Genomic DNA, 56,321 nt, shown 5'->3' on the forward strand with positions numbered 1-56,321 from the left:
CATGTAGAATCCGTCAAGACCGCCCTGATCGGCAAGGTCACCGGGCAGCGTGCGGATGCTGCCATCCGGCCTAGGTGTCAGACCTGCGGGCAGAATGCCGGTCGCCGGCACCTCCATTTGCCAGCCGGGTGCGCGTTCGAGAAAGGCGGCCAGCTGCATCTCACCCTCCTGCCGCTCAAGCGAGCAGACGGAATATACCAGGCGTCCACCGGGCCGTACGAGCGTAGCCGCGTGATCGAGGAGGGCAGCCTGCAGCGCGATGGTTTCCTTCATTCGTGTTGGTTTGCGCAGGTGCAGGACGTCTGGGTGGCGGCGAAAAATGCCGGTGCCTGAGCACGGCGCGTCGAGAAGAACAGCATCATAGGGCGTGTCGGCGGTGAACTTCCGTCCATCAGCCTCAACCAGGGTCGCCGTGAGACCGGTGCGGGTCAGGTTCTCCTGTAAGCGCTCCAGCCGGATTTCGCTGTCATCGAGGGCCGTGACATCCGCGCCGGCCGCTGACAGCTGCATGGTCTTGCCGCCAGGGGCCGCCGCCATGTCGAGAATGCGTTCTCCCGCGGCAGGCTGGAGCAGGCGCGCCGGTAGCGATGCCGCGATATCCTGTACCCACCAGTCGCCCGCTTCGAAGCCTGGAAGGTCCTCGATACGTCCGCCGGACGGCAGGCGGAGGTGGCCGGGAAGCAGGCTGATCGCCATATCCTCGAATACGGACAGGTCGACCTGCCCCTTGAACGTCAGGTCAAGGGGCGGCGGCGCGGCGAGCGAAAGTCCGGCCGCATCCACCACCTCCTCACCCCAGGATGCGAACCAGCGTGTCGCCCATGGGTCCGGCATGGTCGGCTGTTCGGGCAGCTCCGCGCCCTCTTTCAGCAAACGGGCCAGGACGGCGTGGACCAGGCGGCGCGGGCCCCCGTCCACAAGGGGAAGTGCCGTCGCGACAACCGCGTGATGCGGTGTCTTCATGACGATCGCCTGCACCAGCGCGATGCGCAAAACCATGCGGGCCGGCGCCTCCTCGGGAAGGTTGCGGTCGGTCGCGCTGTCGATCAGGTCATCGAGATCGGGAAGCCAGCGCAGCGCAAGGCTGGCGATGGACCGGGACAGGCCGCGGTCCGCCGGGTTTTCTATCTTGCGGAGCGCGCGGGGCAAGGCAGCCTCAAGCGCCTGATGGCGCCACAGGACAGCCTGTAAAAGCGTCAGGGCGGCGCGGCGTGAGGGCAGGCCAGCGGGAAGATCGGTCAGGATTTCGTCCCATCCGGGCTGGCGGTCAGAAACGCACCAAGGCGTTTCCAGTAACTGACCGGGAACAGGCGCGTCATCCAGTCGACCATGCGGGCGTCCCTGCCAATAAGAACGCGGTGCCTGCCCTGCTCCATGCCGGCGATGATCGTTTCCGCCGCCTGCTCGGGCGTCGTTGGTGAGGTTGCGACGAAGGCATCGGGATCATTCAGCGCTTCGCCCGACCCGCTGTCCATCCCCTTGATAAATTTCGCATTATGAGCGACGCGGGTTTTAATGCCACCGGGATGGACACGGACGATTTTCACATGCGGTGCGGTTTCGGAAAGTTCGAGATGCATGGCCTCCGACAGGCCGCGCACCGCGTATTTGGAAGCATTATATGCGCTTTGCGTCGGATATCCCATCATGCCAAAGATGCTGGAAATATTGACGATCCAGCCACCATCGGTCGCCTTCACATGGGGCAGCGCGGCGCGGCACCCACGCACGACGGCGTTGAAATTCACGTCCATGACGCGGTCGAAATCCTCTGCGGGCGTATCCTCGAACGGAGCGATCACGCTGAGCCCGGCATTGTTGATGACGCCGTGAAGACCGCCGAATTCCGCCGCGGCTTCGTCGATCCATGCCTCGAGCACACCGGCGTCAGTGACATCGAACACGCGCGTGGAATGCGGGTAATTGCCAAGCATGCGGCTGGTTTCGGCGAGACCGTCAGCATCCCGGTCGGCGAGCGCGACCTTCGCACCGCGCTTGGTAAGGCTGATCGCAAGCGCGCGGCCAATACCGCTGCCCGCACCCGTCACGGCAATGGTCCGTCCATTCAATGAGATCATCGTGAAATCGCTCCCCAGGGCATGCGCGCAAATATCGTCTTAACGGATCATGCCTGAAAGCGTTAGTCTATCGCGATGAGCAAGAGCACAACCGCATCGCCCGTGTCCGATACCGCCCCTGAACGGGCCAAGGATACTGAAGCCGCCACGAATGTTGCCGCCGACGCGCAGAAACAGAAGGAGGTCGGCGGCCGCAAAGGCCTGGACCCCACGCGCTACGGTGACTGGGAAAAGGGCGGCATCGCCGTCGACTTTTAGAAACAGGACGGCAAAGCCTAACCGCCAGAGCCGAGAAATGCAGCCGCGATATGAAAAGGGCGCCGCGACCTGATGATCGCGACGCCCTTTTTCATTCGGCGTCAGCCAAAGACCCAAAGGCCTTAGGCAGCGCGGCGGCGGCGTGCAGCCACCAGGCCGAGAACGCCAAGGCCGAGCAGGCCGATCGCACCCGGAGCGGGAACGAGCAGCGAGAAGGCGAGATCACCATTCAGGCCAGCATCAACGAAGTCCTGATAGCGGCTGACACGCGTGTCACCGTTCAGTTCACCCCATGATGAGTTCAGGCAGCCATTTCGAGCCGTCGAGAACGTCGCTTCGCCCTGTTCTGAAGAATCGAAGTCCGGCGACATTTCAAAGTCGGAAATGACACCATCACCATTATAGTCAGCGCCCGCACCTGGACCGCAACCGCCGAAGAATGGCGAGAAGGTCGACCCGAAGGACGTTACACCGGCAATCAGACCGTTGATGAAGGTCGGGCCGCCGGAGTCACCGCCACCAACGCCATAATCAATGACATTGCCATTGGCGTCGCGGACGCCCGTGCCGCCGAATTCGCCATTGTCGATTCCAAAGAATTCAAGCGCGATATCGAGTTTTTCGAACAGGTTGTTCGCATCTGTGCCATTGTCGAAGTCAGCGAGCAGGAAGTTGTCGCTGTAGCCAAGACCGTTATTGATGTTTTCCCAAATGTTGACGCCCGAACGCTTGATGCCGTCGAGGCCGCCACGTGCGCCATTGGCGCGGTCCGCCGCGGACGGCGTCGGTGTCGTGCCGTTTGCGCCGTAACCCGTCGTGCCGCCGCCAACTTTCGTGTGGATCTGGCCGTGCTCGTCGGAATCGCGATAGATGCTGTAAATCTCTTCGCCGTTCGAAACAGGTGCGCTGAGCTTCAGGAGCGCAATATCGTTCTCAGGGCCATTTGGCTCACCGAAACCGATATAGTCCGGGTTCAGAAGAATGCTCTCGACCTGATAAACAGCTTCCGGCTGGCGCCAGTTGGTACCGGTGCGGAATTCAATCCGGTCATAGCCCTGGCCGCGCGTGCCACGGTCGCCGAAGTCGAGGCAGTGTGACGCACTGAGAAGCGTATCCGCGCTGATCAAAGAAGCCGTGCAAACGAAAGCCTGGCCGTTATTCTGGAACATCACCAGTTCACCAACACCGGTGAATTCGTCAGGAGCGACTTCATTGTTGCCGTTGATCAAATCGGCCTGTGTCTGCGGGAGCAGGCGCGGTGCCGTGATCTTCGAGCTGGCATCTGCAAGCGGCGTTGCGACCGCCGATGCAGGAATGGCGAACGCGATTGCGGCGCCGAGTAGATACTTGGATTTCATGCTGAATCCCCACTTACTTTTACAAACTGGCGCGCAACCCCGCGTCACACGCCGATGTAAAAAGGCAAGCAAGACCTGTACCAGAATGTCTATATCCTTGATTCAATTATATGTTCACGGATACGAAACAAAATTGCCTTAAGAAAGTGTAAAATTATCCGACACTTTAATTCCGAAAAAGCTTCTTAAAACCGAATTTTATTCCGCCAACATGGGCAGTTCCGTTCGAAGAGGGCGCGACAATAGCGCCGAAATCGCCGAATGCGCGTCGAGCTGGCCTTCGATCAGCGCGAGCACGGTATCCGCGATGGGCATTTCCACACCTATCGACCGCGCCGCACGCGCAAGGACAGGCGCAGTGTGCACACCCTCCGCCACGGTCACCCGGTCCGCCATCAGTGCCGCGGCACTCCGGCCTTCGCCGAGCGCCTTGCCGAAGCTCATATTGCGCGACGCCTCGGACGAGCATGTGAGAACGAGGTCGCCAAGTCCCGACAGGCCGCCCATGGTTTCCGCCCGCGCGCCCTTGGCAAGGCCGAAACGGGTCATTTCGGCGAAGCCCCTGCTGATCAGTGCCGCGCGGGCGTTCTGGCCAAGGTCAAGTCCGGTCGCCACACCGCAGGCAATGGCGAGGACATTCTTGACCGCACCGCCGACTTCCGCGCCGATCAGGTCATCGGTCATATAGGGGCGGAACCGTGGCTGCGCGATCCGCTTCACAAGCGCCGCGGCGGTGTCCGTGTCCGCGCATGCGAAGGTAATGGCGGTGGGCAGGCCGGATGCGACTTCCGCGGCGAATGTCGGCCCGCTCAAGACAGCGATGGGAGCCGCGGGACTGACATCGGCGGCCACTTCGGTCATCAGCATTTCCGTGTCCGCCTCTATCCCCTTGCAGCAAAGAATGAGCGGGCGCTGCCCGGCATCGAGCGAAGACAGCGTCGCGCGAAGATGCTGCGCCGGGCACACCAATAGCAAGGCGTCGCAATCGTCGAGGTCCGCCATTCTGCTGGTCGGTGCGATCGCATCGGACAGGGCAATTCCGGGAAGAAATGTGCGGTTCTCCCGCAGCGATGAAATATCGGCGGCAACCTGTTCCTCACGCGCCCACAATCGTGTGGGGCCGCCCGCAGCACAAATCTGTGCGAGGGCCGTTCCCCATGCTCCTGCTCCGACGACGCCCAGCTTCATAACGATCTCCTAAGCCTTAACACCGGCACCGCGCGCGCTTTCCGCATCCGGGTCGAGTGGCCAGCGTGCCCGCGCGGGTGTGTCCAGCGGATCGCTGTGACCCAGCCGGAAATGTTCAACGCCCGCCCATGCGATCATGGCCGCATTGTCCGTGCAGAGCGCCAGCGGCGGCGCGACCAGCCTCAGCCCAAACTCGCCCGCCAGCGCTGCCAGCGAATGCCGCACGCGCCGGTTCGCGGCGACACCGCCCGCGACCACAAAGGCCGTCGCCTCCGGCATGGCATCGAGTGCAATCCGGCTGCGATCGACCAGACAATCGCAGGCGGCGGCCTGAAAACTCGCGGCAACATTTTCCGGCGCCGGAGCGGGATCGGCCTGTACGGCGCGCAGGACGGCGCTCTTGAGACCGGCAAATGAAAAATGCGGCTCCGCCGTGCCCACAAGGGGCCGGGGCAGCGCGACGGCGGTTTCGTCGCCGCGGGCTGCCAGACGCTCGACCGCCGGCCCGCCGGGATAGCCGAGGCCAAGAATCTTCGCGGTCTTGTCGAACGCCTCGCCAGCCGCATCGTCTATCGTGGTGGCAAGCCGGCGATAGCTGCCGACACCGTCAACCGCGAGCAGCTGCGTATGACCGCCAGAAACGAGCAACAGCAGATAAGGAAATGTCAGTGTTTCATCATCGAGACGCGGGCTGAGCGCGTGTCCTTCAAGGTGGTTGATCGCGATGAACGGCTTTCCGCTCGCAAAGGCAAGTGCCTTGCCTGTCACCAGGCCGACCATGACGCCGCCGATCAGGCCCGGACCGGCCGTTGCCGCGATGGCGTCGACGTCGCGAAGACCGATACCGGCCTCCTCTAGAACCGCCTCGACGAGAGGCGCAAGTCGTTCCGTATGCGCGCGCGCGGCGATTTCGGGGACGACGCCGCCAAAGGGCGCATGCTCCGCCTCCTGCGTGGCGATGCGCTCGGAAAGGATGGTGCGGTCGCCGCACACCAGTGCCGCGGCCGTCTCATCGCAGCTCGATTCAATGCCAAGTATGAGGGGGCGCACTGGCTGGGATATTGTATTGGCCATACCCGTCAGTTACGCGGGCGGGCATGGAGAAGAAAGCGTTTCGTATCGGCACGCGCGGGTCACCGCTGGCCCTGGCGCAGGCGAACATGGTGGCTGCGGCGATTGGCGAGCCGGCCGAGCTGGCGATTGTTCGTACGGCGGGCGACCGCGAACAGTCACGTCCGCTGGCCGCGATTGGCGGCAAGGGCGTCTGGACGGCGGAGCTGGAACGGCAATTGCTGTCCGGCGAAATCGACATGGCCGTTCACTCGATGAAGGACGTGGAGAGCGAGCGCCCCGGCGGTCTGTTCATCGCCGCGATGCTGCCGCGTGCCGATGTGCGCGACCGGCTGATCGGACTGCCGAACCTGGCGGCGCTGACAGCAGGCGCGACAATCGGCACGTCTTCCCCGCGCCGCGCATCACAGCTTCTGCGAAGGGTCCCCGGCCTTAACATCGTCCCGTTCCGGGGGAATGTCGCGACCAGATTGCAGCGGATCGCCGATCGTGAAGCGGATGCGACGCTGCTGGCCGCCGCCGGTCTGGCGCGGCTTGGTCAGGATGATGTCGGCACGGCCATCGAGACGAGGGATATGCTGCCCGCGCCCGGCCAAGGTGCCATAGGCATCGAAGTGCGCGCGGACCGGGCGAGACTGCGCGAGCGACTGGCACAGATATCGCATCCCGAAACCTATGACGCTGTGACGGCGGAGCGCGCCTTTGCCCGCGCGCTGGGCGGGTCCTGTCACAGCCCGGTGGCGGCACTTGCCGTGATTGAAGGTGATCGCCTGGTCCTGCGCGGCGAAATCCTGTCGGAGAATGGCCAGATACATCGCAGTGGGGAGGCGTCGCTATCAGGCGTACGATCCCGCCACGGTGTGGAGGCGATGGGCGCGGCGCTGGCACGCGATCTGCTGGACGGCGCGCCGGAAGCGCTGGCGTCTCTGTTCACGGCTGCCGGGTGAACATTCTACTGACGAGGCCGGAGCGGCAGTCGCGGCGGACGGCGGCCCGCCTGGCCGGGCTTGGACACAGCGCGCTGGCCTCACCGCTACTGAAGATCGTCCCGGCACGCTGGCCGGTACCGGACGAGCGTCCCGGCGCGATCTTCCTGACGAGCGCGAATGCGGTGGCCGGGGGCGTGCCCGATATCCTGCTGGACGTCCCGGTCTATGCGATGGGCAGAGCCAGTGCGGACGCCGCGCGGCGCGCCGGACTGTTGCATGTCGAAAGCCTGCAGGCCGCGGGTGCGGCGGACCTATATGAAAAGGCCGCCGCGCGCGGGGTACGCTCGGCGCTGCATCTTTGCGGACGGGATCTGACGGACGCTGCCGTTCCGCCGGGCATGACGATCCGGCATGTGATGACCTATGCCGCGGAAGCCTGCCCGCTGAGCGCCGATGCCATTGACGCGCTGCGCGGCGGCAAGGTGGATTTGACGCTGCTTTATTCAAGCCGCACCGCCGCGAGGTTCGCCAGCGAAGTCGATCGGCTGGCCATCAGGCGCGGCGCGCAGGCTGTGGTGCTGATCGGCCCCGCGCTGGAAACGGTCATCGGGTCCGGCTGGAAAGACGTGCGCATCGCGGCCATGCCCAATGAAGATGCATTGCTGGCAGCAGCAGGTCTGTTGTGCGAAAGGCAAGGGGTGCGCTAGGAGCTTTGCCATGGACAAATATGAGACAGACCCTGCGACGAGCGGAAACGAGGCGGCAAAAACGCAGCGTTCCTTCCTCCCGTGGCTGATCGTTGTTGCGCTGCTGTTCCTGCTATTGGGTATGATCGCGAACCCCTGGTTCGAACGTGAAGTCAGGACACGCCTGCCCTGGGTCGAGCAGGAAGCGGACATGGGCAGCGTGTCGGCGCGCCTCACTCAGCAGGACAGCAATATGGAACAGCTGGAGACGCGAATTGCCGCGCTCGAACAGCGCCCTGTGGCCGCGCCCCAGGCACTCGCGCCGCTGCCTTTGCCAAGCGGCACGGCCTCTGCCGCCGACACGCCGCCCGCGCTTAACGACCCCGTTCTGCCCAACATTGCCGCGAACCTGGCGACCGACCGACTGGCGCGTGTGGAATCGCGTGTTGAATCCATCGACCGTGAACAGACGGCGCTGGGAGGCCGGGTCAACAATCTTTCCGCCGAAGTGGCCGGTCTGACCGTGCGCGTCGAGGATTCGCGCGGAGAGGCGGCCGGACAGATGGCGGCGGCCGAACGGCTGGCGGGCGATGCCCGCGCCGTTCTCCTGCTGGGCCGCGCACGGGCCGCTTTTGAATCAAGCGAGCCCCTCGGCGCGATCGGACCTGCGCTGCAGGCAGCGCTTCCCGCCGAAGCGGGCGACGACATCGATCAGCTGGCAACGGGCATGCGGCAACTGGTTTCGCCGCAGCAGCTGCGAAACCGGTTCGCAGACCTGAAGCCCGCATTGCTGGGCGCGGGACAGGAGGAAGTGACCGGCGGACCCTGGGACCGCTTCGTCAGCATGCTCGCCGACATCTTCACGGTCCGGCGCAGCGGCGCGGAGACCGATGAAGACAATATGGAGGCAACCGTCGAGCGGATCTCCAGCGCACTTGGGCAGGGCAATATCGCCGCAGCCGTCGATGCCTATGCGCGCCTGCCTGCGTCTGCTCGACGTCAGGGCAACCGCTGGTTCGCCGATGCCTCCAACCATGTCCGCACCGAAACCGTTCTGGGGCGGCTGGAGGCACGCGTCGTCGAAACGCAGCCAGCGGCCGCGCCAAGCGGACCTGCTGCCGATGAGGCGACTTCCCTCTGACCCGGCGGCTTCTCCTTCTGGCACTGGTCGCCGGTCTGGCGCTGCTGACGGCGCTGGCGGCGAATGCGCCGGGGCTGGTGCACCTCGAATGGTTCGGATGGGAAATCAACTTCCACCCCGTCTGGCTGCTGGCAGCCGCGGCGGCGCTGTGGTTCGTGTTTCACGTGGCGCGCCGGCTGTGGAACTGGCTGCGCTGGAAATCGGGACTTTTCGGTCCGGCGCGCCAGTTGCGACGCCAGAAGGCCGCACTCGGCAATGCGAGCGCGGCGCTCGGCGCGCTGGTCTCGGGCCAGGAAGAGCGCGCCGCGGCGCTGGCGCAGGATGCGTTGAAAAGCGATCCCACGAACAGCATGGCGCAGGCGGTGGCCGCCCTGACCGGCGACACCGCGCGGATCGCGGAACTGGACCGGAACAATGCGACGAAGTCTCTGGCGGCGCTGGCCAGGCTCCGCACGGCGCCTGATCTTTCGGTAGCCAGGGAAGCGACGCGAGCGGCGCCCACAAGCGCGGCGGCATGGCAGGCACTGGTGGAAGAGAGCGCACGGTCCGGCGACTATGCGCATGCGATCAGTGCGCTCAGCAACTGGCGCGCGCTTGATGACACGGCGGAGCGTCTTGGGAGCTGGATCGAAGCGAGCCTGCTGACGGCTGCCGCCGATGCGGAACTGGACGATGAGCCGGCGCGGACGGGCCTGTCGCGGGCATTGAAGGCGGAGCCACGCTTCGCCCCCGCAGCCACGCGGCTGGCGCTGCTGGCGGAGGAAGCGAGCGATGTGTCCGGTGCCGAGCGTGCTGCGGAATCGGTCTGGTCGGTACAGCCAACCCCCACATTGGCGCGGGCGTTTGCCGATCTCTATCCGCTGGAAACCGATGAAACGCGGCTGGCACGGCTACAGAAGCTGGCCGCGAAAAATCCGGAGAACCCGGAGAGTCTGCTGATTGTCAGCGAGGCGGCATTGACGGCGGGGGACCCCGCCCTGGCGCTGGAAACGGTATCGCCGCTGCTGAGCGATCCGCCGATACGGCTGCGTGCAGCGGCGGTAGCGATGGAAGCGCACCGGCGGCTCGGCATGGACCCGCCGACGGGCGCACTTTGGCTGGATGCGGCCGCAACGGGCGCGCCGGGCCTGCGCTGGCACTGCGCGAACTGCCGGACCGAATCGGTGGAGTGGGAGCTGGAATGCCAAAGCTGCAAGCGCATCGGCATCCTGCTGCCGGGGGATTTGACATAAAGCGCGGCGTCAACGTCTGGCTGATATCCCGAAAATCCGACCATCCCGGGGTGCCGTCGAGACTTTGGATTTCGCCTAGCCCAGAAACGCGTCAAGTTCAGGCTGGAGCGCGGCGCGGCTCATAAAGCGATGCGCGGCAAAGCCGGCGGTCTGCGCAGCGGCAATATTGAGCGGCTGATCATCAATGAACAGCGCCTCGCCCGGCGCAATGCCGAAGCGGTCAATCGCGAGCTGGAAGATCGCCGGATCAGGTTTCGCCAGCTTTTCACGCCCGGAAACGATAATGTCGCGGAAACGGCTGAACACGGGCGCGGTCGGACGAAACCTGCGCCAGAACTCGTCCGAAAAATTGGTGATGCCGTAAATGGTGACGCCGGCATGATCCAGGTCTTGCACCAACTCGATCATACCGGGAATGGGTTCACCGATGGTTTCCAGGAACCGTTCGCCGAAAAGCTCAATCAGCGCGCGTTCTTCTGGAAAGCGCGCAATGAGCGCGGCGCTGGTCTCGGCGAACGGAACGCCCCTGTCGTGCTGAAAATGCCATCCCGGCGTAACGACATTCGCAAGAAACCATTCGAGCCGTGCAGGATCGGGAATCAGTTTTGCGTAAAGATACCGTATGTCCCAGTCATAAAGGACATTGCCAACGTCAAAGATAACCGTGCGCGGCATTCAAGCGATATGGCGAGGCAGGGACCCGTTTCAGCCGGGAAAAGACGTGCACCCTTAACCCTGGCGCGCCTTGAAACGGCGATTCGTCTTGTTGATCACATAGGTGCGACCGCGACGACGAATAACACGGCAGTCGCGATGACGATTTTTCAGCGACTTAAGAGAATTACGTACTTTCATGGCCGTGCCCGATATCCGAATTTTTGTGGGAATTTGAAGGCGGCTAGCTAGGGTTGCACGCGGCAGAAGTCAACCTTTGGCACTGATGTGATAAAGGGTTTTCCCGGAACGTTTCCAGCGGTAGTGCTGAATTGGCAATGAAATTCCCCTTCGCCCGCAAGAAAAAGAAACCGCCAGCCGTGCCGGACGGGGTCCGCGTCTATGCGATCGGGGACATCCACGGCATGTCCAACCTGCTGGAAAAATTGCTGAAGAAAATCACAAAAGATCTGAAAGGGTTCGAGGGCCGGGCAGAGCTGGTCTTTCTGGGGGACTATGTCGATCGCGGGCCAGATTCCGCTCAGGTGATCGCGCGGCTGTGCGAAGGGCCGGGCCCGGGAGACACATGGACGTTTCTGAAGGGCAATCACGATGCCTTTCTGTCGTCCACGATGGCGGCTGAAAAGCTGAAAGAACGCTATTACCGCGCCTGGGTGGATCAGGGCGGCGCCGAAGCGATGATGAGCTGGGGCGTACGTCGCGGCCTGATCCACGGTGACGATCCCGAAGCCGCCGTCGAAGCGCTGAAAGCCGCCATGCCGAAGGCGCACCGCAAGTTTTTCCGCAAGCTGAAGCCGTCACACAGGATCGGCGATTACATGTTCGTCCATGCCGGCGTCCGGCCGCACGTTCCCCTGGAGGAGCAGCAGGAGAAGGACCTGCTATGGATTCGCGACGATTTTCTGGATCACGGCAAAAGCTTTGGACCGCATATCGTGCATGGTCATACCATCACGCCGGATGTGGACGGACAGAAACACCGCACAGGCGTCGATACCGGCGCCTACCGCACAGGAACGCTGACGGCGCTGGTGCTGGAAGGGACCGAGCGGCGGGCAATTTCCACTTAGGGCGTAAGCGCGCGCTTCATGCCGTCATAAAGGCATTCGGGCCTGATCGACGGAAGGAAACTAAGCCTAGGTCTTCGCCCATGGATCGACGAACGCGGGCGTTTCATCGGCCTTGACAGCTTCGACCCCGGGCTCGATCCCCATGGCCTCCGCATGCGCGGCCTCTTCGGCGGCGACCTTGGCCGCGTCGCGCTCAGCCTTCAGCTCCGCCAGAAGCGCGGCGCGGTCGGTTTCGAATTTCGGATCGGTGAGCTCGATGCCCGCCTTCGCGGCGGCAGCCGCGACGAGTGCGTCAAGGTCGCGCTGGGAGCAGAGACCAAGCGCCACCGGGTCTTTCGGCGTAATGTTCTCCATGTTCCAGTGCGTCTTCGTACGGATCGCCTGAATGGTGTTCTTCGTCGTTCCAATCAGCTTGCCGATCTTGGAATCGGGAATGTCGGGGTGGTTCTGTACGATCCACGCAATGCCCTCGGGCTTGTCGACGCGCTTCGAGACCGGCGTGTAGCGCGGGCCCTTCGTACGCGCCTGCTGTTCGGGGCCCTTGCTGATGACAAGTTTATATTTGGGGTCACCTTCGCCGGTCTTCAGTTCCTCACGGGTCAGTTCGCCCGCTTCGATGGGATCGCGCGGGATGTGACGATGCTGCGCCGTCTCGTCCGCGATCGATTGCACTTCAAGAATATGAAGACCGCAAAAATCGGCGATCTGGTCAAAGCTGAGTGTCGAATTGTCGACCAGCCATTCGGCGGTCGCGTGCGGCATCAGTGGATGTTCGCGTGCCATGATGCGTGTCTCCCGGAGATATAAAAAGGGCCGCCCCTTTCGGAACGGCCTGTGCATTGCGTCATGATATAGGCGCCGCCGGGGATCCGATCAAGCCAATGCGGTCAAGCGGCGACAGGAATGCCTTCAAATGCCGCATTGCGCTGGTCAGTCGTGAAGCGGGCAAGAGCGCTCCTGAATTCGAATGCCGCTTTCCCCCAGGTAAAACTGCGGCCGTAGGCCATGCAGGTTTTGCGGTTCCGGGTCAGCGCGGCCATGGTTGCTTCTGCAAGATCTTCGGACAATGCGCCGACGTCCGGCGTCACGAGATCGATCGGGCCCTGCACCGGGTAGGCTGCCACGGGTGTACCGCAGGCAAGGGCCTCGATAATCACCATGCCGAACGTGTCGGTGCGGCTGGGAAAGACGAAAACGTCCGCGTGCTGATAAGCGGCGGCAAGGGCCGGGCCATGCAGCGGGCCAAGGAAGCGGGCGCGGGGATAGCGGCGCATCAGGTCGACCTTCGCGGGGCCATCACCCACCAGGATTTTCGTACCCGGCGTCTCGGTATGCAGGAACGCTTCAAGGTTCTTCTCGATGGCGATGCGGCCGACATAGAGCTGAACGGGGCCTTCGGCACCATCATAAGCGGCCGGACACGGCAGGCGCGTTTCGGGGAATGCCCTGAAATCGACGCCGCGACCGAACGGCAATAGCGGGGTGACTCCTTCCCTGGTGAGCTGGGTACGCAGACTGGGCGTGGCGGCGAGTGTCGCGCGGGCCGGACCGTGAAACCAGCGTTCGAAGCGCCAGAACCAGCGTGCCGGAAGGCCCGTGCGCGCGGATACATAGTCCGGAAACTGCGTATGATAGGCGGTCGTGAACGGCAGCCCCTTGCGCTGGCACCAGCGGCGGGCGGCAAGGCCGAGGGGGCCTTCGGTCGCGATGTGAATGGCGTCCGGGCGAAAGCGGCGTATCCGCGCGCCGACCTGACCGGACCAGGCGAGCGCAAGGCGGATTTCCGGGTAGGACGGGCAGGCGCAATTGGGAAAAAGGTCGGGCGAGATGACATCGACCTTATCGCCGCCGCGTTCAAGCTCGCCGCGGACACTGTGCAATGTACGGACGACGCCGTTCACCTGCGGTGCCCAGGCGTCCGTGACGATGGTGATTTTCAAGATGTGCGCCCCTTCGCCAGGGAGGAGGGGGACGTGGCGCTGAACGTCACGCCGCGCTCCGGAGTTCGAGCGGCGCATAGCGCGCAGCCATGATATCGGCCCAGTGCAGGATTTCCATCTCGCCGTTGAAATGCTCGACGAGCGCGGTGCAACCTTCCACCCAGTCGCCGTCATTATAATATTGAACGCCATCGATCACACGCATTTCGGCAGTATGAATATGCCCGCAGACGACACCGTCCAGATCGCGCGTGGCGGCGGCCTTGGCGACGGCCTCTTCGAACTGGCCGATGAACTGAGCGGCGTTCTTCACCTTGTGCTTGGCGTGTTTCGACAGCGACCAGTACGGCATGCCAAGGCGGGACCGCACCTTGTTGAGCAGCCAGTTGACCTTCATCATTCCGATATATGCCGCATCGCCCAGCAGTGCGAGCCAGCGGGCATAGAGCACGACAGCGTCGAATTCGTCGCCGTGGCAGACCAGCAACCGGCGGCCATCGGCGGTTTCATGGATGGCCTTCCTCTTGATCTCCACCCCGCCGAAATTCATGCCGACAAATTGGCGAAAGGCCTCGTCATGATTGCCGGGAATGTAGATCATGTCCGTGCCGCGGCGCGCACGCTTTAGAATACGCCAGAGAATATCATTGTGCTTTACCGGCCAGTGCCACGTCTTCCTGAGACGCCAGCCATCGATGATATCACCGACCAGATACATCATGTCGGAATCAACGCTGTCCAGGAAATCGATCAGCATATCGGCATTGCAGCCGCGCGTGCCGAGGTGAATATCGGAAATCCAGATGGTGCGGTAGCGGGTCCGCGTGCCACCGGTCTTTTCCGGGATCGATGGACCCACCGCGACCTCCGCCAGCACATCCTTTATCTGACCGCCACCGCGCATGTGGAAACACTCCGGCTGAACAACTCTGCCGGAGCATAAGGCGCACCTCTGTTACATATTTTGTGCGCCGCAGCGGGATTTCATATAAGATTCACGGAACACTGGCGGTGATCGGAATGTCGTCAGACCGGAATGGGAATATTGTCGATCAGGCGCGCCCGGCCCATTTTCGCGGCGGCGAACAGACGCGCGGGCCGGTCGAGTACGGTGAGCATCCGCAGGTCGCCTGCCCCCCGGACTTCGATATAATCGACGGTGAACCCGGCCGCCGTCAGCGTTTTTCGTGCGGCTGCAAGGGCGGCGTCGATGCCCGTTCCACCGGCGATGCTGGATGCGGCGGCGTTCAGCGCCTCCGGCAGCGCCGCGGCGGCCTGACGTTCATCGGCGGTCATGTACGCATTGCGGGATGACATGGCGAGGCCGTCAGCCTCTCGCACGGTCGGGGCGCCGACGATCTGCGTCGGAATATCGAGATCTCGCGCGGCGCGGCGGATGATGGCGAGCTGCTGCCAATCCTTTTCGCCGAATATGGCATAGTCGGCCTGCGCCTGATTGAGCAGCTTTGTCACCACCGTCGAGACGCCGTCAAAATGCGTCGGGCGGGAATGGCCGCACAGCAGGGCGGGCAGGTCGGCAACGCGGACGGTGGTGGCGTAGCCCTCCGGATACATTTCCGCCGCTGTCGGCAGAAACAGCAGGTCGCACCCTGCCGCCCGCAATGCGGCGGTATCCTCAGCCTCCTGCCGGGGGTAGGAATCGAGATCCTCGCCCGCGGCGAACTGGGTGGGGTTGACGAAAATGCTGGCGACGACCCTGTCGGCATGGGCGTGCGCGGTTGCCACGAGGGAGAGATGACCGGCATGAAGCGCGCCCATGGTGGGGACGAGGGCCGTGGTCTGCCCCGCCCCGCGCCAGCGCGCGACGGCGGCACGCAGGGCCGCGACTGTTTGTACCGTCTGCATGGTGTGACGCTCCTGTCGTTGACTTGACCGGAGGCGTGTCCGAAACAGGGGAGGAAACGTCAAGTGGCCAGTGGAACGGGGATACCTTGCCGCACATCATCACATTCGGAAACGAAAAAGGCGGTACCGGGAAGTCCACGACCGCCGTCCATATTGCCATCGCGCTGATGAGCGAGGGGCACAGCATCGCCGCGGTCGATCTTGACGCGCGGCAACGGACATTTGCGCGCTATATGGAGAACCGCCGCAGCTTTTCTGACGGACATGGTCTGGACCTTTCCCTTCCAGAAGTCAGCGTGATCGAGGAAAAGGACGACGGTGCCGAGGCCCGGCTGGACGAGGCGTTCCACACCGAGGCGGACTATCTGATTATCGATACGCCGGGCCGCGATAGCATATTGGGCCAGGTGGCCATGGCGCGCGCTGACACGCTCGTCACGCCCATGAACGACAGTTTCGTCGATTTCGACCTGATCGGACAGGTGGACGCGGAAACCTTCAAGGTGAAGCGTCCCAGCTTCTATGCAGAAATGGTGTGGAAGGCGCGCAAGGACCGGGCGAAGCACGATGCCGGGACGGTCGACTGGCTGGTGGTCAGAAACCGGCTGGCGCATCTGGCGGCGAATAATATGGTGCGGGTCGGAAAGGCGCTCAATGAACTCGCGCCGCGCATCGGCTTCCGGATATCGCCCGGCCTGTCGGAGCGCGTCATCTACCGCGAACTGTTCCCGCGCGGGCTGACGCTTCTGGATCTCGATGTGATCGACGAGGCGCGGCTCAGCCATGTGGCGGCGCGCGCGGAATTACGGGCGCTGGTCGCGGCCCTCAATCTTCCCGACCGTGACAATACAGAACAGAAAGCTGAGGCCGCCTGATGGGCCCCCTTGTCATCGTCCTTTTGGGTGCACTTGCCGTGTTCTGGTATTTGGGCCTGCTGACACCGAAGCGCCTGAATGCGATTGCCGGGATCGCCGCGATCCTGATCGGCCTGCTGATCGCCGCGCGCGGTCAGTATTTCATCGGTCTGCCGCTGATCGGAGCCGGCGGTTTTCTGGCTTGGCGCGGGTTTGCCAGAACCGCCGCCAGCGGCGCGATGACGCTGAAAGATGCGGCGGCCCTGCTGAAGGTGAAGCAGACGGCAAGCGTCGAGGAAATCCGCGCGGCGCACCGGCTCGCCATTGCCTCGGCGCATCCCGACAAAGGCGGCACGGACGCGGAGAGCGCAAAGTTGAATGAAGCGCGCGATCTGCTGATTGCCAGTCGCATGAAGGATAAGTGATGACGTGGTTTTCCTTTGCCGGACGCGCGGACATCAATTACCCGGCAGATCGCATTTTCAGTTGAGGACCATCGCCGATGACGCATCAGTTCCACCGCACCCTGCTCCGTGAATATGACGTTCGCGGCATCGTCGGCGACACGCTGACCGAAGAAGACGCGCGCTGGCTGGGGCGAACGTTCGGGACGCGTGTTCGGCGGGAGGGCGGCACGAAAGTCGCCGTGGGTTATGATGGGCGGCACTCCTCCCCCGCTATGGAAGCGGCGCTGGTCGACGGGCTGAACGCCGCCGGGATCGATGCGCTGCGCATCGGTCTGGGGCCGACCCCGATGCTGTATTACGCGGTGCACGCGCTGGAAGCCGATGGCGGCATGATGATCACCGGAAGCCACAATCCGCCCGACTATAATGGCTTCAAGATGATGCTGGGCACCGGGCCGTTTTACGGCGACGACATTCGTGCGCTTGGCGAGATGGCGGCGGCTGGCGATGTCGAGACCGGGCACGGCACCAACGAGAATGTCGATATTGAAGACCAGTTCGTCGAGCGCCTGCTGGAAGACGCGCCCGCGAAGGAATTCCGCGTCGCGTGGGACTGCGGAAACGGCGCGGCGGGGCGCGTTGTCGAAAAGCTGACGGCGCGGCTGCCGGGACAGCATGTGCTGCTCTATACCGACATAGACGGCGATTTCCCGAACCACCACCCGGACCCGACGGAGGAAAAGAATCTCGAGGATCTGCGCAAGGTCGTCAAGGACAAGAGACTGGATTTCGGTCTGGCCTTTGACGGCGACGGCGACCGGATCGGTGCGATCGACGCGAAGGGACGCATCGTCTGGGGCGATCAACTGCTCATGATTCTGGCCGAAGACGTGCTGAAGGACGTTCCGGGCAGCACCATCATCGCCGATGTGAAAGCCAGTCAGGCGCTGTTCGACCATGTCGCACAGCGCGGCGGCAAACCGCTAATGTGGAAAACCGGGCACAGCCTTGTCAAAGCGAAGATGAAGGAAACGGGTTCGCCGCTGGCTGGCGAAATGTCAGGCCATATTTTCTTCAAGCATCGCTATTACGGCTATGATGACGCGCTTTACGCGGCAATTCGTCTCATGCGCGCCCTGAGCCGCGCAGGCGTCTCGCTGACCGACCTCAAAGGGGCGATGCCCAATCTGATCAATACGCCGGAGCTGCGCTTTGAAGTGGATGAGGACCGCAAGTTCGCGGTTATCGAGGAAGTCCGCGCGCGTCTGAAAGCGGACGGTGCGCACATGAGCGAAATCGACGGCGTCCGTGTCAATACGGATGACGGCTGGTGGCTATTGAGAGCGTCGAACACCCAGAATGTCCTGGTTGCGCGCGCAGAGGCCAAGTCGGAAAGTTCGCTGAAGGCGCTTATGACAATGATCAACGACCAGTTGGAAGCATCTGGACTGGCCCGCGTTGATACCTAAGGCACGAATTTAACAGGCAATAAAATTATTGCTGCACTGCACAATAAACCCTTGACGACGTTCGTTTCATCACTTATGTTGCAGTGCAGCATAGACGTAACTGGAACGAAACGGAGTGTCATATGGCGAGCAAAGCTCCCACGACCAACGCCAGAGAGAATAAAACGGCAGCAAAACCGGGAATCCCGGCGACGAACGCCGCCGCAAATACGGCAGCAGCGCCTAAGCCGAAGACGGTAGAGGCGAATGCTCCCAAGGCGGCCACGGCCGTCAAGACGGTCGTCAAGGCCGCGACCGGCACACAGACGATTGCCGCTGACATAGCGGCCAAAGCCGCGGCGGATGTGGCCGGAAAGTCTCCTGCCAAGAAAACGGCAGCAAAGAAAACGACCGTGAAGAAAGTGGCGGCCAAGACGGCTGCACCCAAACAAGCAGCTGCAAAGAAATCGGCGGTGAAACGCACGGCAAGGACTGCCGCGAAAGCCGCTGCCACCCCAAAGACAAATACAGCCAAAAGGAATATTACGATGACGAAGACGAACCCAACCGAAGCTATGAAACAGCAGGCCGACACCGCAATGACGCAGGGTAAGGCCGCTATCCAGGACATGACCGCCAAGGGCCGTGAAGCCATGGAAAAAAGCGCGAAGGTCATGGAAGACATGAACGGTTTCGCACGTGGCAACGTCGAAGCGATGGTCGAAGCCTCCAAGGTTGCCGCTGAAGGCACGCAGGAACTCGTCCGCGAGCAGGCCGACTTCGCCAAGAAGAGCGTCGAGGGCTTCTCCGCAACGATGCAGAAAGTGTCGAGCGCAAAGAACCCGGCCGAAGCCATGCAGCTGCACAGCGACTTCGCCCGTAGCCAGTTCGACGCGATGGTTTCGCAGACGTCGACCATGACGGAGCGTATGTTCAAGCTGGCCGGTGACATGATGGCACCGCTGCAGAACCGCGTTGCTGTCGCTGGCGAGACCTTTAAAAAGGTCGCATAAGCCAAACGCGATACGTAAATGAACAAGGGCCGCTTCCGTCTTCGGGAGCGGCCCTTTTCTTTACGCCGTTAGTGGGCGCGTATCGACAGCCGCGAGTGGCCGGACCATTGCCATCCCGATTCAGATCGCTAGATTATCTGAATAATGAGCATGCACCCGATCAATAGCGATGAAGACGAAACCGGGCCGCCCGATGGCGAGCGCCCGGACCGCGAGAGCGGAGTCGCCACGCGCACGCGCCCGAAGACAAAAAAGCCGTCTTTGTACAAGGTGCTGATGCTGAACGACGACTATACGCCGATGGAATTCGTGGTTGCCGTCCTGCAGCGTTATTTCCGCATGTCGACCGAGGAAGCGACTCATGTGATGCTGCACGTCCACCAGAAGGGTGTCGGCCTCTGCGGTGTCTTCACCTACGAAGTTGCCGAGACCAAAGTGAACCAGGTGCTGGACTTCGCGCGGAAAAACGAACATCCGCTGCAAATGACGCTGGAAAAGGACTGAGTTGTCAGGTGACCTGATCCGGGTCCTGAGGCCACGCACCTGCATCGATGATCTCGCAAAGGCCAGCCAGTGTAACTTTGCGTTTCTCTCCAAATTTCCACGGTATCAGCCAAGATAGTTTTCCGATGACGACAAGACTGGTTGTCCCAGCAATTATTGCGAGCAGCATCCGTAGCCATTCAGGCCAGCCTGATGGCAGGTACCAAATTGCGGCGAACATGCCGGGGCCCATGCCCAGCATCAGTAGGCAGCCCTGCGTCAATCCGAACGCCTCGTTGTGAAAAAAATCTGTCCAATTCAGATTGGAAAAATCTGTCCCAAATCGATCATGGATTGCTTCAAGGAGTTCGCCTGCATCATCACCGGTCACACCGAGATCGTGGACCAAAGCGGCGCGAGATTGGAGCTGTCTGCGCGGCACGCCGAAATCGGCTTCCAGTTTATCGTAAAGCCAATCAAGGTTTGTTGTCATTGAGCCTTTATACCATCGATTACAGTAAGTGAAAATGTCACAGGAACGCGTGCGCGGCTGTTCCGTTGGTTGTGTGAAATCACAATCACAATCACAGGAACAGGAGACACATCATGCCTACCCCGCACATCGGAATCGACAAGGAAGGCCGCGCCAAGGTCGGCAAGGAGCTCGGCAAGGTACTTGCGGACAGCTATTCGCTTTATCTGAAAACGCACAATTATCACTGGAATGTGAAGGGTCCGCACTTCCACTCGCTGCATGTGCTGTTCGAAGGACAATATACCGAGCTTGCCACGGCAGTGGATGATATTGCGGAACGTATCCGTGCCCTGGGTGAAACCGCGCCGGGCAGCTACAGCGCCTTTTCCAAGCTTTCCAAGCTGGACGAAGCGCCCGATACACCGCCCGAGGCGCTCGACATGTGCGAACATCTGGCGCTGGATCATGAGGCTGTGGCCGCGACGTGCCGCTCGCTAATCCCCGTCGCCGAAGACGCGGAAGACGAAGTAACCGTCGACATGATGATCGGCCGCATGACCGTGCATGACAAGGCCGCCTGGATGCTGCGCAGCCTGAACGGGTGAGCAGTGCCGTCATTATCGGCGCATCGGGCGGTATCGGCCGGGCGCTGACCGAGGATATCATTGCGCGTGGACGACATGACGTCGTTCACGCGCTTTCCCGTTCCGGGATATCGATCGCGGGGGCGGAAAGTGACCATATCGATATCGAGGACGAGAACAGTATCGCCGCCGCCGCAAAACGGATCGGCAAGGCCGAGACCATCATCGTCGCTACCGGCCTGCTGCACGCCGACGATTACGGACCTGAGAAGAACCGGCGCGCGCTGAACCACGACGACCTGATGCGGGCCTTTGCGGCAAATGCAGTCGGGCCGGCTTTGGTTGCGAAGCATTTCCTGCCGCTGCTGCCGAAGGACGCGCGCGGGGTATTTGCCGCCTTGTCGGCGCGTGTCGGCAGTATTTCCGACAACCGCCTCGGCGGCTGGTACGGTTACCGCGCGTCGAAGGCGGCGCTCAATCAGTTGATCCGGACGCTGGCCATCGAACTGGCGCGGCAGAAGCAGGACGCGGTCTGCGTCGCGCTGCATCCGGGCACGGTCGACACCGGCCTGTCCAAACCATTCCAGTCGAATGTGGCAGATGGGAAGCTGTTCACACCCCGCTATGCTGCCGGGAAATTGCTGTCCGTGCTGGACGGCCTGACGGCGGCGGATACGGGAAAGATCTTTGCATGGGATGGACAGGAAATCGCGCCCTAGGACGCCCTCCCCTGACGGCGATGTCCGCGTGACATCCGTTGCGATCATCGGGGCCGGGTGTTCGGGGTTCACGACCGCCAAGAAACTGCAGGATGCCGGTATCACGGCGACGGTGTTCGAGGCGTCGGACCGCATTGGCGGCAATTGGGCGTACGGCAACCCCAACGGCAAATCGGCCTGCTATCAGTCGCTGCACATCGACACATCGAAAACGCGGCTGCAATTCGAGGATTATCCGGTGCCGCAGGGCTGGCCGGATTTTCCGCATCACAGCCTGCTGAACGGCTATTTCAACGACTATGTCGACCATTTTGATCTGCGCGAACTGATCCGGTTCAATACCGCCGTGGAACGTGCAGACCGGATCGAGGGGCAGCGCTGGCGGCTGCATCTGTCGACGGGTGATGCCGAAGAATTTGACGTGCTGGTCGTCGCCAATGGTCATCACTGGTCGCCGAACATGCCGCAATGGCCGGGCAGCTTTGACGGTGACATGATCCACAGCCACGAATACCGCACGCCGTTCCAACCCGTCGACATGATCGGCAAACGCGTCCTTGTGGTCGGCCTGGGCAATAGCGCGGTGGATATTGCCAGCGAACTGTCGCAGCGGCCGATGGCGGAAAAGCTGTTCGTGGCTGCGCGTCGCGGGGTCTGGGTATTGCCCAAATATATTAATGGTCAACCGGGGGACAAGACGCCGCTGCCGACCTGGCTGCCCGGTTCGATAAAACGCAGGCTTGCGAAGGGCGCGGTGAAGAAGCTGGTCGGTGAGATGGAGAATTACGGCCTGCCGACCCCGGATCACGAGCCGCTTGAGGCACACCCGACCGTGAGTTCGGAATTTCTGCTGCGCTGCGGATCGGGCGATATCGCGGTAAAACCGAATATCAGGGAACTGCGCGGCAAAGACGTCCTGTTCGAGGATGGCAGCGTGGAGCAGGTCGACGCGATCATATGCGCCACTGGATATAAAACGGACTTCCCGTTCCTCAACCGCGAAGATGCGCCGGTAACGGACAATCACATCGGCCTCTTCAAGCGCATGGTCCGCGCCGAGCGCCCGACGCTATGGTTCATGGGGCTGGCGCAGCCGCTGCCAACGCTGGTGAACCTGGCGGAACAGCAGGCGAAACTACTGTCGGCCTATCTGAAAGGCGATTACGAACTGCCGCCTGCGGCTGCTATGACGAGGGCAATCGTGCGCGATGAGAAGCGCCACATGGGTCACTATTATGCGTCGAAGCGCCATACCATGCAGCTGGACTTCGATCTGTATAAGAAAGACCTGAAAGACGAGTTGAAAGCAGGCGCAAAACGGGCACAAGGCCGCAAGCGCGCCGCGTAGAGGAGAGATAAGATGGATCTGTCATTCAGCCCTGAAGAGGAAGCTTTCCGCGAGGAAGTCCGGGCCTTTATCGCCGAGAATTACCCGGAAGACCTGCGCACCAAAGGTGGCCGCGAGGAACTGGGCAGGGAAGACATGCTGAAATGGCATCAGATCCTTGGCGAAAAGGGCTGGTCCGTTCCCGCATGGCCAAAAGAATATGGCGGCACCGGCTGGACCTCCACCCAGCGCTATATCTGGTCGGAAGAATCGGCGAAGGCGGAAACGATTCCGCCGCTGCCCTTCGGTGTGTCGATGGTCGGACCTGTGATCTACACGTTCGGCACCGAGGAGCAGAAGAAGAAATTCCTGCCCGGTATCGTCGCAGGGACGACCTGGTGGTGCCAGGGTTATTCCGAGCCCGGCGCCGGGTCGGACCTTGCCAGCCTGAAGACGAAGGCGGAGCGCATCAAGGGCGATGATGGCAAGGAATATTACCTCGTCAATGGCCAGAAAACCTGGACGACGCTGGCCCAGCATGCCGACTGGGGCTTTTTCCTGGTGCGCACCAACCCGGATGCGCCCAAGCCGCAGCAGGGCATTTCCTTCCTGCTGATCGATATGAAGACGCCCGGGATTACCGTGCGTCCGATCATCACGCTGGGCGGTGAGCATGAGGTCAACGAAGTCTGGCTGGATAATGTGAAGGTGCCGGTCGAGAACCGCGTGCACGAAGAGAATGACGGCTGGACCTGCGCCAAATTCCTGCTGGCGCACGAGCGCAGCGGCATTGCCGGCGTGGCGCGTTCGAAGCGCGGTATCGAAAAGCTGCGGGAAATCGCGGCGGCGGAACTGGACGAGGGCCAGCCGCTGATCGAGAATCCGTTCTTCCGGCGCAAGATCGCGGATCTGGAGATCGACCTTGCCGCACTGGAATTCACCGAACTCCGCACGCTGGCGGGTGAAGCGGCAGGCCGCGGGCCGGGCCCCGAATCCTCGATCCTGAAAATCAAGGGGACGGAGATTCAGCAGCGTATCACCGAACTCGTGCTGGAAGCGGCAGGCCATTACGGCGCGCCCTATTTCCGCGGCTATGGCGAAGGCGGCAATGAATATTCCATTGGACCGGATTACGCCCAGCGGGCGGCGCCGACCTATTTTAATGGTCGCAAGACGAGCATCTATGGCGGCTCCAACGAGATCCAGCGCGGGATTATCGCAAAAATGGTCCTGGGGCTCTGACGGGCTTCGCCAGAGCGGAATTTTAGGGCTATTCTGGCGAAAGCCGGGATGGCCTTTCCGCTGCGGGTAATGCTCGCAACGCCGACGCGGCGCTTGGCCACGTGTTCCGGCGGCCGTGGTGGCAGCCGCCGGGGGAGATGCGGTGCGGAACGAGGAGATGGCCGCGGACGGTCAGTCCAATCAGAACAGGTCCGCCTGACCGGCAGGTGGTTTTCGAATACGCGCGGACGGCTTCGGCCGCTTCGCAGGCGGCGGCGCGGCGCCCGTGAAAACCTCTACGGCATCATCGGCAAACCGCAGCATCATGCGCGCTTCACGCTTTGCAGTGGCGGCGCTGGTCACGACGCCGGTTTCGGTTTCGACGAGCGCGAAGCCACGGCTGAGCGGGCCGCGCGGGTCCAGCGACGTCAGGACGCGGCCAAGGTCGTCGAGGCGGCGCTGCTCCGCCGTCACGCGCCGTCGCAGGATGACAGGGTCAAGGCGGCGCGTGATGGATTTCGTTTCCGCGCTTTCACGGATCAGCATTTGCGACGCGGCGCGCACCGCCCGGTCGGCGAGCGCCGCAGCACGGTCGCCCCGCTGTGCGACGAAGCGCTCCAGCAGGGCCGGTTTCAGCGTTGCAGACACCCGGATCAAATCCTGACGGGCCACCCCTGCCCTCGCAGCGAGCGCTTTGGGCAGCCGCGCGGCGATGGAAGTGAACCTGTCTTCACGCCTGGCGAGCATGTCGGCAGGGTTTGGCATGCGGGCGCTGATATCGTCAAAGCGCTGCTGGCGGGCGGCGAGCACAGCCTCTGGCTGCGGCAGGCGGGCGGCGATCATGCGCAGGCGTTCGGCGCGGGCGCGTCCCGCGTTGCGAATGGCTGCCTGAAGGCGCGCGCCATATTCGGCGACCGTGGCGGCAAGGTCGGCGCGCACGGGAACGGCCTGTTCGGCGGCGGCGGTCGGTGTCGGTGCGCGAAGGTCGGCGGCGAAATCGGCAAGCGTCGTATCGGTTTCATGGCCCACCGCGCTCACCACCGGAATACCAGACGCGGCAATGGCACGGACGACGACTTCCTCGTTGAAGGCCCACAGATCCTCAATACTGCCGCCGCCGCGCGCAACGATGATCAGGTCGGGCCGGACGAAACCTTCCGCCGCGTTCAGGCCCTCGACACCCCGCGCGATTTCCTCTGCTGCGCCGTCGCCCTGAACCTTTGCGGGCCAAAGGATCACATCGCGCGGGAACCTGTCAGCCAGGCGGTGGAGAATATCGCGAATGACGGCACCGGTCGGCGACGTGACGATGCCGATGGTACGCGGCAGGAAGGGAATGGCGCGTTTGCGCTCGGCGGCGAACAGGCCCTCGGCGGCCAGGGCAGCCTTGCGTTTTTCAAGCAGCGCCATGAGCGCGCCTGCGCCCGCGACCCGCATGCGCTCAACGACGATCTGGTATTTGGAACGACCGGCATAGGTCGTCACCTTGCCCTCTGCGATGACGTCGAGGCCGTCTTCGGGCTGAAAATCCAGCCTGACACGCTGGCCGCGCCACATGACGGCATCGATGACGGCGTTCTCATCCTTCAACGTGAAATAGGCGTGGCCGGAGGCTGGCACTTTCCACCCCGATATCTCGCCGCGCAGACGAACATTGCCGAAGCGCTCCTCGACAGCGCGTTTCAACGCCTTTGACAGGTCGCCGACGCTATATTCGTGCGCGTTTGAGGGGGAGTCTTCGCTCATTGACGTCACGCTACCGATGCGCCGGACAAAAATCATCCCCAAAGCAGAATGTAACCCGGCCTGTTCCAATGGCGTATCTGTCGTTACCGTGCGCACAGGCATGGCGGGAGAGACAACGACCATGAGCAGCAATGCGAAGGGGCCTCTGGTCAAGCGGCACAGGCTGTCGACGCGTGTCTGGCACTGGACCAATATGGTCGCCATCTTCCTGCTGATCGGCAGCGGCGCCACGATCTTCAACGCGCACCCGCGCCTGTACTGGGGCGAATATGGCGCGAATTTCGACCCGGCATGGCTGGTGATCGACGACCGGCAGAGTGCCACCGGTCCGCGCGGCTTCGTCAATATCGGCGGCGCCGAATTCGATACGACGGGTGTGCTCGGTGTGTTTGAAAAGGGCGGGGAAACGCGCATGCGGGCCTTTCCCCACTGGGTGACGATCCCGGCTGAGTACAGCCTGTCTGCGGGACGGCGATATCACCTGCTTGGCGCGTGGATCTTTGGCGTCGCGGGCTTCGTCTATTTTTTCTGGAGTCTGTTCAATCGCCACATCCAGCGCGACCTGATCCCGCGCAAATGGCAGCTGACGCCTGCCTGCGTCAGGGCCGATATCAAAAACCATATAAAGCTGAACTTCATTCATTCCGGGACGGAGAAATACAGTCTGCTGCAGAAGCTAAGCTATGCTGGCGTGATTCTGGTGATCCTGCCCGTTCTCGTCGCCACCGGCCTCACCATGTCGCCGAACATGAATGCGGCATGGCCCTGGCTGCTGGATATATTCGGCGGACGGCAGTCTGCGCGGTCGCTGCACTTCATTGCCGCGTTCCTGTTGATCGCGTTCATTTTCGTGCACCTGATTCTCGTCGTCCTTGCGGGGCCATATAATGAAATCCGGTCGATGATTACCGGCAAGCTGCGCCTGCCTGCGGGAGACGGAAGATGACCAGTCGCAGAACCGTGCTCACCGGTATCGGCGCCTGCCTTATGCTGCCGGGGTGCGAGCGGATCGGGAAGACGAAGCCGGTCCATGACCTGCTTTACTCACTGGATGGCCTGACAATGCGCGCACAGCGCCTGGTCACCGCGCGCGGTGCGCTGGCGCGGGAATATACCGAAGCAGACCTGTCGCCGCGCTTCCGCGTAAACGGAACGCGCCAGCCGGCATCGGCGGATTATGCGCGGCACCAGAAGGAGGGTTTCGCCAATTGGCGGCTGAACGTCGGCGGCATGGTGCGACGGCCACTGCAAATCTCACTGAGCGACCTGCGCGCAATGCCGACACGCACGCAGATCACGCGGCATGACTGTGTCGAAGGCTGGAGCGCCATCGGCCAGTGGACCGGTGTGCAGCTATCGCGCATACTGGATTTTGCCCGCGTCTCGGAGCGGGCGAAATATGTGCTGTTCAGATGCGCAGACAACTATGGCGACACGCCCTATTACGAAACCGTGGACATGATCGAGGCGCGGCATCCGCAAACGATATTGGCCTGGGGCATGAACGGCGACATTCTGTCCGTGGCCCACGGCGCACCGCTGCGCCTGCGGTCGGAACGACAGCTGGGCTACAAGCACGCGAAATATGTCATGGGCGTCGAGGCCATTGAAAGCTTTGCCGAAATCGGCGGCGGCAAGGGCGGCTTTTGGGAGGACCGCTCCGGCTATGACTGGTGGGCGGGCATCTAGCCGCCGATCTGCCCGCGGCCCTTTTCCCTTATTGTCCGGCGCGGTGACGGAAAGCGGACGGGCGGCAAATCTCTTTTAAGATTTCGTGACTAGATCGACCAGGCGGTCGGTTCTTTCGGCCATGCGACATGGGAAACAGAATGCCGCGCCGCATTGCGCTATTGATTGTCTTGCTGATGTCCTGGGCCGGGCTCTCGGTGCAGGCAAATGATGCCATCTTCGGCACGCTGCCGGTCAACGGGTATGAAGCCGCAGCCGCAGCCGCGCGCGACGCAATGACCCGCGATGAGAAGCTCGCGCTTGATTACGCTCGCAAGGCAGAGGCGGAGGCCTTCCACATCGCCGAGCCGAAAACGCATGAGGCCGCCCTCATCACGTCGCTCTGGCTGCAAGCCGAGGCGCTGGCGCGCATGAACCGCAACGCCGACGCATCCCCCGTCATCGAGCAGGCGTTGACGCGGATCGAGGCCTTCCGTCCGGGCAGCAAGCTGCACGGCGATATTCTGCAGACCAGAGCATCGATCGCCAGCGGGAACGAGCAGATAAACCAGGCTTTGGAAGACCTTCATCAGGCACATAACATCTTCCGCGACCTTGGGGAAAGCCGCGGGCAGGCTATCACACTGCAAAATCTGGGCATGATCTACTGGCGCGCGCGGGACTATGGCCGGGTCCTCAACTATTATGCCCAGTCAATCGACGTTTATCCCGATGACCCGGTTCTCACCATGTCGAGCCATAATCATCGTGGCAACGCCCATAAGGAAATGGGTAATTACGCAAAAGCCGAGACGGCTTACACCAAATCCCTGGCTGTCGCGCGCAGCCTCGACTCCCCGGTGCTTGAGGCAGGGATTCTGGCGAATATTTCGTCGGCGCAGTTCCTGCAGGGCAGGCTGGACGAGGCCGATGCCACCGCAAATCTGGGCCTGGCACGCGATCTCGACAACGAAGGGGATTCGCGCGCCTTCCTATGGGGCATGAAGGCACAAATAGCTCACGCACGCGATGATCTGTGGACTGCCCGTATCCTGATCGAACGCACGTTCGAAGGCACCGACCTCAATGAAACGTCATGGCAGTACCGGGATTTCCATAACGCCGCGCACAATATCTATGACGCGCTCAATGAGCACGAAAACGCGTATCGCCACCTGAGCGCTTTCGGCCGGCTGGAACAGGCCGCCATGAAAGCGGCGAGTTCGACCCACGCGGCTCTGCTGGCATCGAAATTCGACGCCGCCAACCAGGAATTGCGGATTTCCAAGCTTCAGGCGGACCAGCTGCGCAATGACAAGCAGCTGCAGGATTCCAAGAATCGTCTTCAACTGATGACCGTGGGCAGTATTATCGCCGCCGCGGCGGTCCTGCTGATCCTGTCGGCGCTGTCATACGCGTTTCTGACAGTACGCAGATCGCACGCCGACGTCACCGAAGCGAACGACATGCTGACCCACGCGGCACGGCATGATGCGTTGACGGGACTGCCCAATCGCCCTTCGTTCCGAAACCTGCTGCACGCCGCGCTACAGGAACAGGCCGAGGGGAGGGGGAAATGCGCTTTGTTTCTGGTGGATCTCGACCGCTTCAAGCAGGTCAATGACACGCTCGGCCATGCCGCCGGCGATCACCTATTGTGCGGTGTGGCCATGCGCATTCAGGCAATCACGGGCAATTATGGCCATGTCTGCCGTCTCGGCGGCGACGAATTTGCCGTCATCATCACGGCGACGACCGATATCGATGAACTGACCGACCTTGCCGATGGCGTGATCGCCGATATTTCGCGCCCCTTTGTCCTGCCCGATGGCCGCGCTTCCGTCGGGGCGACAATCGGCGTCGCGATTGGACGCGAACATGGCGACACAGTCGATGCGCTGTCACGTTCAGCAGATCTTGCCCTATATTCGGCCAAGGATGCCGGCCGCGGGCGCCAGGCCTTCTATCAGCCCGCCATGCGAGAGGCTGCGGATCAGCGCCGCCGCCTGGAACAGGATTTGAACGAGGCGCTGGCACGCGGCCAGCTATCGGTACTTTATCAGCCGATTGTCAGTTCCAAGACATATGAAGTCGAAGCCTACGAAGCCCTGCTGCGCTGGAAACATCCCGAACATGGCTTTATCTCACCCGAAATCTTCATCCCCATTGCGGAGGATGCGGGTCTCATCAACCGCATTGGCAATTGGGTGCTGCGGAGCGCATGCGAAACCGCGATGCAATGGCCAGAGCATGTGAAACTGGCCGTAAACCTGTCATCGCTGCAGGTCGAGTCAGACGGGCTTGCGGCGACAGTGATCTCGGCGTTGTCGGCAAGTGGGCTACCGGCGGCACGACTGGAACTGGAAGTGACCGAAAGCGTCTTCCTGCGCCATGGCGACAGCACCAAGAATATGCTGGAGCGGCTGCGTGCCATTGGCGTCGAGCTGGCACTTGACGACTTCGGCACCGGCTATTCTTCACTCGGCTATCTGCACCGTGCGGATTTCGCGAAGATCAAGATCGACCGGACATTCGTGCGCGCCGCCGTCGATGGCTGGCAGGAGGGCGTCGCCGTTATCGAAGCCATCGTCTCGCTGGCGAACAGTCTGGGCATGGCGACGACTGCCGAGGGCATTGAAAGCGAATTCGAACGCGATGAAATGGTCCGGCTTGGCTGCACTCAGCTTCAGGGCTACTATTTCGGACGGCCCGCGCGTCACGAACGAGCGGTCAGGCAGGCCGATAAGGCAAAGTTCGCCGCCGACACGGAAAATATGAAATACGTCGATACGCGCGCCGCGTAATATCGCCCCGCATTTTAGCGCTTCTGAATGTAGCGGCGGAAATAGGGACAGGTACCGCCGCGATACCGGACAAAGCCCCCCTCCCGATGCGCAGAGTGGAGAGGGAATGACAACACTCTGGACGCCGATGCGCGCGCGGGCGTAGACAGGTTTCTGTAAGAGGCCGCATGTCTCGAACAATTCAGGGGGATGACGGGATGACCAGCAAAGCAGGGATTTTGAGCCGGATCGTCCTGCCAGCGGCGGTCATCGTGGCGATTGCCATCGCCATCTGCGGCCCGCTGGTCCGCTTCGGCGGCGTATCCTTCGGCACGGTTTTCCCCATTCTGGGTTTTGCCACCATGGCAGCCGGCGTGATAACGCTGATCGCACTGATCGCCTTGTATCTGGACTGGCGCGCAAAGCGAAATCTTGGCCGGTCGGCATTCGCGTTCGTGCTTGCGGCTGTGCCGTTCGCCTTCATGATGTCGCTGGCCATCACCGGCCGCAGTGTGCCGGCCATCCACGACATCACCACCGACACCGAGACGCCGCCGGAATTCGCCGCCATCCTGCCGCTGCGCGCCGATGCGCCGAACCCACCGGAATATAATCGCGACTTCACCGCGCAGCAGAAGGCGGCCTATCCCGAACTGCAGACGCTGGTTTTGAATAGGCCCTATGACGACGTCTTCGCAGAAGCGCTGGATGCGGTTAAGGACCGCGGCTGGGATCTTGTGGCCAGCGATCGCGCCGCCGGACGGATCGAAGCGACGGAAACGACAGCGTGGTTCGGATTCAAGGATGATGTCGTCATTCGCGTCCGCCGCGCAGGCCCGGCGACAACGGAAGTCGACATCCGCTCCAAATCGCGCATGGGCATGAGCGACCTTGGTGCCAATGCCGCGCGGATCCAGGGCCTGCTTGGCGATATTGCGGACGGCTAACGCGCAGGCGAAATGGCGCTGGTCCATCAAAACATGCCATTACGAAAATCAAAGAACAGGGATTTCCAACATGTACCGCACGATCTCAATCGCCGCACTTGTCATGGCCATGCCGGTCCTTCTCACTGCCTGTGCCACGACATCTTCCGTCACGCAGGCGCCGGCGACGCAGGGGACAAGCCGTGTCTTTGACGGCAATTACGACACGGTGAAGGCTGCCGCCCTTCAGGCTGTGGAGCGTATGAACGTCAATGTGAAGGGGACGGACGAAAACGCCGAGCGCTTCCAGATTGAATTCACCAAGAAAGTGTCGGCATTCAGCTGGGGCGAAGTCGGCGTGGTGAACGTCCTTCCAGGCACCGGTGATCGGACGACGGTTGTGGTCAATTCCGCAAAACGGTCGACCATGCAGATCACCGGCACCGCGGAAAGCGAATTCGCCGAAGAAATATTCAAGAACGTCGAAGAGAGCCTTGCGGCGCTGTAAGGTCCATAGGCTCGCCCTGATGGCGGTGGCTGCGGGCATGCTGATTCCCGCATGCGCGCCCTTGCGGTCGGAGCCCCTGATTGTCGGCAGCGATTCCCGCTATGGCCGCGTGATCGAGGCAGAGCGTACGGAGATAAAAAGCGGCGAATCGCGCGCTGAAAGGTCGGCGATGGCGGCACTGTCGCTGAATCCGGTCGTTGCCGCGGTGGCCATGCTTGGCGTCGAGGATGATTTCGGACGCGCGCACATCAATGACTATAAGGTGCTCTTGACGACCGGCACGCAGATCGAGACGCGCAGCCGCTACATCGTCAAGGTGGGCGAATGCGTGATGATCCGGTCCGCTGGCGAGGGCCGCTCGATTATCATCCGCCAGCCGGGCGATAGCTGCCTGCCTGCCGCGATCTCCGGCTCCACGCCGAAACCCTGGCATACCGGGGACAACCCATGCTGAACGACATCACCACCGACCTTGCCAACCCGCCGCGCTTCGAATTGACCGGCGATGGACCGCCGGATTTCGATAGCGCCACGATCGGTGAACATGTCAGTAAATATGGCAATCTGGAACCCATCATTCTGGCTGAGGACATGCCCGCGGCCTTTCGCCGTGTCCGGAACGAGGTTGAAGCGCGGCGCTGGAAACTCGTCGCCGCAGATGAACAGCGCGGACAATTGGAGGCAATCGCCGTCACGCGCCTGCTGCGCTTCAAGGACGACATCGTCATCCGCCTGACGGCGGAGGATACAGGAACGCGCATCGACCTGCGCTCGAAATCCCGCGTGGGGCGTGACGATTTCGGTGCCAATGCCAAAAGGATCGGTGCGTTTCTGAATGCGCTCAAACGCGGCTAGCGCACGGGCGGGGTACTAGCCGCCGCCCGGTGCCCTGTTCGGGCGGTGATGTCCATGCGGCGGTGCGGGCGCGGCGCGCGGGGCTTTCGACCAGTCGATCCGGTAAAGATCGAAGCGGCGATCGCTGAGGTTTCTGACAGTGCCCTCCGCCCGTGCCCAGGTCAGGTCGTCCAGATTGACGTCGGCGATGGTCAGCGTTTCGATATTCTCGCTGGCTTCCGCCGCGATACCATCGCGCGCGAAGGGAAAATCGCATGGTGTCAGGATGCAGGACTGCGCATACTGGATGTCCATATTGTCGACACCGGGCAGATTGCCGACATTACCGCTCAGAACCACGAAGCACTGGTTTTCAATGGCGCGCGCCTGCGAGCAGTAGCGGACCCGCATATAGCCCTGGCGGCTGTCGGTGCAGAAGGGCGTGAAGATGATCTGTGCGCCCTCGTCCACCAGCCGCCGGGCAAGCTCGGGAAACTCGCTGTCATAACAGATGAGGACGCCAATGGGACCGCAGTCGGTCTGGATGACACCGACATCGTCGCCGCCCTTGATATTCCACCAATAGGCCTCGTCCGGCGTCGGGTGGATCTTTTCCTGCGCATGCACACTGCCGTCGCGCAGGCAGACATAAGCGACATTCTGAATGTCTCTGTCCGGCGTACGCGTCGGATGCGACCCGCCGATAATGTTGACATTATAAGCAAGCGCCAGCGTTGAAAGCGCCTCGACAAGCGGCTCGGTATGTTCCGACAAGCGGTCGATCGCCTGCATCGGCGTCAGCTTTTTCGTTTCATAGCTGAGGAGAGACAGGGTGAAGAGTTCGGGGAAGACCACGAAATCGGAATCATAGTCGGCCGCGACATCGACGAAATACTCGACATTGGCGATGAACTCTTCGAACGTCTTCACTGTACGGGCCTGTAGCTGGACAGTGGCCAGCCGCACGCCCCGCACGCCGCGCTGCACGCGGAATTCCCTCTGCTCGTCCGGATCTATATAGGGATTGCGCCAGACCATGTGCACGGCATGCCCGCCCGATGGTTCGTCCTCGGGCAGATAGTTTTCCAGAACGCCGATGGCCTGGAAGCCGTTCTTCATCTGGAAACCGAGCGTCGTGTCGCGCAGCTTCCCCTCGGCGACGCCTTCGACATAATCCTGCGGCGTCTCCACCCTGTCCTTGCGTCGGCGGTGCGCGCGGGCATAGCCGGGCATACGGCCGCCAAAGACAACGCCTTTCAGCTCCAGCCGCTCCACCAGTCCGCGCCGCGCCTCGTAAAGCCGCCGCCCGATCCTGAGGCCGCGCTGCTTCTGGGAGACCACCATTTCGATGCCGTAAAGCCAGTCGCCGGTCGGATCGTGACGGCTGCCATATCCATTGCCGGAAATCGCCTCCCAGTCATGCGGCGCCAGCGCGACCGCTTCATCGATGCGGGAGGAGGCGCAATATCCGGCAACCTCGCCGTCCATGATGACGACGAATTGCCCGTCTGGAAAATTGTTGATCTGCCCACGGATCATGCTGGGCGTGTAATTTTCCACGCCCACATAAACTTCCCCGATCAGCCGCACGATTTGCGGAACATCGGCCGGGACAGCATTACGAACTTCGAGTTTTGCGGGGGTATTGCGGGGCATACGCAAACCATAGCGCGGCATCAATGGCAGCGCGAGTGGTTACGCTGCCGCTGATGCCACAAGGGTCATTCGCAACGCACCAATTTCGTCAGCCACGCCAAGTCGCGAGATAGACCGGCACGCCGGTAGCATTAATGTTCCCTCATTCCGGCGAAGCGGGCCAGGGCGCTGGCATAAGCAGGCGCACCGCGGCGGTCGCCCTCTCCCTGCACAAGCTGCGTCACGGCGTGGACAAGGCGGTCGATATTGGTCCTGGACAATGCCCCGAGCTGTTCGACGTAAACGCCGATGGTAAAAACGATCGCGCCGGTTTCCGGCATGCGGCGCAGCGTTTGCCGTTCGGAGCGCACAAAAAGTGTCTCGCCTGCGTTATCGGGGGTCACATGCGCAAAGGCGATCTCCGGCGGGGGCGCAACCCAGCGGCGCGCGCGGGTCGCGGCGATGAACCAGTTGCAGCGGCCATAGATCGCGCCCGGCTTGAGCTTGGCCATGAAATGATCGACCCCGCTGGCGAGTTGATCTTCGTAGCCCTGGATCGGCGCATGCAGCGCGCGCAGCGGCAAGCCCATTTTGTCGGCCGGGGTCCAGTCGGACGGCCAGGCCACCGCTGTGCCGACGAGGCGGTATTGATCCTCGCCTTCGCGCAAGGTGAGGAGGCACATATCCTCGTGGTGCGCCCGCGCCGCTTCCGGGAGGCCGCCCGAAAGGCCGAGCATCGCGGCAAGTTCTGCCCCGGAAGCATCGCCGTCGGGCAACAATTGCACGCCTTGCGGATAGGCCGCGAAACCCTCGGCCCGCGCGGCCAGGTCGGGCCCGGGTTGCAGCCATTCGCTCTCGCCCAGCTTGGCCAGCCCCATCCTGAGCTGCCCTCCCCCGCGCGCCTTGGGCAGAAGCGCATCGACGGAAAAGCCAAGCGTCACAAGCCTATCCCGTCACCCCCGCCAGCGGAGTCAAGCCGAGCTTGGCGAACAGCGCCGCGATGTTCTCACGGATCCCATTGATGTGGATCGCAAGCATCATCTCCATCTCAATCGAGCCCATTAATCCAGTGAGATAAAAAGAAACCGGTACCCAGCGCGAGTAACCACATACATGCGCCCCGCGACCAGTGGACCCACCGGTCCAGCGCCATGCCCTTCGCCCGGAGTTTCACGATGCGGTCGGCAGCGACGATGGCGATGAACGCAGCGGCCGCTACCACGATGATGACGAGCCCTATCTTTCTTCTTGTTAACCCAGCTTCAGGCCCTGCTAGCGAAAGCACCGCACCAAGAATCAGCAGTGCAATCGTCGCCAGATACTTCAGAAAATCATAAAGAAGCAGATCCGGATCCCGCTCGTCCACCTTCAAGCCCACCGTCTCTTCTGCATCGTTCATCAGCTTTCCTCCTCCGCAGGCGGCATGTTGTGGCCCAGCAGGCGCAGCACGTCCGCCGCGCATTCGACCACATTGCTGCCCGGACCGTAAATGCCCTGCACTCCGGCATCGCGCAGGAAGTCGTAATCCTTCTGCGGGATCACGCCGCCGGCGATGACCTTGATGTCGGGACGGCCCGCCTCACGCAGCAGGCCGATCAGTCCGGGGATCAGCGTCTTGTGGCCCGCGGCAAGGCTGCTTGCGCCGATGGCGTCGACGTTGTTCTCGAGCGCCATGTCGCGCGTTTCCTCCGGCGTCTGGAACAGAGGGCCGGAGATGACCTCGAAGCCCATGTCGGCGAAGGCGCTGGCAATCACATTGGCGCCGCGGTCGTGGCCGTCCTGGCCCATTTTGGCGACCATCAGCTTCGGCGCGCGGCCGAGGCGGCGTTCGACCGCCCTTACACCCTCAACCACCTGGTCGTAGCGGCTGTCTTCCTCGTAAGCGGCGGCGAAGACCCCGCGCACCGGTTTGGGCACGGTGTCGTAGCGGCCATAGGAATCTTCCATCGCCTGACTGATTTCGCCCAGTGTCGCATCATGGCGCGCCGCCTCGACCGCCAGTGCGAGGAGATTGCCTTCCTTCTGTGCCGCGCCGCGAGCCAGCGCATCGAGCGCGGCCTTGCAGGCGCATTCGTCGCGGCCCTCGCGGACTTTCCCGAGGCGCGCGATCTGGCTCTGGCGCACGGCATGGTTGTCGATGTCGAGCGTGTCGATATCGGCCTCTTCGGGCAGGCGGTACTTGTTCACGCCTACGATTACCGTCTCGCCCTTGTCGACGCTGGCCTGCTTGGCGGCAGCGGCCATCTCAATCTGCGCCTTCGGTTTGCCGCTGGCCACATATTGCGTCATGCCGCCCGCCGCCTCGACCTCGTCAAGCAGCTTGCGAGCCTCCTCGATCAGCGCCGAGGTCAGGCTTTCGACATAGTAACTACCTCCGAGCGGATCGGCGACCTTGGTCACGCCGGTCTCTTCCTGGATCACAAGCTGCGTGTTACGCGCGATGCGGGCGGAGAAGTCGCTCGGCAGGGCGATCGCCTCGTCCAGCGCATTGGTATGCAGGCTCTGCGTGCCGCCCAGTACCGCCGCCATCGCCTCCACCGTGGTGCGGATGACATTGTTGTAGGGGTCCTGTTCCTGCAAGCTGACCCCGCTGGTCTGGCAGTGGGTGCGGAGCATCTTCGACTTGGGGTTCTGCGCCCCAAGACCTTCCATCACATCGTGCCACAGATGCCGCGCCGCGCGCATCTTGGCGATCTCCATGAAGAAGTTCATGCCGATGCCCCAGAAGAAGGACAGGCGCGGCGCGAAGGCGTCGATATCGAGGCCCGCTTCCATCGCGCGGCAGGCATATTCCTTGCCGTCGGCGATGGTGAAGGCAAGTTCCTGCACCGCCGTCGCCCCGGCCTCGTGCATGTGATAGCCCGAGATCGAAATGCTGTTGAATTTCGGCATATTGGCCGAGGTGTAGGCGATGATGTCGGAGACGATCCGCATGCTCGGCTCGGGCGGATAGATATAGGTGTTGCGGACCATGAACTCCTTGAGGATGTCGTTCTGGATGGTTCCGGCGAGCTTGTCCTGGCTCACCCCCTGCCGCTCCGCCGCGACGATGTAGAAGGCCAGCACGGGGATCACCGCGCCGTTCATCGTCATCGAAACGCTCATCGTGTCGAGCGGGATCTGGTCGAACAGGATTTCCATGTCGCGCACGGTGTCGATCGCGACGCCCGCCTTGCCGACATCGCCGACCACGCGCGGATGATCTGAATCGTAGCCGCGATGGGTGGCGAGATCGAACGCGACGGAGAGGCCCTTCTGCCCGGCGGCAAGGTTGCGGCGATAGAAGGCGTTCGATTCCTCGGCGGTGGAAAAGCCCGCATATTGCCGGATCGTCCACGGACGGCCGGTATACATCGAGGCGTAGGGCCCGCGCGTGTAAGGCGCGAAGCCGGGAAGGCCGGGATCGAGATCGGCGGCGTCTTCGGCAGTGTAAACGGGATCGATGGTGATCCCCTCCGGCGTTTCCCACGCAAGGTCCTTGCCGCGCACTTCCTTGTCCGCCTTTTCATGCCAGTCCGACTTCTTCGCCACCATGCTGTCTCCTTTGCGGGCGCTTAAAGCGAAAAATCGCGGCGACTGCCACCCCGCTGCGCGCACCCTTCGCCGGTTTCGATTGATCAATGACCCCGGTACGGGCGCAGGTCGCGTTCGCCGAAAGTTTCGGTCTTGCCTACGCACCGGTTCGGCATAAGGCTGTCTGAACAAATAGATCGGCGCGAATAGGACGGGTCTGAATCGCGCTTTCGCGCGTTCGCGGCATGGTTGGATAAGAATAAGTGAGCACTCCCTGCACCTTTCTGATGATCGCGGCGATCGCGGCTGGCGCTGCGACCGCTTCTGCCGCGCAGGAAAAAGCTGTCGCTACGCCTGACGCGATGCCCGCCGAGGACGTCACTCCGATCATTGCAGACGACGCGTTCGAAGCGGCATTGCCAAATCTCGACGCGGCCGATTCGGAACGCGCCGACAATGCTCTTGAGGCGAAAGAGACACGGGACGAACTGGCGGACGAGGTGAACGCCGCGGAACAGGAAGCCGGTGACACGCCTGATGAAATCGTCGCCCTGCCCGCGCTGGAAGACGGGCCGCCGGATGAGACACTTGCCGATGCGCCGCTGACGGACAAGGCGCTGGCGGAACCGCTCGTCCCTCTGGCCAGTTTCGACGTGCGCGTACCGGATGAGCCCACGGAAGAGGCAGCCGAAGCGCTGCCCGCTATCGGCTATCGCCTGATGATCGAAGGTCTGGCCGAGGTCGGGCTGGAGCGCATGTTCAGGAGCGTCTCGTCGCTGGTGGATGGTGACGGCGAAGCGGCGAACGCCGCCATGCTGTCCGCACGCGCCGATGAGGATGCCGTGCTTGCGATCCGGCTGCTGAGGTCACGCGGATATTATGATGCCACGGCGGATGCGGTCATCGTGCTGCCGCCTGAGCCGGACGGCCGCTACCGCGTCGACCTGGTCGTGAATGCAGGCGCGCAATATACGTTTGAATCGGTGACGGTGAAGGGTGAGGACAAGGCCATCCCGGCGCGGCTGGTCTCGGACAATCTGGAAGTGAAACCCGGCGCGCCCATCATCGCGGACGATGTTCTGGCCGCAGAAGCAACCGTCAGCCTGCGTTTCCCCTTCAACGGCTATCCCTTCGCAGAGGTGCAGGACCGGGACATCCTGCTCGACGGCGAAACGAAGACCGGCGAATATACGCTGCCGGTCGAACTTGGCCCCCGCGCCAGCTTCCGCGGCTTTCAGACCGAGGGCGACGCCGTATTCAAACCCGATCATCTCGACCTTCTGGCACGCTTTGAAGAGGGCGAGCTTTACGACGTTCGCAAGCAGGATGACCTGCGCGAGGCCATGATCGCGACCAGCCTCTTTAACAGCGTTTCCATCGAACCGGTGCGCACCGGTGTCGAGGCGCCTGACGGTACGGAATATGTCGACCTGCTGGTGCGGCAGCAGGCCGGTCTAACGCGCTCGCTACAGGCCGAAGCGGGGTTCAGCACCGGTCAGGGGTTCAAGATCGAAGGACGCTGGATCGACCGCAATTTCTTCCCGCCTCAGGGTGCGCTGGAAGCGCTGGCGACCATCGGCACGCAGGAACAGGGAATCGGCGCGCTATTTCGCCGCTCGAACGCGGGACAGCGTGACCGCACCGTGCAACTCGGCTTCGATGTTCGCAGACAGGATTTCGATGCGTATAATGCGCGCACCGCAAGCTTCATCGGCCGCGTCAGCCGGGAATCGACCCCAATCTGGCAAAAGCGCTGGACCCATGCATATGGCGTTGAATTGATCGCGTCTCAAGAAACGCGGTTTGACGAAAATCAGGGCGAGAGCGACCGGGACACGTTTTTCATCGCCGCGCTGCCGGGTCAGCTTGGCTTTGACTCCACGGACAATCTGCTGGACCCGACGAGCGGGTTCCGCGCCGCCGTGCGTCTGAGCCCGGAAGCGTCCCTGCAGGGCGGCGGTTTCGACCCTTATGCGCGCGGCCTACTCGATGTCAGCGGCTATCGGGGGCTTGGCGAATCCTTCGTTCTGGCGGGACGGATCCGTCTTGGCAGTATTGTCGGTGTTGCGCGTGACGACCTGGCCCCATCGCGGCGTTATTATGCTGGCGGCGGCGGCAGCGTTCGCGGCTTTGGCTATCAGGAAATCGGTCCCCGCGACGCGGACAACGACCCCATTGGCGGGCGCAGCGTCACAGAAGCCGCCATTGAGGGCAGATACCGCTTCGGCAATTTTGGCGCGGTCGCCTTCATCGACGCGGGCCAGGTATCCCGGGATCAGATCCCCGGTATCGACGACATGCGTTACGGCATCGGTATCGGCGCGCGTTATTATACCAATTTCGGGCCGTTCCGCGCCGACATCGCCATACCGCTCAACCGGCGTCCCGGTGAATCGCGCTTCGGCGTTTACATCTCCATCGGGCAGGCCTTCTGATGGCCGCGGAGACCGAAACCATGGACAACGAGACGCCCGAAACGCGTGAGAAGACGTCGGCGGGCAGCGCGGCGGTGCTGAAGTGGTTCGGCATATCGCTGGCAGCGCTGCTGCTGCTGGCCGTGCTTCTGGTCTTCGCACTCGACACCGGGCCGGGGCGGCGCTTTGTGGCGCAGCAGGTGAATGGCCTGGAATTTGAAAATGGCCTGGATATCGAAATCGGTGAGATCGAGGGATCGATCTATGGCGAGATGGTGCTGAAGGACCTGACGCTCGCTGACCCTGAAGGTGTGTTCCTGACAATACCGACCGCGCGGGTCGACTGGCACCCCGCCGCCTATGCGGGCGGCCTGATCGATCTCGACACGCTCAATGTGCCGGTGGCAACGCTCAGCCGCCTGCCCGTGTTCGCCGAAACGCCGACGGAACCCGATGCGCCGCTGATCCCGAATATCAATCTGGAGATTGACCGGCTGGACATTGGCCGCCTGAATGTCGGTGACGCGGTTACGGGAAAGCCGCATGCATTGACCCTGTCGGGCAATGTTCTGATCGATCACGGACAGGCGACGATCGACGCGGCGGCCAAGGCTCTGGAAGAGGATGGCCTTGCGGGCGGTGATACGCTGGACCTGTCCTTGATCGTCGACCCGGCGCAGGACGAACTACAGGTCGCGCTGACGCTTGATGCCCCGGCAGACGGGCTTGTCGCCGGATTGACCGGCGTCGAGCGGCCCCTGACGGCACGAATCGCCCAGTCGGTCGGAACCTGGAGCGACTGGCACGGCGAGCTGCAGATCGACTCAGCCGGCACCGCGATCGCGCGGGTCGCGCTGAGTGCGGAGGCCGGAACATACCGCGCCAAGGGCCCGCTGAACCTCTCGAGCATGCTGGAAGGCGCGGCGGCGCGGATGGCGGGCGACCGGCTGGACGTCGACCTTTCCGTCATTACCGGCGGCGAAATCACGGGCATTGACATGGCGCTGCGATCGCCGGTGTTCACGCTCGATACGGCGGGCGGCCTGCGGACAGAAACCAGCCGCTTCGATGACATACGCATCAGCGCGCAGCTGTTGACGCCGGGCGCAATCGCCGAAGGACTGACCGGGCGCGCCGTGCGGGCAGAGGCGGTTCTGGACGGCGCGGTGTCGGCGCCTGCCATCGAATATACGATCACGGCGGGTGCGCTTGGCATGGGCGATATCATGATCGAGAAGCTGTCGGCATCCGGCACCGGCACGAGCGACGGACAGCGCATGACGGTGCCGCTAAAGGCGACGGCGGCCCGCGTGAGCGGCCTGCCCGATACCGTCGGCGGACTGATGACCAATCTGACGGCGTCGGGCACATTCCTGATCGCGGACGGGCGCGCGATGAGTGACAATCTGAAATTGTCGTCCGACCGGATCGACGTGACCGCCCTCGTCATCGCCGACTTTGCCAGCGGTACCTATACCGGCGGTATTCAGGGGCAGCTCAACAGCTATGAAGTCGCAGGCGTCGGCCTGGTCGACGTGACGGCGGACATCAAGCTGGTACCCGGCGCGGACGGCGCCATCGGCCTGCGCGGCCCCGTCGATATCCGTACACGCCGGATCGACAATGAATATGTGCGTGAATTCCTGGGCGGTCCGGCACGCGTTACGGCCGACTTTACCGCGCGCGGCGACGGTATTTATGGCATCGAGAACATCCGGCTGAGTGCGAAAGGCGCAAGGGGGACAGGCCGGGGGCGCTATACGCCCGACGGCCGCATCGCGCTCGATATGAAAGGCACGAGCCGCGCCTATGGACCGTTCTCCGCCAAGGTGCGCGGTACCGCCTCGGAACCGGTCATCCGCGCCCGCGTCAAGAATCCCACGATCGGCATCCCCTTCTCGAATGTGGACGCGGTCATTCGCGGCACGGCGAAGGGCTATGTGATCGACGCAGAGGGCGGGACGCCCTATGGGCCTTTCACGGCCAATCTACTGCTCCGCCCCGATGCCGTGACGACCATCGATGTCGTGAAGGCGACGCTGGCCGGGGTTACGGCGACCGGCACGCTGCGCCAGGCGCCCAGCGGCCCCTATGTCGGTGATCTTGCGCTTTCCGGCGGCGGCGTCGAAGGTATATTGGCGCTCAAGGCCGAGGGCGCGCTACAGGCGGCGCATGTCGATGCGCGGGTACGCAATTTCAGGACGCAGGGCATACCGCCGGTCGCGATCCGGCGCGCGGATATTGATACGAAGATCCTGCTGACGGACGCCGGTCTCAGGTTCGAGGGCAGCGCGCAGCTGGCCGGGCTGACCTCTGGTACATTTCGTCTGTCACGCGCCCGCGCCGAATTCGACCGCGCTGGCGACGGCACCGGCACTATGCGCATCGTCGCCGAGGGCCGGGCACCGACACCCTATGAGGTGGCCGTCAATGCACGGCTGCGCGCCGATGGCATCCGTGCCGCGATCAGGGGTGAGCTGGCCGGGCAGGCATTCAGCAGCGCCAAGCCCGCGCGCATCGCGATCGAGCCGGACGGCACCTACCGCCTGGCCCCGGCAACGATCCGTTTCCGGCAGGGCGACATCAAGGTCGCCGGCAGCTATGGCACCGGACTGAAACTGCAGACACGTTTCGAAAAATTCGACCTCGGCATCCTGAACGCCTTTTCCCCCAAAGCGGGCATTGGCGGGCGCGCCAGCGGCAGCATCGACTGGGCGCAGGCAACGGCCTCGGCTTTCCCGGAGGCAGACATGCGCCTGTCCCTCGACGACTTTACGCGGTCGGGCGCGGTCGCTGTCTCCCAGCCGGTCGATATCGAAATGGCTGCGCGCCTGGACGCAGAAGGCGGGCGGGCGAACGCGGTCATGCGCGAGCGCGGGCGGGTTGTCGGGCGCATGAAGATCGCGCTGTCCCCCCTTTCCGCCACTGTGGGTCCGTGGACTGAACGCCTGCTCGGATCGCCGCTGTCTGGCGGCCTGCGCTATAACGGACCCGCAAGCGCGCTGTTTTCGTTTGCAGGGCTGGAAGGGCAGGCGCTTGACGGGCCGCTCGCCATTGCCGCGGATGTTTCGGGCCAGGTCAGCGCGCCGCAACTGGCGGGCGTCGTGAAGGCGAATGCACTGATCTATGAAAACGAGATTTACGGCACGCGCATTGCGGACATCGCCGTTGACGGCCGTTTCACCAATACCGATTTCATATTGAATTCGCTGACCGGCAAGGCGGGCAGCGGCACGGTTTCGGCTTCCGGCCGTGTGAGCCTGTCAGAAGATGAGGGCTATCCCGTCGATCTCAGAGTGACGATGGCAAACGCGCAGCTTGCCGAGGCGAATTCGATATCGGCGCGCGTTTCCGGCAATCTCGACATTGCGAACGGTCCGAACCAGCGTGCGCTAATCTCCGGCACCCTCACCATTCCCGAGGCGCGTTACCGGATCACCCAGCAGGGCGGCGTCGAGATCGCCGATCTGGACGGTGTCCGCCGCAAACCCGCAAAATTGCGCGATCCCGATGATGTCGCTGGGGATGAGATCGCCCCGCCCTCCGACTGGGCGCTCGATATCGACATCCGCGCGAATGACCGCATCTTTGTGAGCGGCATGGGACTGGAATCGGAATGGCGCATGGCACTGAACGTCGGTGGACGGCTGAGCGACTACCGGGTCAGCGGCAATCTGGAGGTCATTCGCGGGACGGTCGGCTTCGCCAATTCGAATTTCGAACTGGAGCGCGGCGTGATCGACTTCACAGGCGAACCGGAAATCAATCCGCGCCTCGACATTCGGGCGGAGACAGACGTCGATTCCGTCACTGCGATCATCAATATCAATGGCCGCGCCTATGACCCCAGGATCAGCTTCTCCTCGCGGCCCGCGCGTCCGGAGGATGAAATCCTGTCGCTGATCCTGTTTGGCGGACCGCCATCCGAACTCGGCGCACTCGAAGCGGTACAGCTGGCGGCCAGCCTGAACAGCCTGCGCGGATCGGGCGGCGGGCTCAACCCGCTGGCCGAGCTTCAGGGCGCGACCGGATTCGACCGCCTGCGTATCAAGGGAGCCGACGAAGCAACCGGCCGCGGCACGGCGCTGGCTGTCGGAGAATATCTGGCGGACGATATCTATCTGGAAGTGGTCACCGATACCCGCGGCTTCACGGCGACCCAGATCGAAATCGCGCTGTCGAAGGCGCTGAGCATCCTGTCGAGCGTATCGACGTTCAGCGGTCAGAGCGTCAATCTGCGCTATTCAAAGGACTATTAGGGCGCGCGCGGCGAGCCTATCTGGGATACAAAGCATCTGAATGCCATCATCCCGACGTCGGTCCGCGCGATGCCTGGCCGCAGATTCAGCTCTTCACAAACCGGTGGTTCCCGACGAAACCGACTTTGTCGAAACCACCGCGCTGCAGGGCGGCCATGATTTCGACTACTGGCGCATAGGGGGCGACACCGTCGGGCTCGACATGGACGCGCAGATTTGCCGGATCGTGGTTCATCAGGGCGGCATCGATGGCCCGCGCACGCTGAACGGGGTTGTTCTCCTCAAGCGCAACCGGCTGACCATCGACACGCACAATACCCAGAAAATCGACGTCGATCTTCAAGATGGGCAGCGGCGCGGCGTCGGCGGCAGTATCGCCCCGCGGCAAATCCATCAATGTCGAGTTCGTCATGATCGGAATGGTCATCATGATCATGACCAGAAGCACCAGCATCACGTCAATGAGCGGCGTCGTGTTCATTTCAGGAACCGGGTCCGGTGGTTGCAAGGGTACGCGCATGATCTTCTCCTCCCAAAGAAAATGTTACGTTATCACATCGACCTGGAAATTGCCAGTTCGCGCGGCCCGCGCGCGACAGGATGTCGGCAAATCCCTGCGGGTGTTCATGCGACGCTTCAGAATTGAGGACTTGACGGCGGGCGGCGCAGGCGATGGTGACAGTCGCGCTTATTTTTGTCAGGACATCCGCTATCTCCAGACCCGCGCCTCTTCATGGCATGAAAGTTCTCGACCTCAGCCGCGTGCTCGCCGGGCCGTGGTGCACGATGATCCTGGCCGACCTTGGCGCGGAAATCATCAAGATCGAAAATCCGAACGGCGGCGACGACACACGACGCTGGGGGCCGCCTTATGTCGGCACGGAGTCGGCTTATTATCTGTGTGCCAATCGCAACAAAAAAAGCGTCGCCATCGATATCTCCACGGCGGAGGGGCAGGAGATCGTCCGCACGCTCGCCGCCGGCGCCGACGTGCTTGTCGAGAACTACAAGCTGGGCGGACTGGAGAAATTCGGGCTGGGGTATAAGGCGCTATCCGCGCTCAACCCGCGCCTGATCTACTGTTCGATTTCGGGCTATGGCCGCCAGTCGCCGCTCGCGGCGCGGCCGGGATATGATTATGTCATTCAGGCCGAGGGCGGACTGATGTCGGTAACCGGGCCAGCGGATGGCGAGCCGATGAAAGTCGGCGTTGCGGTCGCCGACCTCTATACCGGCATGGCGGCGGCCCAGGCCGTGCTAGCGGCCATTGTCGCGCAGCAGCGCGACGGCACCGGACAGCATATCGATATGGCGCTGTTCGATGCGCAGCTCGCCATGCTGGCGAATGTCGGCGCGGCGTATCTTGCGACCGGCGAAGACCCGCCGCGGCTCGGCAACCAGCATCCCACGGTGGTTCCCTATCAGGTCTTTGCGACCAGCGACGGCAGCGCGGTCGTCGCGGTCGGCAATGACCGGCAATTCGCAGCCCTCTGCAAAGGCCCGCTCGCACGGCCGGAACTGGCGGCCGACGAACGCTTTCAGACGAACGCGGCGCGGGTGCGAAATCGCAAGGCGTTGATCCCGCTGCTTGCCGCGCGCATTGCCGAGGAGCCAACGGCGTTCTGGCTTGAGGCGATGCGCGCCAATGGCACGCCGTGCGGCGAAGTGCGCAGCGTCGGTGCGGCGCTGACCTCTCCTGAAGCCATGGCACGGCAAATGGTGCGGCAGGTTCAGCATCCCACGGAAGGCGAAATCGGCCTGGTGGCATCGCCGCTGAAACTCGGCGCAACACCGGTGGTCACCCCCGCCGCGCCGCCGCTGCTGGGGCAGCACACGGACGAGGTGCTCGCCGCCCTGCCCGGCCATGACGAAGCCAGCATCCTTGACCTTCGCGAGCGTGGCATCGTCGCCTGAACGGCGCTAGGGATGGCGCCATGACGCTCCGCCGCCTTCCCGACACGCTGGTCGACCGCATTGCCGCGGGTGAAGTGGTGGAACGGCCAGCCTCGGCAGTGAAAGAGCTGGTGGAAAACGCGCTGGATGCCGGGGCCACGCGCATTGACATCGACCTCATCGAGGGCGGCACCCAGCGCATCGCCGTCACCGACAATGGCAAGGGCATGTCGCCGGAGGAAGTGCGCCTGGCGGTGCAGCGGCACTGTACATCGAAACTGCCGGATGAGGATTTGTCCAACATTGCGACGCTCGGTTTTCGCGGCGAGGCGCTACCGTCCATCGCGAGCGTCAGCCGCTTTCGCCTGGCGAGCCGCCCGGCGGGCGCGGACGGCTGGGGCCTAGACATCGATCATGGCGCAACGAACAGCGACGCCCCCGCTGCCATGGCGGAAGGCACGCAGGTCATCGTCGACACGCTGTTTGGCCGGGTCCCGGCACGGCGCAAGTTCCTGAAGACGCCGCGCGCGGAAATGGCGGCGATTACCGACACCATCCGCCGACTGGCGATGGCGCGGGCAGAGATCGCCTTCACGCTTACGCATAATGGCCGTAAATTGCTGGATGCGCCTGCGCCCGGACTGGCGCTGGGGGCAGGCGGCGAAGATCTGGAGATCCACGCGCGGGTTGAGCGGCTGGGCACGATCCTGGGACGGGAGTTCACCGCGAATGCCGTTGCCGTCGATCTGGAGCGGGAGGGCCATCATCTTGGCGGACTGGCCGGGGTGCCGACCTTCAACAGGGGCGCAGCGGATCATCAATATCTGTTCGTGAATGGGCGTCCGGTGAAGGACAGGCTGCTCCTCGGCGCGGTGCGCGGGGCCTATCGCGACCTGCTGGCCCGCTACCGGCATCCCGTACTGGCACTGTTCCTGACCGTACCGCCCGGTGAGGTGGACGTGAACGTGCATCCGGCAAAGACCGAAGTCCGCTTCCGCGATGCCGCAAGCGTGCGCGGGCTGATCGTATCGGGCCTGCGCAGAGCGCTCGATGCTGATAGTTCGAGGACGGCAAGCACCGTCAGCGATGACGCGCTTGGCTATTTCCAGCCAGAGACGCGCACGCCGCTGCCGCCGGAACAGCGCATGTTCGGCGAAAGCAGCCCGCGTTTTGCCGCGCCGCCGCCCATGGCGCGCTCGGTGGATCGCCTTGCGCCGGACCCGCCTGCGGAGACGCCGCGAACCGCGAGCGAGCCGCGATCATGGGGCGCGGAGGAATATCCGCTGGGCGCCGCGCGGGCGCAGCTGCACGAAAGCTGGATCGTGGCGGAAACGGCGGACCATCTGATCCTGGTCGACCAGCATGCGGCGCATGAACGGCTGACCATGGAAAAGATGAAGGCGAGCGCGGCGACCGGGCAGCCGAACGTGCAGCCGCTGCTGATCCCGGAAATCGTCGACCTGACGGAGACCGAGGCGGAAGCGCTGGAAGCGCATGTGGAGGAGCTGGCGGCGCTGGGCCTGGAGATCGAGCGGTTCGGCACGGACGCCATCATGGTGCGCGCCGTACCCGCCATTCTGGGCGCGAAGGTCGATGCAAAGGCGCTGATCCGCGACCTTGCCGATGATATATCCAGCCTGGGGCAGACACATAGCCTGAAGGAAAAGATCGACGAACTGTACGCGACAATGGCCTGCCATGGCAGCGTCCGTGCCGGACGGCGGCTGGCGGTCGAGGAAATGAACGCCCTGCTGCGCGAGATGGAAGCGACACCGCATTCGGGCCAGTGCAACCATGGCCGCCCGACCTATGTGAAACTGGCGCGGCACGACATCGAAAAACTGTTCGGGCGGCGCTAGCACCGCGGAGCAACATGACCGCTATCACCAAAATTGGTGAGACGGCGCTCGTTACACTTCACGAAGAAACCTGGCACCCTCCGGCGCATTACCTCATGGATAAGCTCGATTTTGCCGATTTGGCATGGACTTTGCTGCGCCCGAAGCACGTCTGTTTTGTGCGTAGCGTTCCTGAACCTTGAACCCACACCGGAGGCAGTCACATGTCTATCTCATCACAGCTAAAATTCGCGATCCCGTTCGCCCTGGTCGCGGCGACCGGCGCGCATGCCACCGTCATCAGCGGCGTTGTCACGGGCGGCCAAGCGCTTGGCCAAGGCGGCACGTTCGTCAAGATCGACCCCATTCCGGGCGGCCTGGTCGTCGGCAATGACAATCAGCAGAGCCCAAATCTTTGGGCCTTTGACGAAGATCAGAACATCGCCATCGGCAGCAATATCAGCGTCGATGTCGGCACCAGCCTGATGGCAGGCGATACGGTCGCAAGCCATTATGTGTTCTTCGATCCCGGACCCAGCACTACCATTTCTGCGACGGTGACCTTCGATTCCGCCATCGTCGGCATTGCGACGAGCACGCAAAACCTGGCGGACAGCGACTTTCTGGCCAATACCATGGTCACCTATCTAAACCCCAGTTTACGCGGACTGGAAAACGCGCAGGATACTGTGACGATCATTGGCCCGAACACGATCCAGATCGATTTCCGGGCATCGACACCGGGTGACTATATCCGCGTGTTTACCGAGTTCTCGCCGGGTGCAAACGTCCCGGCGCCTGGCGCACTTGGCCTGCTTGGACTTGGCATTGTCGCGCTGGGCCTGCGGGCGCGCCGCACGGCAGCATCTGCCTAGTCTTTTCCGGTATCGTCTTTTGCCGGTCTAACGACAGGCAAGGTCGCCGCGAATGGGGTCTTTAGGATCGTCCCTATTCGCGGCGCATCTCGACAATTTTAGTCGCGAGCCGCTCCGCCTCCGCGCGGTCGTGCGTGACGTACAGCATCGGAGTACTGCGTTCATCGCGGATGGTTTCCACCAGATCCATGATCTCTTCCGCGCGGGCGGCGTCAAGGCTGGCGAGCGGTTCATCGAGCAAGAGAAAATCCGCGCCCGACAACAGCGCACGGCCGATGGCAACCCGTTTCGCTTCACCGCCGGACAGGCTGCGCGGCCAGCGGCGTAGCAGATCCTCAATACCCAGAAGGTCGATCAAAGCGGTCCAGTCGCCGCTCTGCGCTTCGCGCGCCATGCCGTAACGCAGATTGGCCTCCACCCGCATGTGCGGAAAGAGCCGCCCGTCCTGAAACACATAGCCCGCGCGCCGTGCTTCTGGCGGCAGATTGGTCACACCATCGAACAGGGTGCGCCCACACACACGGATCTGGCCGCGGTCAGGGGTCAGCAGGCCTGCCACCATAGCCAGAATGCTGGTCTTTCCCACGCCCGAAGGGCCGAACAGGACGGTAATGCCGCCGGGGCTAAGCAGCTTCAGCGCGACACGCATCTCTCCGCGCTGCATCTCCACATCAAGATCAAAGGACATGCAGCCCCCTTCCAGCCCGCCGCGCCAGCCATTCCGACATGACGAGCGCACCCAGGGACAGCGCGATGGAGATCGCGGCAAGCTGCAACACGGCACGGTCGCCGTCCGGCAATTGCAGCGCTGAATAAATGGCGAGCGGCAGCGTCTGCGTTTCGCCGGGCACGTTGGAGACAAATGTAATCGTCGCCCCGAACTCACCAAGCGCGCGCGCGAAGCCAAGGACGCTGCCTGCCAGAATACCCGGAAGCGACAGCGGCAGGATGATCGTGCGGAATGTTCTCGCGCGGCTTGCGCCCAGAGTACGCGCGGCCTGCTCGAGACGCTGATCGACGCTTTCGATGCTGAGGCGAAGCGCACGCACCATCAGCGGTAACGCCATGACACCCGCCGCAATCGCCGCGCCGGTCCAGCGGAACATCACGCCCGTGCCGAACCAGTCCTGCAGCACACGACCTGCGGGCCCCGCCGGGGCAAAGGCAAGAAGCAAAAGCCAGCCTGTAACGACTGGCGGCAGCACCAGTGGCAGGTGGACAATCCCGTCGAGCAGCACCTTTCCCGGAAACCGCATCCGCGCCAGCACCCACGCCAGACCGAACGACACCGGCAGGGTCACAAGCATGGCCGCAAAGGCGATCTTCAGCGACAGGAAGAGGATGCCGGCCAGTTCCGCTGTCATGATGGCGGTCCGAAACCATGCGCGCCGAAGGCGGCCTGGCCGGCAGGACTTGAAAGGAACGCGAGGAAAGCAGCGGCGTCCGGATGTTTGCCCGCAGATAATAGCGCTGCATGATATGCAATCGGCGTGTGATGCTGCTGTTTCAGCAGCGCCGCCTGCCGCGCCGTGCGGGAGGCCTTCGCATCCGTCAGATAGACAATACCGAGCGGCGCAGCGCCCCGTTCGACCAGAGCGAGAGCCGCGCGCACATTCTCTGCGCGCGCAAGGCGGCCCGCCATCGGGAGCCACAAGCCGAGCGACCGAAGCGCCTGCCGCGCATAGCGGCCCGCGGGCACGGCGTCGGGATCGGCAATGGCCAGACGGCCATCGCCCAGTGCGCGCATCACCGCCTCCGCATTCGCGGCGGGCCGTGGCGTTCCCGGCGCATATACCAAAACGAGACGGTTGGTCGCTATGACCGCTCTGGAGCCAGGAACAATGCGGCGGTTTCCAGCGACAAGATCCATCCATTCCGCATCGGCGGAAATGAACAGATCGGCAGGCGCGCCCGCCGCGACCTGCCGCGCAAGCGCCGCGCTGGACGCAAAACTGAGCACAGGACGTCCATATCCGGAGGCGGCCCACAGGTCGGCGGCGTCGGTCAGCGCCTCCTGCATGCTGGAGGCGGCAAGGACGAGCGGACCTTTCGCAGCGGCCGGTGAGCCGGACGCCAGCACAAAAAGCAGAAGGGCGAGTGCACGCAGCATCTGCCCCCTTATCCAGCCTTCGCGCGCACTAGCCTTTGCGCGCAGCGTCTATCGCTTCCTTCATGGCATGATAGCCCACGGCACCCTCAAGGATGCGGTCGCCGATGACGTAAGCCGGGGTGCCGCCAATGCCGAGGGCACGGCCAAGCGAAAGGTTCGCGTCGATTTCCTTGTCAAGCGCATCGCGCTTGAGATCACCCGCCGTCGTCACTTCGTTCAGGCCAGCACCGCGAATGACCTCGAACAGCTTGTCCTGATCCAGACGGCGCGGGTCACTGAACATGCGGTCGTGGAAGCGGCGATACTTGCCCTGCTTGGCCGCCGATAGCGACGCCATTGCCGCACGCCGGCTTTCGGGACCAAGAACAGGAAAATCGCGCCATACCACTTTCAGGTTCTCGTCTTCCTTCAGCAATCGCTGGACGTCGTCGTTGCCCTTTCGGCAATAGGGGCAGTTATAGTCGAAAAACTCGACAAGGATGACGTCGCCGTCCGGATTGCCCGCCCATGCGCCTTCGAAAGGAGTCTGAATTTCGTCGCGATTGGAGTCAATCATGCGCGCGACTTCACGGCGCTGCAGATTGTTGATCGCCTCCGGAATAATCTCCGGGTTTTCGAGGATGTAGTCGCGCACGATCGCCTCGATCTCGGCGCGCTCGCTATCCGATATCGAACGCGCCGTCTGCGCCGATACCGGCTGCCGTGTTGCGATCAGCGCCGCAAAGGCGAAGCCGATCAGCGCCATGAGGCCCAGCCCCAGCGCGAAATTCCTGCCTGTCATCATAATAAGACTATCTCTTGCCGTTCTTTTCCAGGTCCTGCGTCGCGACCAGCAGAACATCCTGTGCCCTCAACCAGTCCGGCGTGCCTTCGTCCAGTCCCGCCATCGCCGTGCGCGCATTTGCAACCGCCAGTTGCGGCTGCCGCGTCATAGCAAATTGCTCTGCCGACGCCAGCGCCGCGCGCGGCTCGTCGCCAAGCTGGGTGTAGGCAATGCCAAGCTGGTACCAGCCGAAGGGGTTCTGGTTATCCAGTCGAACGGCTTCTTTCAGCACTTCTGCCGCGCGCGCGACCATGTCCTCATCCTCGGTCGCCAGCAGCGCATGGCCCAGCAACGTGGCGATCAGCGGCTGATCGGGCGCAAGCGCGACCGCGCGTTCCAACGGCTCGATCGCTTCGGCCGGTCGGCCCGATTCAAGGAGCACCTGCCCCTTCAGTTCAAGGATGAACGGATCGTTCGGGTCTTCGGCGAGAAGCGCGTCAGCCTCCGCGGCGGAACGGTCCGGAAATGCGGACTTGTGAAACGCGTAAGCGCGGGCGACGCGGGCCGGGGCGCTGGTATCGCTCTCCGGGAATTTGCGCAGCGTATATTCCGGCGATTCGACGAAGCCGTACAGTTTTGCCTGAATGCGTTCAAAGTCGGCCTGCAGCTGAGGGTCGGTCGGCGTGTCCCAATAGGGCGACTGCCGGTAAAGCGCCTCAAGCGCGGCAATGCGATTGCCGGAAAGCGGGTGGGTGCGGACATATTCATTGTCCTGCGGGATGGCGAGACGGAATTCCTGATTCTGGATCTTCTTGAAGAAACCGATGGACCCTTTGCCGCTGATCCCCGCAGCCTCGAGATAGCGCGCGCCCGCCTGGTCGGTGCGGCTCTCCTGCTGGCGGTTGAAGCTCAGCAGGGTGCCGAGTGAGGCACGCTGGCCAAGGCCCAGCAGGGCCGCGCCCGCCTCGCCCGCGCCAGCGGCGATCGCCGCGCCGGCTGCCAGCAGGGAAAGGATGCTGATACCCGTCGCCCGCTTGCCGCCCTCGGGGCCGAAACGCACGGCATGGCCCGCGGCGATGTGGCCCATCTCGTGCGCGACGATGCCCTGGATCTGATTGGCGTCGTCAGCCTGCAGCAGCGTGCCCGAATGCATGTAGATGGTCTGCCCGCTGACGACAAAGGCATTCAGACTGGGATTATTGATAAGCACCATGTCGACATTCTTGGGATTGAGGCCAGCGGCCTCCGCGATCGGCGCCGCGAGCCGGTCCATCCAGGCCTCCGTCTCCGCGTCGCGAAGGACAGACTGGGCATGGGCCGGCCGCGCCGCCAAAAGCAGTGCGAAAAGCATCAGTGTCAGGTGACGGACGGCAATCATCGGCGGTATCTTAGACCAATCGCGTGAATGTAGGGTGAAATCTTTACGCGGCGAACGCGGTGAGCCACTTGTGCGGAATCGGTGAGTGGCGCAGGCCGTCCGTCTGCGGCATAAGATGGCATGTACTGAGACGTCTAAGGAGATGTCGGCAAAAACCGCGCCGCACAGGGTGCGGCAATGATGGCGATAAGGAGACCATGAATGGCTTTCACTCTCGACGGACAGGCGATGCTGTATATCGCCATTGGCATTCTGGCGGGGCTGGTTCTGGGCTGGCTCCTGTTCCGCGGCGCCGGAAAGCGCGCGGCGCTCGAAGCCGAGCTCAGCGAAACCGAAGGCGAACTGGCGGCCACGCGGGAAAGGAATGCCATTCTGGAACGGGAAATTGCCTCCAGCCGTGACCAGATCAAGCCGCTGGCCGACGAAGTCGACCGGCTGCGCGCGATGAAATCGCCTGCCAAGACAAACCCCTCGTCAACGGCCGCGCCCGTCACGCCCCGCACGGAGCAAGAGGGGGGGATCAGGCCTGGCATGAAGATCGATACGTTTCTCTCCGCGCCGCACGGCGAAGCGGACGACCTGCAACTGATCAAGGGAGTCGGCCCCAAAATGGAGGCGCATCTGAACGAGATGGGTATCTATCATTTCGCACAGATCGCCGACTGGACGCCCAAGGAGATCAAGCTGGTCGACGCGAAGCTGGGTACCTTCAAAGGCCGCATTCAGCGCGACCAGCTGACCGAGCAGGCAAAGCTGCTCGCCGCAGGGCGCGTTACGGAATATGAAGCGCGCTTTGGCAAGCTTGGCGCACCGTCATGAGGAAGGCGCCGCGCCCGTCAGGCCGTCATGCCTGCGTCCCGCTTCTCCTGCCGTTCGCCCTCTTAGGATGTTTCGAACCCGATTCGCGCGTAACGGAAGAGCCCGAGACAAAGGTCGTCGAGGCACCGGAGCCGACCATCGACCCGCGGCGGTTCATCGGCCGCTGGGCAGAGGCACCGGATCAGTGCGTCAGTGACTGGTGGCGCTTCTGGGGTGACGAGCTGCGCACCAAGACGGCGGGCCAGCACTGTGATATCCTGCCGCCGGACGGGCGGTTTCTGGACACCGAAATCCGTACCAAATGCCGTATCTCTGGTAAATTCGTGCGGGAGACGTGGACCATCGATTATGCCGAAGACGGCAAGGCGATGACGATCCGCGGCGAGGATAAGGACAAACCCGCCGTCGAGCTTGTCAAATGCACGTGAAACCGAAACTCTATCACTGCCAGGGTGCGCGATCCTTCCGGCCGCTATGGGCGCTGGAGGAGATGGGTCTGCAATATGAGCTGATCATGGTACCCTTTCCGCCGCGTGTGCGCGAAGAGGGCTGGCTGGACATCAATCCCTTTGGCACGATTCCGGCGTTTTTCGACAATGGCGAAGTGATGACGGAATCCGTCGCGATCTGTCACTATCTGGCGGAGCGGCACGGGCCGACTGAGCTGTCGGTGTCGCCCAACGAAAAGGACTATGGGCGCTATCTGAACTGGATGTACCAGGCGGACGCCACCATGACCTTTCCCCAGACAATCGCGCTGCGCTACCGCATGTTCGAGCCCGAGAAGGGGCTGCAACAGGCGGGCGATGATTATACCCAGTGGTTCTTTTCGCGCCTGAAGGCGGCGGCGGAGATGCTTGGCGACCGCGAATTTGTAGCTGCCGAGCGGTTTACGATGGCCGACATTGCCTTTGGCTATGCGCTAAAACTGGCCGCACAGCTGAAACTGGGCGCATTCCCGGAGAATGTGACGGCCTATTGGAACGGTCTGAAAGCGCGCGGTGCGTATCAGGCGGCCATGGCAAAGGAAGCGGCTAAATAAGGCATCGCAGCTGGCGTCTTAGCCATGCAGCATCCATGATCCGGTCATCCTGAGCGCAGTCGAAGGATATTCGGGTTTGAGAAGTTGCTTTCAGTGGAAGGCGAACCTTGTGAGCTCGGCAAGACCTTCGCGCCTTCCTAGCCGCTCACATCACGTCCGTATTATAGTGGTGCCAGCACAGGATGGCGGCGGCACCGCGATGCGGCCGCCATGCATCGGCAATGTCGCGGGTCGCCTTCTCACCCGGCCGTTCCTGAAGCCCCGCAATTTCGCCCGCCGCCACCTGGATGGCCAGGTCGCCTGCGGGCCAGATATCCGCGCGGCCCTCGGCGAACAGCAGATAGACCTCCGCCGACCAGCGGCCAATGCCTTTTACCGCGACGAGGGCGGCAATCGCTTCCTCATCGTCATCGGGCAGCCGCGTCAGGTCGAGCGCGCCGGAAGTGACATGCTCGGCAAGGCTGCGGACATAGTTCACCTTCTGACCCGACAGGCCCGCGCTGCGCAGTTCGGTATCCTCGAGCGCCAGCAGCGCAGCAGGCGCGTGAATGTCGCCGACCACGCCCGCGAACCTGTTCCAGATGGAATCGGCAGCCTTCACGCTGACCTGCTGGCCGATGATCGTGCGCAGCAGCGTCTCATAGCCAGGATCGCGGCCACGCGGACTGGGATAGCCAATGCGGTCGATAGTGGCGGCGATGCGCGCGTCGCCCTTTGCCAGCACATCGAGGCCATATTTTAACTGTGCGGCGGTCAGTCCCATCACTTATGTCCCTTTTGACAGGCATACCCGCTTCGTTATGAGCGGTGCGCAAATCAAGTCCAGATCGCGCAAAGGAAAAGCCCGTATGCCCAAACTGACCGTCGTCACCCGCGAAGGCCAAGAAAGCACAGTCGAAGCCGAAAGCGGCCTGACCGTCATGGAAAATATCCGCGACAATGATTTCGACGAGCTGCTCGCGCTGTGCGGCGGCTCCTTAAGCTGCGCGACGTGTCATGTGCATGTCGATGAGGCGTGGATGGCGAAAGTGGGCGCGCCGAATGACGATGAGGACGATCTTCTTGAATCCTCAGACTATAAAATGGCCAATTCCCGGCTCAGCTGCCAGATTGAAATGACGGACGAACTTGACGGCCTGAAAGTGCGGATCGCACCGGAAGACTGAAAGAGTCCGCTTCGGCGCAGGCGCTTGCGCGGGCCGCGCGCAGGCTGACCATTCCAGAAACACCGAGCCGGGACAGGTGACAGAGGCGGACTGCCCCTGTTAAGCGCCCTGTTCGCAAACGACAGGGA

56 protein-coding genes (1 of these 56 running past the window's edge) are annotated in these 56,321 nt (G+C 62.7%); 32 read left to right on the forward strand and 24 right to left on the reverse strand.

Annotation, left to right across the window (positions count from 1 at the left end):
* Together KCG44_RS01000 and KCG44_RS01005 are read right to left on the reverse strand one after the other, a co-directional pair.
* A protein-coding gene (locus KCG44_RS01000) for an RsmB/NOP family class I SAM-dependent RNA methyltransferase (protein ID WP_439651412.1) crosses the window boundary here: on the reverse strand, positions 1-1,323 show its 5' portion. 30 nt of this gene lie to the left of the window's left edge; only the first 1,323 of its 1,353 coding nucleotides appear in the window; it begins with the start codon at positions 1,321-1,323; its stop codon lies beyond the left edge, outside the window.
* Positions 1,239-2,078: an SDR family NAD(P)-dependent oxidoreductase gene (locus tag KCG44_RS01005; RefSeq protein WP_218443651.1), complete on the reverse strand. Its 840-nt coding sequence runs from the start codon at positions 2,076-2,078 to the stop codon at positions 1,239-1,241. Before KCG44_RS01005 ends, KCG44_RS01000 begins: the two co-directional genes overlap by 85 nt.
* A gap of 75 nt (positions 2,079-2,153) precedes the next feature.
* On the opposite strand from KCG44_RS01005, the gene KCG44_RS14315 reads away from it, so the two are divergent.
* The gene (locus KCG44_RS14315) at positions 2,154-2,336 is read left to right on the forward strand and encodes a DUF1674 domain-containing protein (protein ID WP_255536245.1); all 183 of its coding nucleotides are present in this window, start codon (positions 2,154-2,156) and stop codon (positions 2,334-2,336) included.
* Positions 2,337-2,458: 122 nt separating this feature from the next.
* On the opposite strand, the gene KCG44_RS01015 is transcribed toward KCG44_RS14315, so the two are convergent.
* The 3 genes from KCG44_RS01015 to tsaD form a co-directional block, all read right to left on the reverse strand.
* Positions 2,459-3,694, reverse strand: coding sequence for a trypsin-like serine protease (locus KCG44_RS01015; RefSeq protein ID WP_218443653.1), 1,236 nt, complete (start codon positions 3,692-3,694; stop codon positions 2,459-2,461).
* A 198-nt stretch (positions 3,695-3,892) separates the two neighbouring features.
* Positions 3,893-4,882 (reverse strand): NAD(P)H-dependent glycerol-3-phosphate dehydrogenase, encoded by a 990-nt coding sequence (locus KCG44_RS01020; RefSeq protein WP_218443654.1) that lies wholly within the window; start codon positions 4,880-4,882, stop codon positions 3,893-3,895.
* A gap of 9 nt (positions 4,883-4,891) precedes the next feature.
* Positions 4,892-5,956 carry a tRNA (adenosine(37)-N6)-threonylcarbamoyltransferase complex transferase subunit TsaD gene (tsaD, locus tag KCG44_RS01025; protein WP_218443655.1) on the reverse strand — a complete coding sequence of 355 codons (1,065 nt, stop codon included), beginning with the start codon at positions 5,954-5,956 and terminating at the stop codon, positions 4,892-4,894.
* Between the two features lie 23 nt (positions 5,957-5,979).
* Here tsaD and hemC point away from each other — a divergent pair, with 23 nt between their 5' ends.
* The 4 genes from hemC to KCG44_RS01045 all read left to right on the forward strand — a co-directional run bounded on the left by hemC (position 5,980) and on the right by KCG44_RS01045 (position 9,941).
* Positions 5,980-6,900 (forward strand): hydroxymethylbilane synthase, encoded by a 921-nt coding sequence (hemC, locus tag KCG44_RS01030; RefSeq protein ID WP_218443657.1) that lies wholly within the window; start codon positions 5,980-5,982, stop codon positions 6,898-6,900.
* Positions 6,897-7,589, forward strand: a complete 693-nt coding sequence (locus KCG44_RS01035; RefSeq protein ID WP_218443658.1) for a uroporphyrinogen-III synthase — start codon at positions 6,897-6,899, stop codon at positions 7,587-7,589. Before hemC ends, KCG44_RS01035 begins: the two co-directional genes overlap by 4 nt.
* Before the next feature lie 10 nt (positions 7,590-7,599).
* On the forward strand, positions 7,600-8,709 hold the full coding sequence (locus KCG44_RS01040; RefSeq protein WP_218443659.1) for a COG4223 family protein: 1,110 nt from the start codon (positions 7,600-7,602) through the stop codon (positions 8,707-8,709).
* A 77-nt stretch (positions 8,710-8,786) separates the two neighbouring features.
* The gene (locus KCG44_RS01045; protein ID WP_218443660.1) at positions 8,787-9,941 is read left to right on the forward strand and encodes a heme biosynthesis HemY N-terminal domain-containing protein; all 1,155 of its coding nucleotides are present in this window, start codon (positions 8,787-8,789) and stop codon (positions 9,939-9,941) included.
* A gap of 75 nt (positions 9,942-10,016) precedes the next feature.
* Here KCG44_RS01045 and KCG44_RS01050 read toward each other — a convergent pair whose 3' ends face one another.
* Complete coding sequence (locus KCG44_RS01050) at positions 10,017-10,616, reverse strand: HAD-IA family hydrolase (RefSeq protein WP_218443662.1); 600 nt, start codon at positions 10,614-10,616, stop codon at positions 10,017-10,019.
* Positions 10,617-10,670: 54 nt separating this feature from the next.
* Complete coding sequence (gene ykgO / locus KCG44_RS01055) at positions 10,671-10,796, reverse strand: type B 50S ribosomal protein L36 (protein ID WP_011415100.1); 126 nt, start codon at positions 10,794-10,796, stop codon at positions 10,671-10,673.
* A 137-nt stretch (positions 10,797-10,933) separates the two neighbouring features.
* Here ykgO and KCG44_RS01060 point away from each other — a divergent pair, with 137 nt between their 5' ends.
* Positions 10,934-11,686 (forward strand): metallophosphoesterase family protein, encoded by a 753-nt coding sequence (locus tag KCG44_RS01060; protein WP_218443663.1) that lies wholly within the window; start codon positions 10,934-10,936, stop codon positions 11,684-11,686.
* A gap of 66 nt (positions 11,687-11,752) precedes the next feature.
* Here KCG44_RS01060 and KCG44_RS01065 read toward each other — a convergent pair whose 3' ends face one another.
* From KCG44_RS01065 to panC, 4 genes are all read right to left on the reverse strand, one after another.
* On the reverse strand, positions 11,753-12,469 hold the full coding sequence (locus KCG44_RS01065; RefSeq protein WP_255536246.1) for a cell cycle transcriptional regulator TrcR: 717 nt from the start codon (positions 12,467-12,469) through the stop codon (positions 11,753-11,755).
* 104 nt (positions 12,470-12,573) lie between these two features.
* Positions 12,574-13,626 (reverse strand): glycosyltransferase family 4 protein, encoded by a 1,053-nt coding sequence (locus KCG44_RS01070; RefSeq protein WP_218443664.1) that lies wholly within the window; start codon positions 13,624-13,626, stop codon positions 12,574-12,576.
* Between the two features lie 46 nt (positions 13,627-13,672).
* Positions 13,673-14,530, reverse strand: a complete 858-nt coding sequence (locus KCG44_RS01075) for a UDP-2,3-diacylglucosamine diphosphatase (protein ID WP_218443665.1) — start codon at positions 14,528-14,530, stop codon at positions 13,673-13,675.
* Positions 14,531-14,652: 122 nt separating this feature from the next.
* Positions 14,653-15,492: a pantoate--beta-alanine ligase gene (panC, locus tag KCG44_RS01080; RefSeq protein ID WP_218443667.1), complete on the reverse strand. Its 840-nt coding sequence runs from the start codon at positions 15,490-15,492 to the stop codon at positions 14,653-14,655.
* 35 nt (positions 15,493-15,527) lie between these two features.
* Here panC and KCG44_RS01085 point away from each other — a divergent pair, with 35 nt between their 5' ends.
* From KCG44_RS01085 to clpS, 5 genes are all read left to right on the forward strand, one after another.
* Complete coding sequence (locus KCG44_RS01085) at positions 15,528-16,367, forward strand: division plane positioning ATPase MipZ (protein WP_369411907.1); 840 nt, start codon at positions 15,528-15,530, stop codon at positions 16,365-16,367.
* On the forward strand, positions 16,367-16,771 hold the full coding sequence (locus tag KCG44_RS01090; protein ID WP_218443668.1) for a J domain-containing protein: 405 nt from the start codon (positions 16,367-16,369) through the stop codon (positions 16,769-16,771). Before KCG44_RS01085 ends, KCG44_RS01090 begins: the two co-directional genes overlap by 1 nt.
* Before the next feature lie 77 nt (positions 16,772-16,848).
* A complete protein-coding gene (gene pgmG / locus KCG44_RS01095) occupies positions 16,849-18,222 on the forward strand; it encodes a phosphoglucomutase/phosphomannomutase PgmG (RefSeq protein ID WP_218443669.1) in 1,374 nt (457 codons plus the stop codon).
* Positions 18,223-18,344: 122 nt separating this feature from the next.
* Positions 18,345-19,214, forward strand: coding sequence for a phasin family protein (locus KCG44_RS01100; protein WP_218443670.1), 870 nt, complete (start codon positions 18,345-18,347; stop codon positions 19,212-19,214).
* 144 nt (positions 19,215-19,358) lie between these two features.
* The gene (gene clpS / locus KCG44_RS01105) at positions 19,359-19,718 is read left to right on the forward strand and encodes an ATP-dependent Clp protease adapter ClpS (protein ID WP_218443671.1); all 360 of its coding nucleotides are present in this window, start codon (positions 19,359-19,361) and stop codon (positions 19,716-19,718) included.
* Positions 19,719-19,722: 4 nt separating this feature from the next.
* Here the strand turns inward: clpS and KCG44_RS01110 are convergent, their stop codons facing one another.
* The gene (locus KCG44_RS01110) at positions 19,723-20,190 is read right to left on the reverse strand and encodes a DUF1493 family protein (protein ID WP_218443672.1); all 468 of its coding nucleotides are present in this window, start codon (positions 20,188-20,190) and stop codon (positions 19,723-19,725) included.
* Between the two features lie 113 nt (positions 20,191-20,303).
* Here KCG44_RS01110 and KCG44_RS01115 point away from each other — a divergent pair, with 113 nt between their 5' ends.
* The 4 genes from KCG44_RS01115 to KCG44_RS01130 are packed head-to-tail and all read left to right on the forward strand — an operon-like array spanning position 20,304 to position 24,044.
* Positions 20,304-20,777, forward strand: a complete 474-nt coding sequence (locus KCG44_RS01115; protein WP_218443674.1) for a Dps family protein — start codon at positions 20,304-20,306, stop codon at positions 20,775-20,777.
* Entirely contained in the window at positions 20,774-21,475 is a 702-nt protein-coding gene (locus KCG44_RS01120; protein ID WP_369411908.1) for an SDR family NAD(P)-dependent oxidoreductase, read from the forward strand. Before KCG44_RS01115 ends, KCG44_RS01120 begins: the two co-directional genes overlap by 4 nt.
* Positions 21,453-22,823 carry a flavin-containing monooxygenase gene (locus KCG44_RS01125; RefSeq protein WP_218443675.1) on the forward strand — a complete coding sequence of 457 codons (1,371 nt, stop codon included), beginning with the start codon at positions 21,453-21,455 and terminating at the stop codon, positions 22,821-22,823. The genes KCG44_RS01120 and KCG44_RS01125 overlap by 23 nt, the downstream gene beginning before the upstream one ends.
* A 12-nt stretch (positions 22,824-22,835) precedes the next feature.
* Positions 22,836-24,044: an acyl-CoA dehydrogenase family protein gene (locus KCG44_RS01130; RefSeq protein ID WP_218443676.1), complete on the forward strand. Its 1,209-nt coding sequence runs from the start codon at positions 22,836-22,838 to the stop codon at positions 24,042-24,044.
* Between the two features lie 180 nt (positions 24,045-24,224).
* Here KCG44_RS01130 and xseA read toward each other — a convergent pair whose 3' ends face one another.
* The gene (xseA, locus tag KCG44_RS01135) at positions 24,225-25,769 is read right to left on the reverse strand and encodes an exodeoxyribonuclease VII large subunit (RefSeq protein ID WP_255536247.1); all 1,545 of its coding nucleotides are present in this window, start codon (positions 25,767-25,769) and stop codon (positions 24,225-24,227) included.
* 121 nt (positions 25,770-25,890) lie between these two features.
* Here xseA and KCG44_RS01140 point away from each other — a divergent pair, with 121 nt between their 5' ends.
* The 7 genes from KCG44_RS01140 to KCG44_RS01170 all read left to right on the forward strand — a co-directional run bounded on the left by KCG44_RS01140 (position 25,891) and on the right by KCG44_RS01170 (position 32,509).
* On the forward strand, positions 25,891-26,715 hold the full coding sequence (locus tag KCG44_RS01140) for a cytochrome b/b6 domain-containing protein (protein ID WP_255536248.1): 825 nt from the start codon (positions 25,891-25,893) through the stop codon (positions 26,713-26,715).
* Positions 26,712-27,458, forward strand: a complete 747-nt coding sequence (locus KCG44_RS01145; protein ID WP_218443680.1) for a molybdopterin-dependent oxidoreductase — start codon at positions 26,712-26,714, stop codon at positions 27,456-27,458. Before KCG44_RS01140 ends, KCG44_RS01145 begins: the two co-directional genes overlap by 4 nt.
* Positions 27,459-27,598: 140 nt before the next feature.
* Positions 27,599-30,241 carry an EAL domain-containing protein gene (locus KCG44_RS01150; RefSeq protein WP_218443681.1) on the forward strand — a complete coding sequence of 881 codons (2,643 nt, stop codon included), beginning with the start codon at positions 27,599-27,601 and terminating at the stop codon, positions 30,239-30,241.
* Between the two features lie 197 nt (positions 30,242-30,438).
* The gene (locus KCG44_RS01155; RefSeq protein WP_218443682.1) at positions 30,439-31,167 is read left to right on the forward strand and encodes a DUF1499 domain-containing protein; all 729 of its coding nucleotides are present in this window, start codon (positions 30,439-30,441) and stop codon (positions 31,165-31,167) included.
* A gap of 70 nt (positions 31,168-31,237) precedes the next feature.
* Positions 31,238-31,654: a hypothetical protein gene (locus tag KCG44_RS01160; protein WP_218443683.1), complete on the forward strand. Its 417-nt coding sequence runs from the start codon at positions 31,238-31,240 to the stop codon at positions 31,652-31,654.
* A gap of 19 nt (positions 31,655-31,673) precedes the next feature.
* Positions 31,674-32,108, forward strand: a complete 435-nt coding sequence (locus KCG44_RS01165) for a hypothetical protein (RefSeq protein ID WP_218443685.1) — start codon at positions 31,674-31,676, stop codon at positions 32,106-32,108.
* Entirely contained in the window at positions 32,102-32,509 is a 408-nt protein-coding gene (locus KCG44_RS01170) for a DUF1499 domain-containing protein (protein WP_218443686.1), read from the forward strand. The genes KCG44_RS01165 and KCG44_RS01170 overlap by 7 nt, the downstream gene beginning before the upstream one ends.
* Positions 32,510-32,524: 15 nt before the next feature.
* Here KCG44_RS01170 and KCG44_RS01175 read toward each other — a convergent pair whose 3' ends face one another.
* The 4 genes from KCG44_RS01175 to scpA form a co-directional block, all read right to left on the reverse strand.
* Positions 32,525-34,144, reverse strand: a complete 1,620-nt coding sequence (locus KCG44_RS01175; RefSeq protein WP_218443687.1) for a carbon-nitrogen hydrolase family protein — start codon at positions 34,142-34,144, stop codon at positions 32,525-32,527.
* 131 nt (positions 34,145-34,275) lie between these two features.
* Positions 34,276-35,064: a heme-dependent oxidative N-demethylase family protein gene (locus tag KCG44_RS01180; RefSeq protein WP_218443688.1), complete on the reverse strand. Its 789-nt coding sequence runs from the start codon at positions 35,062-35,064 to the stop codon at positions 34,276-34,278.
* A 107-nt stretch (positions 35,065-35,171) separates the two neighbouring features.
* The gene (locus KCG44_RS01185; RefSeq protein WP_218443689.1) at positions 35,172-35,522 is read right to left on the reverse strand and encodes a hypothetical protein; all 351 of its coding nucleotides are present in this window, start codon (positions 35,520-35,522) and stop codon (positions 35,172-35,174) included.
* Positions 35,522-37,657: a methylmalonyl-CoA mutase gene (gene scpA, locus KCG44_RS01190; RefSeq protein ID WP_218443690.1), complete on the reverse strand. Its 2,136-nt coding sequence runs from the start codon at positions 37,655-37,657 to the stop codon at positions 35,522-35,524. The genes KCG44_RS01185 and scpA overlap by 1 nt, the downstream gene beginning before the upstream one ends.
* Positions 37,658-37,899: 242 nt before the next feature.
* Between scpA and KCG44_RS14485 the strand changes: the two genes are divergently transcribed.
* Positions 37,900-40,071: an autotransporter assembly complex protein TamA gene (locus KCG44_RS14485; protein WP_218443692.1), complete on the forward strand. Its 2,172-nt coding sequence runs from the start codon at positions 37,900-37,902 to the stop codon at positions 40,069-40,071.
* Entirely contained in the window at positions 40,071-44,309 is a 4,239-nt protein-coding gene (locus KCG44_RS01200; RefSeq protein WP_218443693.1) for a translocation/assembly module TamB domain-containing protein, read from the forward strand. The genes KCG44_RS14485 and KCG44_RS01200 overlap by 1 nt, the downstream gene beginning before the upstream one ends.
* An 85-nt stretch (positions 44,310-44,394) precedes the next feature.
* Here the strand turns inward: KCG44_RS01200 and KCG44_RS01205 are convergent, their stop codons facing one another.
* Positions 44,395-44,829, reverse strand: a complete 435-nt coding sequence (locus KCG44_RS01205) for an ExbD/TolR family protein (protein WP_218443694.1) — start codon at positions 44,827-44,829, stop codon at positions 44,395-44,397.
* Between the two features lie 218 nt (positions 44,830-45,047).
* On the opposite strand from KCG44_RS01205, the gene KCG44_RS01210 reads away from it, so the two are divergent.
* The 4 genes from KCG44_RS01210 to KCG44_RS01225 are packed head-to-tail and all read left to right on the forward strand — an operon-like array spanning position 45,048 to position 48,915.
* The gene (locus KCG44_RS01210; RefSeq protein ID WP_255536250.1) at positions 45,048-46,223 is read left to right on the forward strand and encodes a CaiB/BaiF CoA transferase family protein; all 1,176 of its coding nucleotides are present in this window, start codon (positions 45,048-45,050) and stop codon (positions 46,221-46,223) included.
* A 20-nt stretch (positions 46,224-46,243) separates the two neighbouring features.
* On the forward strand, positions 46,244-48,061 hold the full coding sequence (gene mutL, locus KCG44_RS01215) for a DNA mismatch repair endonuclease MutL (RefSeq protein ID WP_218443696.1): 1,818 nt from the start codon (positions 46,244-46,246) through the stop codon (positions 48,059-48,061).
* 14 nt (positions 48,062-48,075) lie between these two features.
* A complete protein-coding gene (locus KCG44_RS01220; protein ID WP_218443697.1) occupies positions 48,076-48,243 on the forward strand; it encodes a hypothetical protein in 168 nt (55 codons plus the stop codon).
* Positions 48,244-48,264: 21 nt separating this feature from the next.
* Positions 48,265-48,915 carry a PEP-CTERM sorting domain-containing protein gene (locus KCG44_RS01225; protein ID WP_218443699.1) on the forward strand — a complete coding sequence of 217 codons (651 nt, stop codon included), beginning with the start codon at positions 48,265-48,267 and terminating at the stop codon, positions 48,913-48,915.
* Between the two features lie 73 nt (positions 48,916-48,988).
* On the opposite strand, the gene KCG44_RS01230 is transcribed toward KCG44_RS01225, so the two are convergent.
* Genes KCG44_RS01230 through KCG44_RS01250 form a run of 5 tightly spaced genes read right to left on the reverse strand, consistent with a single transcriptional unit; the run spans position 48,989 to position 53,166 of the window.
* The gene (locus KCG44_RS01230; protein WP_218443700.1) at positions 48,989-49,603 is read right to left on the reverse strand and encodes an ATP-binding cassette domain-containing protein; all 615 of its coding nucleotides are present in this window, start codon (positions 49,601-49,603) and stop codon (positions 48,989-48,991) included.
* Positions 49,593-50,279 (reverse strand): molybdate ABC transporter permease subunit, encoded by a 687-nt coding sequence (gene modB, locus KCG44_RS01235; RefSeq protein WP_218443701.1) that lies wholly within the window; start codon positions 50,277-50,279, stop codon positions 49,593-49,595. The genes KCG44_RS01230 and modB overlap by 11 nt, the downstream gene beginning before the upstream one ends.
* Positions 50,276-51,025, reverse strand: a complete 750-nt coding sequence (gene modA / locus KCG44_RS01240) for a molybdate ABC transporter substrate-binding protein (protein ID WP_218443703.1) — start codon at positions 51,023-51,025, stop codon at positions 50,276-50,278. The genes modB and modA overlap by 4 nt, the downstream gene beginning before the upstream one ends.
* 28 nt (positions 51,026-51,053) lie before the next feature.
* The gene (locus KCG44_RS01245; protein ID WP_218443704.1) at positions 51,054-51,809 is read right to left on the reverse strand and encodes a DsbA family protein; all 756 of its coding nucleotides are present in this window, start codon (positions 51,807-51,809) and stop codon (positions 51,054-51,056) included.
* A 7-nt stretch (positions 51,810-51,816) separates the two neighbouring features.
* A complete protein-coding gene (locus KCG44_RS01250; protein ID WP_218443705.1) occupies positions 51,817-53,166 on the reverse strand; it encodes a M48 family metalloprotease in 1,350 nt (449 codons plus the stop codon).
* A 201-nt stretch (positions 53,167-53,367) separates the two neighbouring features.
* Between KCG44_RS01250 and KCG44_RS01255 the strand changes: the two genes are divergently transcribed.
* Genes KCG44_RS01255 through KCG44_RS01265 form a run of 3 tightly spaced genes read left to right on the forward strand, consistent with a single transcriptional unit; the run spans position 53,368 to position 55,027 of the window.
* Positions 53,368-53,985, forward strand: a complete 618-nt coding sequence (locus KCG44_RS01255) for a helix-hairpin-helix domain-containing protein (protein WP_218443706.1) — start codon at positions 53,368-53,370, stop codon at positions 53,983-53,985.
* Positions 53,982-54,413, forward strand: a complete 432-nt coding sequence (locus tag KCG44_RS01260; RefSeq protein ID WP_218443708.1) for a hypothetical protein — start codon at positions 53,982-53,984, stop codon at positions 54,411-54,413. The genes KCG44_RS01255 and KCG44_RS01260 overlap by 4 nt, the downstream gene beginning before the upstream one ends.
* Positions 54,404-55,027 carry a glutathione S-transferase family protein gene (locus KCG44_RS01265; protein ID WP_218443709.1) on the forward strand — a complete coding sequence of 208 codons (624 nt, stop codon included), beginning with the start codon at positions 54,404-54,406 and terminating at the stop codon, positions 55,025-55,027. Before KCG44_RS01260 ends, KCG44_RS01265 begins: the two co-directional genes overlap by 10 nt.
* Positions 55,028-55,172: 145 nt before the next feature.
* Here the strand turns inward: KCG44_RS01265 and KCG44_RS01270 are convergent, their stop codons facing one another.
* On the reverse strand, positions 55,173-55,790 hold the full coding sequence (locus KCG44_RS01270) for a DNA-3-methyladenine glycosylase family protein (RefSeq protein ID WP_218443710.1): 618 nt from the start codon (positions 55,788-55,790) through the stop codon (positions 55,173-55,175).
* A gap of 85 nt (positions 55,791-55,875) precedes the next feature.
* Between KCG44_RS01270 and KCG44_RS01275 the strand changes: the two genes are divergently transcribed.
* Positions 55,876-56,193 carry a 2Fe-2S iron-sulfur cluster-binding protein gene (locus KCG44_RS01275; protein WP_218443712.1) on the forward strand — a complete coding sequence of 106 codons (318 nt, stop codon included), beginning with the start codon at positions 55,876-55,878 and terminating at the stop codon, positions 56,191-56,193.
* Positions 56,194-56,321 lie beyond the last annotated feature (128 nt).

The organism is Pacificimonas pallii, from assembly GCF_019204005.1.
Lineage (GTDB): Bacteria > Pseudomonadota > Alphaproteobacteria > Sphingomonadales > Sphingomonadaceae > Pacificimonas > Pacificimonas pallii.

Coding starts and splice junctions, on each gene's coding strand:
- KCG44_RS01005 (WP_218443651.1), bottom strand. CDS start 2,078: ATGATCTCATTGAATGGACGGACCATTGCCGTGACGGGTGCGGGCAGC.
- KCG44_RS14315 (WP_255536245.1), top strand. CDS start 2,154: ATGAGCAAGAGCACAACCGCATCGCCCGTGTCCGATACCGCCCCTGAA.
- KCG44_RS01015 (WP_218443653.1), bottom strand. CDS start 3,694: ATGAAATCCAAGTATCTACTCGGCGCCGCAATCGCGTTCGCCATTCCT.
- KCG44_RS01020 (WP_218443654.1), bottom strand. CDS start 4,882: ATGAAGCTGGGCGTCGTCGGAGCAGGAGCATGGGGAACGGCCCTCGCA.
- tsaD (WP_218443655.1), bottom strand. CDS start 5,956: ATGGCCAATACAATATCCCAGCCAGTGCGCCCCCTCATACTTGGCATT.
- hemC (WP_218443657.1), top strand. CDS start 5,980: ATGGAGAAGAAAGCGTTTCGTATCGGCACGCGCGGGTCACCGCTGGCC.
- KCG44_RS01040 (WP_218443659.1), top strand. CDS start 7,600: ATGGACAAATATGAGACAGACCCTGCGACGAGCGGAAACGAGGCGGCA.
- KCG44_RS01050 (WP_218443662.1), bottom strand. CDS start 10,616: ATGCCGCGCACGGTTATCTTTGACGTTGGCAATGTCCTTTATGACTGG.
- ykgO (WP_011415100.1), bottom strand. CDS start 10,796: ATGAAAGTACGTAATTCTCTTAAGTCGCTGAAAAATCGTCATCGCGAC.
- KCG44_RS01060 (WP_218443663.1), top strand. CDS start 10,934: ATGAAATTCCCCTTCGCCCGCAAGAAAAAGAAACCGCCAGCCGTGCCG.
- KCG44_RS01065 (WP_255536246.1), bottom strand. CDS start 12,469: ATGGCACGCGAACATCCACTGATGCCGCACGCGACCGCCGAATGGCTG.
- KCG44_RS01075 (WP_218443665.1), bottom strand. CDS start 14,530: ATGCGCGGTGGCGGTCAGATAAAGGATGTGCTGGCGGAGGTCGCGGTG.
- panC (WP_218443667.1), bottom strand. CDS start 15,492: ATGCAGACGGTACAAACAGTCGCGGCCCTGCGTGCCGCCGTCGCGCGC.
- KCG44_RS01090 (WP_218443668.1), top strand. CDS start 16,367: ATGGGCCCCCTTGTCATCGTCCTTTTGGGTGCACTTGCCGTGTTCTGG.
- pgmG (WP_218443669.1), top strand. CDS start 16,849: ATGACGCATCAGTTCCACCGCACCCTGCTCCGTGAATATGACGTTCGC.
- KCG44_RS01100 (WP_218443670.1), top strand. CDS start 18,345: ATGGCGAGCAAAGCTCCCACGACCAACGCCAGAGAGAATAAAACGGCA.
- clpS (WP_218443671.1), top strand. CDS start 19,359: ATGAGCATGCACCCGATCAATAGCGATGAAGACGAAACCGGGCCGCCC.
- KCG44_RS01110 (WP_218443672.1), bottom strand. CDS start 20,190: ATGACAACAAACCTTGATTGGCTTTACGATAAACTGGAAGCCGATTTC.
- KCG44_RS01115 (WP_218443674.1), top strand. CDS start 20,304: ATGCCTACCCCGCACATCGGAATCGACAAGGAAGGCCGCGCCAAGGTC.
- KCG44_RS01125 (WP_218443675.1), top strand. CDS start 21,453: ATGGACAGGAAATCGCGCCCTAGGACGCCCTCCCCTGACGGCGATGTC.
- KCG44_RS01130 (WP_218443676.1), top strand. CDS start 22,836: ATGGATCTGTCATTCAGCCCTGAAGAGGAAGCTTTCCGCGAGGAAGTC.
- xseA (WP_255536247.1), bottom strand. CDS start 25,769: ATGAGCGAAGACTCCCCCTCAAACGCGCACGAATATAGCGTCGGCGAC.
- KCG44_RS01140 (WP_255536248.1), top strand. CDS start 25,891: ATGAGCAGCAATGCGAAGGGGCCTCTGGTCAAGCGGCACAGGCTGTCG.
- KCG44_RS01145 (WP_218443680.1), top strand. CDS start 26,712: ATGACCAGTCGCAGAACCGTGCTCACCGGTATCGGCGCCTGCCTTATG.
- KCG44_RS01150 (WP_218443681.1), top strand. CDS start 27,599: ATGCCGCGCCGCATTGCGCTATTGATTGTCTTGCTGATGTCCTGGGCC.
- KCG44_RS01155 (WP_218443682.1), top strand. CDS start 30,439: ATGACCAGCAAAGCAGGGATTTTGAGCCGGATCGTCCTGCCAGCGGCG.
- KCG44_RS01160 (WP_218443683.1), top strand. CDS start 31,238: ATGTACCGCACGATCTCAATCGCCGCACTTGTCATGGCCATGCCGGTC.
- KCG44_RS01165 (WP_218443685.1), top strand. CDS start 31,674: ATGGCGGTGGCTGCGGGCATGCTGATTCCCGCATGCGCGCCCTTGCGG.
- KCG44_RS01170 (WP_218443686.1), top strand. CDS start 32,102: ATGCTGAACGACATCACCACCGACCTTGCCAACCCGCCGCGCTTCGAA.
- KCG44_RS01175 (WP_218443687.1), bottom strand. CDS start 34,144: ATGCCCCGCAATACCCCCGCAAAACTCGAAGTTCGTAATGCTGTCCCG.
- KCG44_RS01185 (WP_218443689.1), bottom strand. CDS start 35,522: ATGAACGATGCAGAAGAGACGGTGGGCTTGAAGGTGGACGAGCGGGAT.
- scpA (WP_218443690.1), bottom strand. CDS start 37,657: ATGGTGGCGAAGAAGTCGGACTGGCATGAAAAGGCGGACAAGGAAGTG.
- KCG44_RS01200 (WP_218443693.1), top strand. CDS start 40,071: ATGGCCGCGGAGACCGAAACCATGGACAACGAGACGCCCGAAACGCGT.
- KCG44_RS01205 (WP_218443694.1), bottom strand. CDS start 44,829: ATGCGCGTACCCTTGCAACCACCGGACCCGGTTCCTGAAATGAACACG.
- KCG44_RS01210 (WP_255536250.1), top strand. CDS start 45,048: ATGAAAGTTCTCGACCTCAGCCGCGTGCTCGCCGGGCCGTGGTGCACG.
- mutL (WP_218443696.1), top strand. CDS start 46,244: ATGACGCTCCGCCGCCTTCCCGACACGCTGGTCGACCGCATTGCCGCG.
- KCG44_RS01220 (WP_218443697.1), top strand. CDS start 48,076: ATGACCGCTATCACCAAAATTGGTGAGACGGCGCTCGTTACACTTCAC.
- KCG44_RS01225 (WP_218443699.1), top strand. CDS start 48,265: ATGTCTATCTCATCACAGCTAAAATTCGCGATCCCGTTCGCCCTGGTC.
- KCG44_RS01230 (WP_218443700.1), bottom strand. CDS start 49,603: ATGTCCTTTGATCTTGATGTGGAGATGCAGCGCGGAGAGATGCGTGTC.
- modB (WP_218443701.1), bottom strand. CDS start 50,279: ATGACAGCGGAACTGGCCGGCATCCTCTTCCTGTCGCTGAAGATCGCC.
- modA (WP_218443703.1), bottom strand. CDS start 51,025: ATGCTGCGTGCACTCGCCCTTCTGCTTTTTGTGCTGGCGTCCGGCTCA.
- KCG44_RS01245 (WP_218443704.1), bottom strand. CDS start 51,809: ATGATGACAGGCAGGAATTTCGCGCTGGGGCTGGGCCTCATGGCGCTG.
- KCG44_RS01250 (WP_218443705.1), bottom strand. CDS start 53,166: ATGATTGCCGTCCGTCACCTGACACTGATGCTTTTCGCACTGCTTTTG.
- KCG44_RS01255 (WP_218443706.1), top strand. CDS start 53,368: ATGGCTTTCACTCTCGACGGACAGGCGATGCTGTATATCGCCATTGGC.
- KCG44_RS01260 (WP_218443708.1), top strand. CDS start 53,982: ATGAGGAAGGCGCCGCGCCCGTCAGGCCGTCATGCCTGCGTCCCGCTT.
- KCG44_RS01265 (WP_218443709.1), top strand. CDS start 54,404: ATGCACGTGAAACCGAAACTCTATCACTGCCAGGGTGCGCGATCCTTC.
- KCG44_RS01270 (WP_218443710.1), bottom strand. CDS start 55,790: ATGGGACTGACCGCCGCACAGTTAAAATATGGCCTCGATGTGCTGGCA.
- KCG44_RS01275 (WP_218443712.1), top strand. CDS start 55,876: ATGCCCAAACTGACCGTCGTCACCCGCGAAGGCCAAGAAAGCACAGTC.